The organism is Cryptosporangium phraense (genome assembly GCF_006912135.1).
Lineage (GTDB): Bacteria > Actinomycetota > Actinomycetes > Mycobacteriales > Cryptosporangiaceae > Cryptosporangium > Cryptosporangium phraense.
In genome coordinates this window covers 171,674-226,908 of sequence record NZ_VIRS01000009.1, presented here as the reverse complement: position 1 = coordinate 226,908, position 55,235 = coordinate 171,674, and the positions used below count along the sequence as shown (strand labels likewise).

The window sequence follows — 55,235 nt, the reverse complement described above, 5'->3', positions numbered from 1 at the left end:
CTCCGATCGCCTGCGGACGGCGTTCAGAGTCGCCGCCCCGGCCGATCGAAAGAACCCAGAATCCGCGCCCTGGGGACAACCACACGGCCTGTGGATCACGGCACGCCACCCCGTGCGGTGGTACCGACCAGGAGAAACAGAACGGACTTATTACTCTTACAGACTATGACGGACGAATGGGTCTCGCTGGGCACCGTCGCCGGGGTGTGCCTGCTGGTCGCGGTGCTGGGCGCGGCGACCGCGATCGGAATCGCCCGCCGGGGCCATCGTCAGATCTCCGAGGTGATCACCGCGGGCCATCGGCAGGCCGTGCTGATGGCCCGGGAGGACGAACGCCGGGACGCCTACACCGGCGCACTCGAGTACGCGGACGCCGCCCGGCTGGAGTACGGCAAGGTCGGCCGGGGCGAGAACGCCGAGTTCCTGCCGCCGGACATCGAGCGGTCGGCACCGCTGCTGGCCGGGGTGTCGGCCCACGGCGGCCCGGAGGCCTCCAGGAGGCTGAGCGACCTGCTCATGCACGTCCCGACCGTGAACTACTACGCCGCACGGCTCTCCCGCGCGCCCCGCGACGCCGACCGCGAGCAGGAGTTCGTCGCCGCCCTGCTCAAGTTCGAGGAGCTGTACGAGTCGTTCGCCACGTACGCCCACGCCGACCTGGCGACTCCCCTGGAGATGCCGGCCGACTGAGCCGTCGCTAGCGCGCCGCGTCCGGCCTGCCGGCCAGCGGCGCCGACTGAGCCGCCGCTAGCGCGCCGCGTCCGGCCTGCCGGCCAGCGGCCACTCGGCCGTGTCGATGTCCTCGCCGCCGGGCCCGATGTCCGGCGTGTGCACCCCGTCCACCGGCTTCAGCGACTCGGACGTCCCGAGCGCGGCTTCCACCTCCGGCGCGGTGCCCGGCGGCACCCCGCCGGCGCCATCGGCCGAAGCGTCCACCGGATCGGCCTGCTCGACGGCCCCGGTGCGGGCTTCCGACGGCATGGTCGGCGGCGGGCCGTCCGCGTACGAGTTCTCGTCCATGGCCCTGCCGTACCCCGATCAGGAACCGAACGAACCGCCGCCCGGCAGCGAGATGTCGGGCTTGTCGAGCTCCTCGACGTTGACGTCCTTGAACGTCACGACCCGGACGTTCTTCACGAACCGAGCCGGCCGGTACATGTCCCAGACCCAGGCGTCGGACATCGCGACCTCGAAGTACACCTCGCCGTCGGCGTTGCGCACCTGCAGGTCGACCGAGTTCGCCAGGTAGAAGCGACGCTCGGTCTCCACGACGTAGGAGAACTGGCGGACGATGTCGCGGTACTCGCGATAGAGCTGCAGCTCCATCTCGGTCTCGTACTTCTCGAGATCCTCAGCGCTCATACTTCGTCCTCCACCAGACCATTGTGGCTCACCGCCACCGGCACCAGAGCGCCAGCCCCGCGTCCCACCGCTGCGACGTTCGCGTACGACATCCGGTGCTCGGGACACGGGCCGTGCAGCGCGAGCGCCTCCGCGTGCGACGCGGTCACGTAGCCCTTGTGCTGGGCGAAGTCATAACACGGATATGTCTCGTGCAACTCGGTCATGATCCGGTCCCGCGTCACCTTGGCCAGGACGCTCGCCGCGGCGATGCAGGCGGCCACCCGGTCGCCCTTCCAGACGGCCAGGCCGGGCAGCCCGAGCCCGGCGACGCTGAACCCGTCGGTGAGCATGTAGTCGGGCCGGACCGAGAGCTGTTCGACCGACCGGCGCATCGCGTCGATGTTGCTGCGGTGCAGGCCACGGCTGTCGACCTCGCCCGGGGGCACGACCACCACCGAGAACGCCTCGGCCCGCTTCAGGACCTCGTCGTAGACGCGCTCGCGGGCGGCCGGGGTCAGCAGCTTGGAGTCGGCCAGGCCCGGCACCTCACCGCGCGGCCCGGGCGGCAGGATCGCCGCGGCGACGACCAGCGGACCGGCGCAGGCGCCACGACCGGCCTCGTCGGCGCCGGCGACCCGGGCGAAACCGCGCCGGCGCAGCGTCCGTTCCAGCGCGTACAGACCGCCGTCGCGGCGGACGACGGCCCGCGGGGGCACGAGCACGGTCAGGCCTCCTTCTCGAGCCCGTCGAGCAGGTCGGCCTCGAGCCCGTCGAGCAGATCGGCAAGGTTCGGAGGGTAGACCGTCTCCGGGGTCGCCCGCAGTTCGGTGCTGGTCCACCAGCGCGCCTCGCCCATGAACTCACGCTCCCAGTCGGTCTGGGCGCCGCGATCGATCTCGAACTCGGCCCGCCGGAGCACGAAGTACTGCTGCCGCTGACGCTGGGTGCCGTTCGTCGTCGGGTAGGAGATCTCCTCCTCGAAGACCGGGCCTTCGAAGTCGGCCGGGTCCACGAGCAGGCCGGTCTCCTCCTGCAGTTCGCGGACCGCGCCCGTGCGGACGTCCTCGTCCGCTTCCAGACCCCCGCCGGGGGTGATCCACCAGGGGCCGTCTTCCGGCCGGTGTGCGCTGATGCAGCGGAACAGCAGAACCCGGCTGCCGTCGAGCACGAGAACTCGGGCTGCCCGCCGCGCGATCGCTTCGTCCATCGGCACCTGAGCCTAGTCCGTGTCCGGCAACTCGGTGCCGCCCCCGGCTCCGCCGGTGCCGCCCCCGGCTCCGTCCGAGGTCACCCGGCTCAGCACCAGACCGCGAACCCGGTGTCGATCGACGTCCCGGCGGCCAGCGCCGCCAGCCCCGACCCGACCCCGTCCGGGAACGTCCGCACCCGCTCCAACGCGGAGACCGGCACCCATTCGGCGGCGAGGAACGTGTCCTGTTCCTCCGGCGTGTAGTGCACCTCGGAGACCGGCTCGGGCGTTCCCGACGGCCGGGCCAGGTGGATCGCCTGCCTCGCCCAGCGCCGACGGCCCAGCCAGAGGTAGGTCATCTCGAGCTCCCAGACGGCCGGTCCCACGGTGGACGGCTCCAGGGCGACGCCGGTCTCCTCGCGCAGCTCGCGCAGTGCGGCCTCGACCGTGGTCTCGCCCGGGTCCACGCCGCCGCCCGGGACCTCCCACCACTCGCCCAGCTCCGGGTAGCCCGGATCCCGGGAGCGAACGAGCAGCAGTCGATCCTGCGGATCGAGAACGAGCAACCGCCCCGACAACCGCCACGGCCGCGCCGGCGCCCCGCCCGGCGGAGCGCTCCCGGCCGTCAGCGGCCGAGCGTCCTCATGCGGACGCCCGGCGACGGGCCGTTCCCGATCGAACGACTGCTCAGCCACCCGACGGAGCAGGAATCGCCTCGTACCCCTTCGGCACCGGAAGCGTCGCCATGTGCCCGAACGGCCAGAAAATCACGAACGCCCGCCCCACCACGGCGTCGACCGGGATCGTCCCCGACTGATAATCCGGGTGGAACCGCGAGTCGGCCGACGCCGACCGATGGTCCCCCAGCACGAACAACCGCCCGGTGGGCACCGTCACGTCGAACGGCTGCGACGACGGCACGTCGTCCTCGTACAGGTAGTCCTCGTTCAGCGGACGGCCGTTGATCGTGATCTTGCCGGACGCGTCACAGCACACGACCTTGTCGCCGCCGACCGCGACCACGCGCTTGATGTAGTCGTCCTTGCTCGGGCCGGCGTCCCACTGCTTCGGCGGCACGAACACGACGACCTCGCCCCGCCGCGGCTCGCGGAAGCGATAAACCATCTTGTTCACCAGCACCCGGTCGTTGATCAGGAGCGTGGTCTCCATCGATCCGGACGGGATGTAGAAGGTCTGTACCAGGAACGTCCGAACCAGCACGGCGACGATCACCGCGACGAGAAGAAGGATCGGCAGTTCGACCCAGAATGACCGCTGTTTCCGACGGGAGGTCTCGGGCATCACCTACGCAGCCTACGGTGTCGGAGCGAATCTGGGCGCAACAGCCACCTGGGGGCACGTCCGGCACCGACCGCCCCGAACGGCCCGAACAGCAGCGGGAAGACCAGCAAAGCCCCTGCTCCGGTGGGTCGAGGGGCCACTCGGCCAGGCTCACCCAGCGCAGTCGGAACATTGCTGAAAGTATCGGGAGTTTGCAGCAAACTCCAACGGGAGATCGGCCACGCGGTCGCGTAGGCCTGCCCGATCACCGCGTTGACCGGGATCGTCCCCCGCCACTGGTCGGACAGGTACACCCGCGAGTCCGCGGACGCGGCCCGGTGGTCGCCCATCATGAACAGCCGGCCCGCGGGCACCTTCACCGGCCCGAACTGACGCTCGTCGAGCGTGTTGTCCTCGAACACGTACGGCTCGACCAGCGAGACGCCGTTGACCTGGACCCGGCCGTTCTTGTCGCAGCACTGCACGGTGTCGCCGCCGACACCGATCACCCGCTTGACGAAGTCCTTCTCGTCCGGCGGTGCGGCTCCGACCAGCCCGCCGAGCATCCGCCCGGCCGTCGCCAGAGTGCCGGTGTTCGTGGGGACGGCGTTCTCCGGCACCCACGAGTCGGTGCCCCGGAACACCACGACCTCGCCCCGGCGCGGCTCACGCAGGTCGTAGACGAACTTGTTGACCAGCACCCGGTCGCTGACCAGCAGCGTCCGCTCCATCGAACCGGACGGAATGAAGAACGCCTGGACCACGAACGTCTTGATCACGGTCGCGAGCACGAACGCGATGATCAGCAGGAGCGGGATCTCCTGCCAGAGCGGCAGCGCCCGGCGACGGTTGCGGCTCGACGCCGCCCCCGCGTACGGCCGCGCTCCGGCGCGGTGGCGGCCACCGGCCCGATCGGCCGCCGACGACCCGCCTGACGACGACGAGGCCGACGAAGTGGGCCGCGGCTGGCCGTAAGTCTCCCGGTAATACGCCGAGTCGTCCTCGGGCCGATGAGACGGCTCCTGGTATCGCGGCGCGTACCCGTCGACCGGCGAGCGCGGAGCGTCCGCATACGGGTCGTAATACGGATCCGGACGCCGCCGGCCCCCGCCGGCCGGTCTGCCACCGGACGGCCGACCGTCCGGACGTCGGCCGTAGCGATCGTCCGGAAGGTGCTCAACGCCGCCCATTCTTCCCACACCCGAATCACGGCCCGAGGGGCCGTTGTGTTCACCGGCGACCGGTTCGCGGGCAGCGGGCACCGGACCACCGGGCCAGATCAAAGAACCCGACCCGTCACGACCCGCGGGGGTCGGACGAGACGGGTTCTGACGCTGACTACGCCCGAGCCGACGAGCCAGCTCGTCGAAATGATCGTCGGCCGCTCCGGAATCGGAGCGGCCGTACCGATCGGGCGTCGTCACGCCGCCGTATCGACGGAGTCAGCCGACTCAGGCTCCAGCCGTCTCGCGCTTCTCCTTGATCTTGGCGGCCTTGCCGCGCAGACCACGGAGGTAGTAGAGCTTGGCGCGCCGGACGTCACCCCTGGTGACGACCTCGATCTTCTCGATGACCGGGGTGTGCACCGGGAAGGTGCGCTCCACGCCGACACCGAAGCTGACCTTGCGGACCGTGAAGGTCTCGCGGGCGCCGGAACCCTGCCGCCGGATCACCGCACCCTGGAACACCTGGATACGGGACCGGTTGCCCTCGACGACCCGCACGTGCACCTTGAGGGTGTCGCCGGGCCGGAAGGCCGGGATGTCGGAACGCAGCGTCGCGGCGTCCAGTTCATCCAGGGTGTTCATCGCGGACTTCGCTTTCCTCGTCGTCAAAAGAATTCAGGCACGCTGAAACGCCGTAGACGTCAGCGGCAACTCTCCTACTGTGCCACATCTTTTGGAGTAACCGGAAACCCGGCTTGCTCCAGCACGGCACGATCCGCGTCATCCAGCGAAACCGCGCCCAGCAACTCCGGACGCCGTTGCGCCGTGCGCCGGAGCGACTCGTCCCGGCGCCAGCGGGCGATCCCCGCGTGGTGCCCGGACAGCAGCACCTCCGGCACCGGAAGACCCCGCCACACTTCCGGACGCGTGTAGGCCGGGCCCTCGAGCAGGCCGTCGGAGAACGAGTCCTGCTCGTGCGAGGCCGCGTTCCCCAGCACGCCGGGGAGCAGCCGCCCGATCGCCTCCACCATCACCAGTACCGCGACCTCACCGCCGGCCAGCACGTAGTCGCCGAGGCTGACCTCGTCGACCACCATCCGGTCGGCGGCATACGCGGCCACCCGCGAATCGATGCCCTCGTAGCGTCCGCAGGCGAACAGCAACCAGGGCTCGGCCGAGAGCTCGCGAGCCAACGCCTGGGTGAACGGACGGCCGGCGGGCGTCGGGACCACCAGCCGCGGCTGCGGCCCCCCGAGAGGAGCCAGCGCGTCCAGGGCCAGGCCCCACGGCTCCGGGCGCATCAGCATCCCGGGGCCGCCGCCGTACGGCGAGTCGTCCACCGTCCGGTGGACGTCCGACGTCCAGGTCCGCAGGTCGTGCACCCCGACCTCGATGAGGCCGCGCGAGACGGCCTTGCCGATCAACGACTCCCGCAGCGGGGCCAGGTACCCCGGGAAGATCGAAACGACGTCGATCTTCACAGCTCGAACAGCCCCTCCGGCGGGTCGATCACGACCCGGCCGCCGGGCACGTCGATGGTCGGCACCATCTCCCGGACGAACGGCACCAGCCGCTCGGCCCCGTCGACCGAGAGCACGAGGATCTCGCCCGCGGCGCTGTGCACCACGTCCACGACCGATCCGAGAGCAGCGCCCGACACGGTGAAGGCGGAAAGCCCCACCAGTTCGTAGTCGTGGAACTCGTCCGGATCGTCCGACGGGGGCAGGTCGTCGGAATCGACGACCAGCAGTACGCCCCTCAGCCGCTCGCCGGCGTTCCGGTCGTCGAACCCGGAGAAGTGCACCACGAGCTTGCCGGAGTGCCACCGGGCGTCCGAGACCGTCAGCGGACCGGCGTCGGCGGGGTCGGTGGCCAGCACCGACCCCTCCGCGAACCGATCATCCGGATCGTCGGTACGGACCTCGACGAACACGTCGCCGCGGATGCCGTGGGCACGACCGACCCGCCCCACCACCAGCTGCATGGGTCAGCGCAGGTCGGTCTCGACCACGTCGACCCGCACCCCGCGGCCACCGATACCGGCGACCACCTGGCGCAGAGCCTTCGCGGTACGGCCGTTGCGGCCGATCACCTTGCCGAGATCCTCCGGGTGGACCCGAACCTCGAGCACCTTGCCCCGGCGCCCGTGCACCAGGTCGACCCGGACGTCGTCCGGGTTGTCGACGATGCCCCGGACGAGGTGTTCCAGCGCTGCGGGCAGGACCACGTCAGGACTCCGCAGGAGCCGCTGCGTCGTCGGCGTCCGCCTTCTTGGCGGCCTTCTTCTTCGGGGTGGTCGCGTCGGCGACGGGGGCACCGTCGGCCGCGGCACGGGCCACCTCGTTGAAGATCTCCTTCTTGTCGGCCTTCGGCGCCGCGACCTTCATCGGCGGCGGGGCGGCCTCGCCCTTGTGCTTCTGCCAGTCGCCGGTGACCCGGAGGATCGCCGCGACGGCCTCGGTCGGCTGCGCGCCGACGCCGAGCCAGTACTGCGCCCGGTCGGAGTCGACCTCGATGAAGCTCGGGTCTTCCTTCGGGTGGTACTTACCGATCGTCTCGATGACCCGTCCGTCGCGCTTGGTGCGGGCGTCGGCGACGACGATGCGGTAGTGCGGCGCGCGGATCTTTCCGAGGCGCAGCAACTTGATCTTGGTGGCCACTGGTGTGGATGCTCCTGGGTTTCAGTACGGGATGGGCCGCCGACGCCACGTGGGGACTATGGTGCGCCGACCCGGCGGACCGAACACCGTGAGTTGGGATAGAGGGCCCACACGATGGTCAGTTCAGCCGCCTATTCTGCCAGATCCGCGGCCGATGCTCCGAATCGGCCTTCGGCCGACGTCGAGACCACTGGATGGTCCCAGTCGGCCGGGAGCTGCGGGCGCGGCCAGGCCGGGTCCGGCCGGAAATCGGTCCAGCGGCCGTCGAACGGCGGGCGGCCCGCGGTGGCCGCGTCGATCGCCGCCGACGCCTCCAGCCGGGTCCGCTCGGCGACGCGCGCCGACAGGTCCCCGGCCGCCACCGCCGCCTCCAGCTCGTCCTCGTCCTTCAGGACGCACGACCGGTCCGGGGCGACGACGACGTCCAGCTCCAGGTCGTCCGAGTCGAAGCCGCCCGACCAGCGAACCGGAGGCGTCTCGACGTTCACGTACCAGTTCCGGAACCGGCCGGCGCCGTCGAAGAACCAGTACACGGTGTGCCAGGGTTCGCCCGGCGGGATCCACTCGAGCACGCTGGTACCGCTCCAGACGCCCGGCCCGGTGTGCCAGGGCCGGGTGAAGCGCTCCTCCAGCGGCACGTCACGCACCGGGCGTCCGTCGGCGAACAGCGAGGTCCGCGTCGGCGTGTCCCGGGGCAGCCAGAGCAGCACGCCGTCGGCGTCGTCGGAGACGACCAGGCACGGCCGGACCGCCTGGATCAGGCCACCCCGGCAGTGCCGGACCAGCGCGGTCCGGCCCGGCTCGAACGGCATCAGTACGACCGGCCGACGACCGCGACCACGTCTGCTTCGGTGTCCGACTCCGGCACCGACCCGTCCGCGCGGATCAGGCACCGGACCGTGATCGCCTCCTGGGCCAGCCGGGCCTCGCCGCCCTCGGCGAGCGTCGCCCAGGGGATACGCGCCCACCCGGTGGCGGCCGCGTCGATCGCGTCCTCGACCGTCGTCACGTCCGCGGTCCGGTCCTCGCGGCGCGCGAGCGCCTCGTCGTAGAGGGCCTGCTGGTCTTCGACCAGCGCCGCCGTGACCGCGGTCGCGGTCGCCCCCACCGCCGTCGGGGTCTTCGTCCCCGGGATCCGCCGGACCAGGGTCACGTTCCCTTCCGCCAGGTCGCGCGGACCGACCTCCACCCGAATGGGGACGCCCTTGAGCTCGGCGTCGACGGCGCGCCGACCGAACGGGGTGTCGGTCCGGTCGTCCAGAGCGACGCGGACGCCCGCCCCGCGCAACTCGGCGACGAGCTTGGCCGACGCCTCACCGACGCCCTCGCCGTCCTTCACCACCATGACGACGGCCTGGGTCGGGGCGAGCCGGGGCGGCAGCCGCAGCCCGTTGTCGTCGCCGTGGCCCATGATCAGCCCGCCGACCATGCGGGTGGACGTACCCCAGGACGTCTGCCAGACGTACTCGCGCTGGCCCTCGGCGGACAAGTACTGCACGTCGAACGCCTTGGCGAAGTTCTGGCCGAGCTCGTGACTGGTGCCCATCTGGAGGGCCTTGCCGTCGCGCATCATGCCTTCGAGCGTCATCGTGTTGATCGCGCCGGCGAACCGCTCGCGGGCCGTCTTCCGGCCGACGACGACCGGCATCGCGAGGACGTTGACCATGAAGTCCTCGTACGCGCCGTGCAGGATCCCGCGGGCGTAGGCGCGGGCGTCGTCCTGGGTCGCGTGGCAGGTGTGGCCCTCCTGCCAGAGGAACTCGGTCGTGCGCAGGAACACCCGGGGGCGCATCTCCCAGCGCACGACGTTCGCCCACGCGTTCACCAGCAGCGGCAGGTCGCGGTACGACTGGACCCACTTCGAGAACGACGCGTTGATGATCGTCTCGGAGGTGGGGCGGACGACGACCGGTTCCTCGAGCTGCTTGCCGCCGGCGTGGGTGACGACCGCGAGCTCGGGGCTGAAGCCCTCGACGTGCTCGGCCTCCTTGCGGAGGTAGGACTCCGGGATGAAGAGCGGGAAGTACGCGTTCTGGGCGCCGGCCGCCTTGATGCGGTCGTCCATCTCGCGCTGCATCCGTTCCCACAGCGCGTACCCGGTCGGTCGGATCACCATCGTGCCGCGGACCGGCCCGTTGTCGGCCAACTCGGCCTTCGCGATCACGTCCTGGTACCACCGGGGAAAGTCCTCACCCTGCGGGGTGAGAACAGGAGCCTTGGCCATGGGCATGCATCTTAGGGGCTTCAGGCGATGACCCGGCCCCGGAGGACCATCCGGGTGGGAGCCTTCAGCACGCCGAGGTCCTGGCGGGGGTCCTCCGGGTAGACGCAGATGTCGGCCAGGCCGCCCTCTTCCAGGCCGGGCAGGCCGAGCCACTCGCGGGCGCCCCAGGAGCCGGCCGCCAGCACGTCCAGCGGCGACATCCCGGCGTCGGCCAGCAGCAGCATCTCGGAGGCGGCCAGGCCGTGGGCCACTCCCCCGCCGGCGTCGGTGCCCACGTAGATCGGCACGCCGGCCTCGTACGCGGCCCGCACCACGGCCGGGAAGCCGGCCTGCAGCCGACGCATGTGCTCGGCGTACTCCGGGAACTTCGGCTGGGCCTTCTCGGCGATGTCGCTGAACGTCAGGATGTTCGTCATCGTCGGCACCAGGGCCGTTCCCCGCGAGGCCAGGTCGTCGATCAGGTCCAGCGACAGGCCGGTGCCGTGCTCGATCGAGTCGACGCCGGCCGCGACCAGTCCGGGCAGGGCCGCCTCGCTGAACGTGTGCACGGCGACCCGGGCCCCGGCGTCGTGGGCCGCGGCGACGGCGGCCGCGAACGTCGAATCGTCGTAGGTCGGGCCGAGGTCACCGGCACCGCGGTCGATCCAGTCGCCGACGATCTTGATCCAGCCGTGCCCGGCCCTGGCCTGCACCGCGGCCTGCGCCACGAACTCGGCCGGCGTGCACTCGACGGCCAGGCCCGGCATGTACCGGCGCGGCGGGGCGAGGTGCCGGCCGGCCCGGATCAGCCGGGGCATGTCGGGGTCGTCGTCGAGCTCGCGGTAGTCGATCGGCGAACCCGCGTCGCGGATCGTCAGCACGCCGGCGTCCCGGTCGATCAGCGCGAGCCGCTTGGCCTCGGCGACCTCGGTCACCGGGCCACCCGGCGCGATCCCCGGGTGGCAGTGCGCGTCGACGAGCCCGGGCAGCAGGAACCCGCCCGACGCCACCGTGGACGCCCCGGGCACCGGTTCGAACGTCAGCCGGCCGCCGACGACCCAGACGTCCCGCTCGACGTCGTCCGGCAGTACCACGCCCCGCAGATGAAGTGCCGTCACGGTTCCCGAATATGCCCTACCGGTTGACCATCGCGGACAGCAGGACCGCACCGATGTCGGCCGGATTGCGCGAGACGAACGTCCGGCCGCCGGTCACCGCCGTCACCCGCTGCAGCGCCTCGACGTCGGCGCCGGAGCCGTAGGCGATGGCCAGCACCGTGATCGGCTTCGCGGGCGTCATCGTCGACCGCAGCCGGGCGAGCAACTGGGGCAGGCTCAGCCCGGTCCGGTCCTCGTTCCGGCCGTCGGTCATCACGACCAGGATGTTCTGCTGGTCGGGCCGCCAGCTGCCCTGCACGGCGCGGTAGGCGGCGTCGATCGTGTCGTAGAGCCCGGTCGCGCTGTGCGGTCGTAGGCGGTTGGTGGCGGCGACGATCGTCTCCCGCTGGGACACCGGCCCGACCTGCTCGGCCATCGTCCGGACCGGCACCACCACGCGGTAGTCGCGCGTTCCCGACAGGTTCGAGGAGAACTCCCACAACCCGAGCCGCGACCGGTCGTTGAACAGCCGCACCGCCTGGATGCCGGCCTGACGGAACGCGTCGAGCTTGGTGATCGGCAGACCCGGCACCTTCTCGGTCATCGAGCCGGACGTGTCGACCGCGGCGATCACGTTCGCCGGCCGGCGCAGCGCCCGCCAGCGCACGAGGACGCCGGTCAGCGTGGCCACGTCCGGTAACGCCCGGGTGCGCGGCTCCGCGGTCAGCGGGGCGCCCGCGGTCAGCGGCACGGAGGCGAGCGCGCCGAGCGTCCCGTCCCGGTCCCGGAACCCGGCCGCGCCGTACGCGGCCCGGCCCGCGCTACCCAGGACGACGTCCCGGAACGCGGTGGCGACGGCACGCTGGTCGGCCGTGACCCAGGCCCCGTCGAGCACGTAGAACGGGTGGTCGGCCACGGCGACGCCCTCGGCCGGGTACAGCGGGACGAGCGGCGGCGTGCCCTTGATTCGGGCCAGCCGCAGGATCTCCTGCTCGGTCGCCGGGAACAGCGACAGCCGGGACCCGGTCGCGCTCCCGGCCCACTCGCCCGGCCACATCTGCGCGGCCAGCGCGTCCACGCCCACCGCGTAGGTGCGGGTCGTCCGCTCGAGGGCCAGCGGTCCGGCGATCTCGGCCGGCGACGACGTGCCGTCGCCGTTCGCGTCGGCCAGCGACATCAGCGTCAGCAGGGCGGCGGTGGACTCGGTGGGGTCGGTCATCCCGAGCCGCAGCGTCCCGCGGCCGGCCGCGATCCGTCGCAGCACGCCCGGCCAGGAGACCGCCGACGGCCCGCCGAGCGCGGCCTCGGCGCCCTTCGCGGCCGCGATGACCACCGGCGAGACCGCGACGCTGGGCGCGCCCTCGGGCAGCAGCGCGGCCGCGTCCGGGCGGGTGCTGGCCAGCTCGGCCCAGGCCCGGGAGTCCGGCGCCCAGATCGTCGGCCGCTTGGACGCGGAGACCACCTCGGCCGCCGCGGCCGCGGCCGACTCGGACGGTGACAGCGGCTCGGGCCGCTCGTCGGCCGAATCGGCCGACCCTCCGGCCGCCTCGATCTCGCCGAGGTTCGCCGCCACCTCGGCCGACCGCGTCGCGATGATCCGGACGTCCGGGCAGGCACCGGCCACCGTCGGCCCGGTGCGCTGCCAGTTGTCGGCGATCGTCTGTAATGCGGGCGCCTGATCGAGCGCGGCGGCGACCGTGATCCGCACCGTCCGCTCTCCGCAGGCCCGCCCGTCGTCGTCGGCGGCCATCCGCACGCCCGCGAAACCCGCGGTCGCGGCGAGCACCGCACCGACCCCACCGGCGACCCAGGGCCACAGCCTCCTGGACACGCGTGCGCCTCCGTTCGCATCGCGCCACGAACCGGGAGAGATCACCCGGCCGCCGCCACGCTACCGAGCGGTCACGGAGCACCCACGCAGCGGGGTAACCGCTGGTCAGACCGTTCGATCGGGAGTCACCCGCCGTTCACTTCCGCGGCACCGACCGGGGGCCGAGCACGTCGGCCCCGACCGCCCGGACGCGCTCGCGGAGCCCGCGGTCGGCGGTCACCACCCAGGCCGGGCCGTCCGCGACCGCGGCCGCGGCCACCTCGACGATCGTGTCGTCGCCGGACCCCGGCGCCGACACCACCTCGACGCCGTCGACCGCGGCGACGCCCCGCGCTGCACCCTCGACGACCAGCACGACGCGCACCGGGCCGGGCAGCCCGGGCAGGCCGGCCGCCGCGACGGGTACCAGCGCGTCGCGCAGCCGGGTGGCCGCCCCGCGCCGGTCACGCCACCACCCGTCGGGAACCGAGCCGACGACGTTGGCGCCGTCGACCACGAGGGTCATTTTTTGGGCAGCTTGGAGAAGTCGATCTTCGGCATCTCGAACCCGCCAGGCAGGGCCTCCGGCGCCGCGGCCGGCGGCTCGGCCGGCAGGGCCCCCGGGAACCCGCCCGGGAACCCACCGGGCAGCTGCTGACGCGGACGACCGCCACCGCCCCCGCCCTTGCGCCCCTTCTTGCCCTTGCCCTTCTTCGACGAGCCACCCCGGCGCATCCCGCCGCCGAACCCGAGCTGGCTCGACATCTGGCGCATCATCTTGCGCGCCTCGAAGAACCGCTCGACCAGCTGGTTCACGTCGGTGACGGTGGTGCCCGACCCGTTCGCGATACGCAGCCGGCGCGACCCGTTGATGATCTTCGGGTCTTGGCGCTCCAGCGGCGTCATCGAGCGGATCACCGCGGCGACCCGGTCGAAGTGCTTGTCGTCGAGGTTGTCGAGCTGGCCCTTCATCTGGTTCATGCCGGGCAGCATCCCGAGCACGTTGCTGATCGGGCCCATCTTCTTGACCGCGACCATCTGCTCGAGGAAGTCGTCGAGCGTGAAGTCGCCCTCGCCGAGCATCTTCTCGCTCATGCGCTGCTGCTGCTCGGCGTCGAACACGCCTTCGGCCTGCTCGATGAGCGTCAGCATGTCGCCCATGCCGAGGATGCGGGACGCCATCCGGTCGGGGTGGAAGACGTCAAAGTCCTCGAGCTTCTCGCCCGAGGACGCGAACATGATCGGCTCGCCGGTGATGTGCCGCACGGAGAGCGCGGCACCACCGCGGGCGTCACCGTCCAGCTTGGTCAGCACGACGCCGTCGAACCCGACGCCGTCCTTGAACGCCTGGGCCGTGTTGACCGCGTCCTGACCGACCATCGCGTCGACGACGAACAGGATCTCGTCCGGCTGCACCGCGTCCCGGATCGCAACGGCCTGGGCCATCATGTCGGCGTCGATACCGAGCCGACCGGCGGTGTCGACGACGACGATGTCGTGCTGCTGCCGACGAGCGAACTCGATCGAGTCGCGGGCCACCTTCACCGGGTCGCCGACGCCGCTACCCGGCTCGGGCGCGAACACCTCGACGCCGGCCCGCTGCCCGACGACCTGGAGCTGCTGCACCGCGTTCGGGCGCTGGAGGTCGGCGGCCACCAGGATCGGCGTGTGCCCCTGCTTGCGCAGCCAGAGCGCGAGCTTGCCGGCCAGCGTCGTCTTACCGGCACCCTGCAGACCGGCCAGCAGAATCACGGTCGGCGGCGTCTTGGCGTAGCGCAGCCGCCGGGTCTCGCCACCGAGGATGCCGATGAGCTCCTCGTTGACGATCTTGACGACCTGCTGGGCCGGGTTCAGCGCCTGGTGCACCTCGGAGCCGCGGGCCCGGTTCTTCACCGACTGGGTGAACGCCTTCACGACCGGCAGTGCGACGTCCGCCTCGAGCAGCGCCACCCGGATTTCCCGCATGGACTTGTCGAGATCGGCGTCGGTCAGACGCCCCTTCGAGCGAAGCGAAGTGAAGACGGCGGAGAGCCGGTCGGAAAGCGTGTCGAACATCGGTCCTCACGAACTCAGGTGGCGGCCGCAGCGCTGACGGCAGGGCTCAGATCCTTCCCCTTGAGCGTAGCCGCCCCGCTACCACGTCCGACGCCGACCGAGAGAGTGGCGGCGAGAAGGCACAGCGCACCGGCCGCGTACCAGGCCGGCGTGTAGGTGCCGAACGTGTCGCGGATCCAGCCCGCACCCGACGCCATCAGGGCCGCCCCGAGCTGGTGCGACGCGAAGATCCAGCCGAAGACCACCGGCGCCTGGGCGCCGAACGTCTGCCGGGCCAGCGCGACGGTCGGCGGCACGGTGGCCACCCAGTCCAGCCCGTAGAACACGATGAACACCAGCATCGACGGCCCCACCCCGTGCCCCAGCGACGGCAGCAACGCCGGGAGCAGCAGCAACGACGCTCCGCGCAGCCCGTAGTAGGCCAGCAGGAGCAGCCGCGGGTCGTACCGGTCGGTCAGCCAGCCGGACGCGATCGTCCCGACGATGTCGAAGATCCCGATGACCGCGAGCAGGCTCGCGGCCGCCGTCGTAGGCAGCCCGTGGTCGTGCGCCGCCGGTACGAGGTGGGTTCCCACCAACCCGTTGGACGACGCTCCGCAGATCGCGAACCCGCCGACCAACAGCCAGAAAGTCCCACTGCGGACGCCGGTGGCGAGCCCGGCGAACGCCGACCGGGCCGCTCCGGTGCTCGGCCGTTCCGGGCTCGGCTCGTCGGTGCCGTACCGAGTCAGCCCGACGTCCTCGGGCGCGTCACGCAGGAACAGGACCACCAGCGGAACCACCGCCAGCGCGCAGGCGGCGATGGCCAGCGAGGCGGCCCGCCAGCCCTGGGAGTCGGCCAGCGCGGCGATCGGCGGCAGGAAGATCAGCTGCCCGGTGGCGCTGCCCGCGGTGAGGACGCCGATGACCAGGCCCCGGCGGGCGACGAACCAGCGGTCGGCCACGCTGGCCGCGAACACGAGCGCCATCGATCCGGTGCCCAGCCCGACCAGGACGCCCCAGCAGAGCACGAGCTGCCAGCGGGCGGTCATCCCGACCGTGGCCGCCGCACCGGCCGCGACCAGCAGCAGCGCGGCCGCGGTGACCCAGCGCAGGCCGAGCTTCTGGATCAGCGCGGCCGCGAACGGCGCGGTGAGCCCGAACAGCACGAGGTTGACCGTGACCGCGAGCGAGATGTCGGCCGTCGACCAGCCGAACTCCTGCTGCAGCGGCAGGATGAGCACGCTCGGCGCGGCCCGGAACGCGGCCGCGCCGACCAGAGCGATGAACGCGACGCCGGCGACCAGCCAGGCGCGATGGATCTTGCGGGTGTTGACCACGCCCTCAGCGTCACCGACGCCCGGGCTTCCAACCAGTGGCCCGAAGGACATCCTGTGCAAGAATTCGGCCATGTCGCTTCACCGCATCGCTGTCGTGGCTCTCGACGACGCCGTGCCGTTCGACGTCGGCATCCCCGGCCAGGTCTTCAGCGCGGCCCGCCGGGAGGACGACCGGCGCCTCTACAGCGTCCACGTCTGCTCGCCCGGGGCCGCACCGATCGACACGACGGCCGGGTACGCGATCGCGCCGAAGTTCGGCCTGGAGGAGACCGAGACCGCCGACACCGTGCTCATCCCCGGCGTCCGCGGGGCGACCGCGGGGACCCGCGCGTACCCGGCCGAGGCGCTGGACGCGATTCGCGCGGCCGCGGCCCGCGGCGCCCGGGTCGCGAGCATCTGCACCGGCGCGTTCGTGCTGGCCGCGGCCGGACTGCTCGACGGCCGCCGGGCCACCACCCACTGGCTCTGGGCCGAGAACTTCCGCGCCCGGTACCCGGACGTCGAGCTCGACCCGGACGTGCTGTTCATCGACGAAGGCGCGATCGCGACCTCGGCCGGAGTGGCCGCGGGCATCGACCTGTGCCTGCACCTGGTCCGGCGCGACTTCGGCAGCGAGGTCGCGAACCGCGCCGCCCGCCGCTGCGTCGCCCCGCCCTGGCGCGACGGCGGCCAGGCCCAGTTCGTCGAGCGGCCGATACCGCCGCAGTCCGACGCGTCGACCGGGCCGACCCGGGCCTGGGCGCTGGAGCACCTGGACGAGCCCCTCGACCTGGACGCGCTGGCCGCGCACGCCGGAATGAGCGTCCGGACGTTCACCCGGCGGTTCCGGCAGGAGACCGGGCAGAGCTTCGGGCCCTGGCTCACCGCGCTGCGCGTCGATCGGGCCCGCCAGCTGCTCGAGGAGACCGATCTGCCGGTCGACCGGATCGCCCACCGCTCCGGTTTCGGCACGACCGCGTCACTGCGCCAGCACTTCGCGACCTCGGTGGGGACGAGCCCCAACGCCTACCGGCGCACGTTCCGGGCCGGCTGAGGCGTCCCGAACCAGCGCTCGGTGGCCGCGGCCAGCCCCTCTTCGTCGCGCTCACCGGCGTCCACTGCCCAGGCGACGTGCCCGTCGGGCCGGACGAGGACCGCGCCGAGGTCGCCCCCGTCGAAGCGCAGCAGGAGCGGCTGCCCGTCGTGCAGCAGGCCGGCCACGGTCGTCGGTGACCCGTCGGCTTCCAGATCGAGGTCGGGCATCCGCGCCCCCACCAGCGGGTGGCGTCCGGGCTCGTAGCGGACGTCGATCCCGCTGATCCGTCCGGCCAGGTGCCGGTTGGCGCCGGGCACGCGCAGGAGGTCCTGGAACACTCCGCGCAGTGCCGCCACGTCCGGGTCGGGCACCATGAGCACGGCCTGGGCCTGCGTGTTCGCCAGCACCTCGGCGGCCACCGGGTGCCGTTCGGCGGAGTACGTGTCGAGCAGCCCGGCCGGCGCGGTGCCCCGGACCGTCGCGGCCAGCTTCCAGCCGAGGTTGAACGCGTCCTGCAGGCCGAGATTCAAGCCCTGGCCGCCGGTCGGCGAGTGGACGTGGGCCGCGTCGCCGGCCAGCAGCACCCGCCCGGCCCGGTACGTCTCGGCCTGCCGGGTCGTGTCGCTGAACCGGCTCGCCCAGCGGATCTCCCCGAGCCGCGGCGAACCACCGTAGGCCCGGTCCAGCGCCCGGGTGATCTCGTCGGCCGTCACCGGGTCGTCCCGATCGGTTCCCTGCTGCTCCGGACCGGCGGTCAGCAGCCGGAACACCCCGCCGTCGAGCGGCAGCAGCGTCAGCACGGCGCCGTCGATCGGCACCAGCGAGGGCAGGTCCCAACTCGCCGGGGCCCGCCCGGCCGGGTCGACCAGCGTGACGTCGGCGACGACCCCGGAGACCCGCGGATCGCGCCCGGGAAACGGGACCCCGAGCAGCTTCCGCACCGTGCTCCGGCCCCCGTCGCAGCCCACCAGGTACGACGCCCGGAGCGGCCCGCGGTCCGTGTGCACGGTGACCCCGTCGTCGTCCTGATCGACGTCGACGACGTCGTGGCCGTAGCGCACCGGAACGGTCAACCGGGCCTCGAGCAGGTCCTCGACCCGGGCCTGCGGGACGCCGACCTGATACGGGAACCGGGTCGGCAGCGGAGAGTAGTCGAGCCGGACCGGCAGCCCGGCGAAGTGGCCGGCCGGGATGAGCTCCCCGGCCGAGACGAGCAGGCCGCGCGAGTGCAGGACCTCGGCCGACCGGGGTTGGAGAGACAGTGCCTTCGACTGGCCGGTGCGGCCCGCGAGCCGCTCGAGCACGATCACCGAGGCACCGGCCCGTTCGAGTTCGGTGGCCAGCAGCAGCCCGGTGGGACCGGCGCCGGCGACGATGACCTGGGCATCCATGTCGACCTCCCTCAGGCCCGGAGGCCCTGCTTCCTCGTGTAGGCGATGTGGAAGATCCAGAGCGGCACCGCGATGGCCGGCCACACCACGTTCATCGCACCGCCGGCGACGTCGATCGGCGCCAGGTAGGCGATGAACACCGTGACGACGGCGTTGAGCGTGAGCGCGAGACCCCAGACCAGCGTGATCACGCGCATGTCGTGCCGGAACTTCGCTTCCACGTCCCAGCGGGCTTCGAAGACCGCGACCCGCTCCGCGCCGTACCGCGTCACCAGGAACGACCGGAACAGCGTGAACAGGCCGGGCCGGCCATAGAAGCACGAGGCGATCAGCCAGAGCCCGGCGACGCCGCCGACGACCCACAGCCAGGCGTCGCGGACGAGTAGCGCGCGCGGGTTGCCGCTGAGCGCGGAGAGGACGAGCCCGGCCCCGACCAACGTCAGCGCGAACAGCGCGCCGAAGTCGAGCCGCCGGTGGCGGACGAAGCGGGCCGCGATGACCACGGCCGGGACGGCGGCCGAGGCGAGCAGCGCCCACCACTGGTCGACGCCCGCCGCCCGTAAGCCGTAGAAGACGACGAGCGGAGCGACGAGATCGAGACCGAGCGCGACGAGCATCGCCCGGCGACCGGGAGCGGGGGTGGACTTGGCCTGGGTCATCGTGATCACGACTCCTCCGGTCGGGGGCGGGTCGCCAGGTCGAAGAGCGTGACCAGTTCGTCGGCGTAGGCGGGCGCGTTCTCGGCCCGACCGGCCGACGCGTCGATCGCGGCCCGGACCGTGCGCGCCATCACCAGCGGGTCGAACGTCCGGAACTCGCCGGCCTGCTGACCGGCCCGGAACTCGGCGGCCAGCAGCAGGACCGCGGGGTCCTCGCCCTCGGCCGCGAGCAGCGGGGTGCCGTCGTCGGTGCGCGCGTTGGACGCGATCTCGATCAGCGCCCGGATGTGCGCCGGGTGCTCCTCGATGAACGCGAGGTTCGCCCGGATGTACTCGGCCAGGGCCTCGCGGCGGCCGTCGGCGGCCTCGATGCGCGGAACCATGTACTCCGCGGCCCGGGCCAGCACGGCCTGGGCGACCGCGCGCATGAGCTCGTGCTTGTCGTCGAAGTGGTAGGAGATCAGCCGCGTGCTGCTGATGCCCGCGTGCTCGGCGATCCGCCCGAACGATGCCCGGGCGTAGCCCAGTTCGGCGATCGCGACGATCGCCGAATCGATGATTTGTGCTCGGCGCGCCAGCGCGGCCGGCGTCTGTCGATCTTCGTTTACTCGCATGAGTAAAGAATTACCTAGATGAGTAAAACCGTCAAGACCAAAAAGGCCGGTGGTCTCCCACCGGCCTCTTCGGACCGTCTACACCGACGCCGCGGCCAGCACCGCCTTGCCGATCTCCTCCGTCGGGAGGTCGTTGCCGGTCAGGTAGAACGCGTCGACGACCGCCGACCCGAACGTGCTGACCCGCGCACCGCGCACGGACGCGCCCGACTCCTCGAGCGCCGCCGTGACGTCGTGCAGCAGACCGCGCCGGTCCTCGGCCCGGAGCTCCAGGACGGTCGCCTCGGTGGACGCGTCGGGCAGCCAGCTGATCTGCGGGGGCACCGGATCCGCGCCCTCCCGCGCCTCGGCTTCCCGGCGGGCCAGCGCCGCTGCCACGTCGTACGAGCCCGCGACCGCCCGGCGCAGGTCGGCCGCGAGCAGGGCCGGATCGGGCAGCCGGCCGAACCGCGGCGCGGCCCGCACCACGACGACCGGATGCCCGTCGAACGTCCCCGCGTCGGCCGCGTAGACGTCGAGCCGGTGGATCGCGCAGATGCCCGACGTGCGGCTGAGCAGCTGCTGGACGCCCTCCCCGCCGATCACCGCGACCTCGTCACCGTGCACCGCCACCGAGCACTCCCCCGGCGCGGGCAGGGTGGATGCGGCCGCGAAGACCTCGGCCGGACGCGGACGCACGGTCGGCGGCGCCCCCTGGCCGATCAGCACGTGCACCCGCTTGACCAGGTCGTTGATCAGCCCGGCCTTCCAGCTGCTCCAGGCGGCCGGCCCGGTCGCCGAGGCGTCCGACTCGGTCAGCGCGTGCAGGACGTCGAGCAGGACGCCGTCGTGACCGACCGCGTCGGCCACGACTTCCAGCGTCGCCGGATCGTCCAGATCGCGTCGCGTCGCCGTGTCGGGGAGCAGCAGGTGATAGCGGACGAGGCGCACGAGCCGGTCGGCGTCCTCGGCCGACAGGCCGAGGCGGACGGCGATCCCGCCGGCGATCTCGGCCCCGACCTCGGAGTGGTCACCGGGCAGGCCCTTGCCGATGTCGTGCAGCAGCGCGCCGACCAGCAGCAGGTCGGGACGCGCGACCCGGCGGGCCAGCGGAGCCGCCGCCACCGCGGCGGCGACCAGGTGCCGGTCCACCGTGTACCGGTGCAGGGCGTTGCGCTGCGGCAACGAGCGGACGCGGCCCCACTCCGGGAGCCACTTCTCGACCAGGCCGTGCCGGTCGCAGGCCTCCCACACGGCGATCGCCGGCTCACCGGCGCCGAGCAGCGCGACGAGCGACTGCAGCGCGTTGTCCGGCCAGACGTCGGGCAGCGGCGGGGCCGCGGTCGCCAGCCGCTCCAGTGACGACCGGGCCGGCGGGATGTTGGCCACCGCCGCGGCCGCCGCGAACCGCAGGGGCAGCACCGCGTCCGTCGCCGGGTCGATCCCCCGCGCCAGCACGACCTCGCCGTTCTGCTCGACGACCCCGTCGGCCAGCGGACGCCGGGCCACCGCCGAGCGCCGCCGGATCGGCCAGCGTCTGCGCTTGCTCAGCAGCCCGTCGACCTGCCGCCAGGCGGTGTCGGTCGCGTACGCGATGGTGCGGGCCGCGTCGGCGACGTCGTGCAGCAGCGCGTCGGCGTCGGCGTAGTTCAGAGCGGCCGCGACCGCGTCCTGCTCGGCCAGGAGCAGGCGGTCCAACGGCCGGTCGGCCGACCGGTGCAGCGCGTCGCGCGCATCGAGCAGCAACCGGTACGCGTCCCGCACGCTGCCGCGGGGCGCATCCACGAGCTGGGCGTAGGCCAGCGCGCGGAGCGTGACCGCGTCGCGGATGCCGCCGCGGGCTTCCTTCAGGTCGGGTTCGAGCAGGAACGCGAGCTCGCCCGCGGTGTGCCAGCGCGCCTCGGTGAGCTCCCGCAGCTCGCCCAGCCACCCGGCCGGGCTGGCCCGCCAGGCGGCCCGGACCGCCGCGGCCAGCTCGTCGGCCAGTGCACGGTCCCCCGCCACGTACCTGGCGTCGAGCAGGCCGAGTGCTGCTTTCACGTCGCTGCGGGCCACCGACACGGCCTCGTCGACGGTGCGGACCGCGTGGTCGAGGCCGACCGGCGAGTCCCAGATCGGGTACCAGACCGACTCGGCGATCTCGCCGATCCGTGCGTGTCCGGTGTGGAGGAGCACCAGGTCGACGTCGCTGTGGGCGACGACTTCCCGGCGCCCCAGGCTGCCCACGGCGACCAGGGCGACCCCCGCGACCGGCGGCAGCAGGCCGGCCAGCCAGCGGTCGAGCGTGTCGGAGAGCTGGGCCCGGGACGGTGGACCGGCGGGCCCCCACGGAGCCTGACGACCGGCCGGGTCGGTGTTCGACCCGGCCGGCCCGTTCAGGCTTCCGTTCTGCCTGTCAGAGGGCATCGAGTCCGCGCTCGCCGGTACGGACCCGGACCACCTCGTCGATCGAGGTGACCCACACCTTGCCGTCGCCGATCTTGCCCGTGCGGGCGGCGGCGACCAGCGCGTCCACGACCTTGGCCGCTTCGATGTCGTCGACCGCGACCTCGATCTTGACCTTCGGCACGAAGTCGACCTGGTACTCGGCGCCCCGGTAGACCTCGGTGTGGCCCTTCTGCCGTCCGTAGCCCTGGACCTCGGAGACCGTGAGGCCCGCGATGCCCAGCGCCGAGAGGGCGCCCTTGACGTCCTCCAGCTTGAACGGCTTGATGACTGCGGTGACCAGCTTGGCCATCGGGCTCTACTCCTTACCGGCCGGCGCCGCTTCGCGGACGCTCTGGTCGTTGATACCAGCCGGAGCGGCACCACCGATGATCGTCGAGCGCGTGCTGCTGCCCGACACGAAGTCGTACGCGGACTCGGCGTGAACTCCGGTGTCGATGCCCTCGATCTCGGTCTCCTCGTCCACCCGGAAGCCCATCGTCTTGTCGATGATGAAGCCGATGATGTACGTGAGCACGAACGAGTAGGCGAGGACCGCGAAGGCCGCGATGGCCTGCTTGCCCAGCTGGGAGAAGCCGCCGCCGTAGAACAGGCCGTTGGCGCCGCCGGTGACGGTCTCGGTGGCCAGCAGACCGATGATCAGCGACCCGAACAGACCGCCGACCAGGTGGACGCCGACGACGTCGAGCGAGTCGTCGAAGCCGAAGCGGTACTTCAGGCCCACGGCCAGGGCGCAGATCGCACCGGCGAGGACACCGAGGATGACCGCACCGACCGGGTTGACCGAGCCACAGGCCGGGGTGATCGCGACCAGACCGGCGACCGCACCGGACGCCGCGCCCAGCGTCGTCGCGTGCTTGTCGCGGATCTTCTCGACGATCAGCCAGCCGGCGAGCGCGGAAGCGGTCGCGACCTGGGTGTTGATGAACGCGACGCCGGCGAGGTTGTTCGCGGCCACGGCCGAACCGGCGTTGAAGCCGAACCAGCCGAACCACAGGATGCCCGCGCCCAGCAGCACCAGCGGCAGGTTGTGCGGCTTGAACGACTCCTTCGGCCAGCCCTTACGCTTGCCGAGCACCAACGCCAGCGCCAGACCGGCGGAACCCGCGTTGATATGGACCGCTGTTCCACCGGCGAAGTCGAGCGCGCCGAGCTGGTTGGCGATCCAGCCACCCTTGGCGGTGTCGCTGTCGAACGCGAACACCCAGTGCGCGACCGGGAAGTAGACGATCGTCGCCCAGACACCGGCGAAGACCATCCACGCGCCGAACTTGGCCCGGTCGGCGATCGCACCGGAGATCAGCGCGACCGTGATGATCGCGAACATCAGCTGGAACGCGGAGAAGATCGTTTCGGGAAGGGCACCGGGGACGTCGGTGATGACGCCCTTCAGGCCGATCTTGCCCAGGCCACCGACGAGGCCGCCGAACGCGTCGTCGTCGAAGGCGAGGGAGTAGCCGTAGATGACCCAGAGGATCGAGACCACGGCGATCGAGCCGAAGCTCATCATGATCATGTTGAGCACGGACTTGGCACGGGTCATGCCGCCGTAGAAGAACGCGAGGCCGGGCGTCATGAACAGCACGAGTGCGCTGGCTGCGAGTAGCCACGCAGCGTTTGCGCTGGCGGCAGCAGCTTCGACCGCCTTCTGGAGCTCTTCCATGCCCCTCCTTCCGAAGGAACTGATGTGGGGGTCACCGCAGTGGGTGGAGGGCCGGTGACCCTCGTGTCTGCGTCGGGGCAAGCGTGCTGGGACGACGTTTCGACGGGCGTTCCGACGAGTTTCTTGCTCGTGACGCTGTGTTTCTTGCCAGTTAACTCTTCGCGGCGACGTTTGCCGGTCGCGGCGCGCTGACCTGCAGAAATCCGTACTATCCCGGGCAATGACGCCCAGAAACCGGGACTGGAGCCGACTTGCCGGAGTTACTACGTACGCACTCTCCGATCGTCCTGGTCGGATCCGACGCGCTGGCCACGCGACTCGTCGAGGACCTGGGCCGGCTCGAGGACATCGCGACCGGGAGGACTACACGCGGTGACGGTCTACCCCCGGGATGGGTGACCGTCGTCGTCGAGGACGACGAGGGTCCGTTCGTCGCGCACCTGCGCCGGGCCGGGGCCCGGATCCTGGTCGGATCCGGCCGCGACAAGGCCGTGCTGAAGGCGGCCGGGGTCGGGGCGGCCGCCGTTCTCGTGCTGCTCTACGAGGAGGACGCCGCCAACCTGCACGCCGCACTCTCCGGGCGCGAGCTCAACGGCTCGGTCCGGCTGGTGATCCGGATGTACGACGAGAAGCTGGCCGCCCGGGTCGAGGCACTCTTCCGGCCGAACTGCTCGGTGTTGTCGTCGTCGCTGATCGCCGCGCCGTCGTTCGTCGACGCCGCGCTCGGCGACGGGCAGCAGCTGATCGAGATCGGCGGCCGGACGCTCAACGCCGGGCCGCCGGACACGGTCGCGGGGGCGCCTCTGGTCGTGCTGGCCCGGCCCGACCGCTCGGAGCCGGAGGGCACCGAGCTGCTCCCCGACCGGGACGTGCCGGACGCCGAACTGGTGCTCGGGGCCCCCGCGCTCCGGATCGTGCCGCCGGCTCGGCGCCGGCTCCGGATGAACTGGCCGGGCACGGTCACCGGCTGGGCCAGCGGACGGCTGCGGTGGGCGCTGGCCGGGCTGTGCGCGCTGGTCGTGGTGGGCACGATCGTGCTGCGCCGCAGCGGCCTGGGGATGAGCTGGCTGGACGCGTTCTACAACATGGTCTCGACGCTGACGACCGGGGCGCCGGACGGCGTCGAGGGGTCGGGCACCGGGGTCACGCTGTTCGTCGCCGGGTCGATGCTGGCCGGCGTCGTCCTGATCGCGCTGATCACCGCGTTCGCGATCGACGATCTGCTCGGCAGCCGGCTGTCGGGCGCGCTCGGTCCGCCGGTCGGCTCGATCTCCGGCCACGTCGTGGTGTGCGGGCTGGGGACGATCGGGGTGCGGATGGTCGAGCAGCTGCGCGCTTCCGGCGTCCCGGTGGTGGGCATCGACACGTCGCCGGACGCCGGGCTCGCCCGCCGGCTGGGCGTCCCGATCGTGCGGGGGGACGCCAGCGACGAGCACACGCTGTACGCGGCCCGGGCCCACCGGGCCCGGAGCGTCGTCGCGGCCACCGACGACGACACCGCGAACGTCGAGGTGGGGCTGGCGGTCTGGGCGCTCGACCAGGACGTCCGGATCGTCCTGCGGCTGTTCGACCAGGACCTGTCCGACCGGATCACCGGCGCACTCCCCCAGGCGGTCTCGCTCTCGGTCTCGGCGGCGGCCGCACCGGTGTTCCTGGCCGCGATGCTCGGACGCGAGGTGAAGGCCGCGATCGGGCACGGACGCCGGGTGCTGCTGGTGGCCGAGGTGCCGGTCGGCGCGGGTTCGCCGGCCGACGGCCGGCCGCTGCGGGCCTTGGAGGTGAGCGGCCGGGTCCGGGTGTTCGCGCAGGAGCGCTCCAGGGGGCGGACCCGGGTGCTGACCTGGAGCCCGTCGCCGGACGCCGAACTCGCGGCCGGTGACACGGTGCTGCTGGTGGCTACCCGGTCGGGGTTGGCCGAGGTTCTGCTGCGGACCGGAGCGGGCCCCTCTCCTGGTCCGGCTCCGGCTTCGCCCCCGGCTCCGGCTCGGTCGGAGCCGGGGGTGAACGGCGCGCCGGCCGGGCGTCGGTTCGGGCCGGGGTCGGGCCGGTTGGCCGGTCGGTGGCGGTCCGACCGTGTCGCCGTACCGACACGTTGGAGCCAGTTGTCGGTGGTGCGTGCGATCCTCGGGCAGCAGGAGGCCCGGGATCACAACCGCCGGGCCGGCGACGCGGTGGAGGCGCCCGATGAAGACCCTCGCGGCTCCCGGTGACACCTGGGGCATCCCCGGTCCGACGTTCCTGTTCGGGCTGACGGTCCTCGGTGTCGCGGCGATCGGGCTCACGCTGCTGCTACGGCGGGGAATCAGCCGAGGCCGGGCGGGCGGGGCGGCCCGGCCGGTGTCCGATCCGTTCGCACTCGCGTTACTCAGCGGCGGGGTGAACCGGGTCGTCGAGGCGGCCATCGCCGGTCTGCGGGCCCGTGGGCTCGTCGACGCGGTCTCCGGCGGGGGCGTCACGGTCCGCAGCTGGTCGACCAGCGGCCTGCACCCGGTCGAGCTCGCCGTCCACCACGCGATCGGGAACGGTTGCACCCGGGTCTGGACCATCGCCAAGGACCCCGGCGTGGTGTCCACGATCGAGCCGCTGCGCACCCGGCTGGAGCTCGACGGTCTGTTCCTGTCGGCCTCGCAGCGCACGACGTTCCGGCTCGTCGGCCTGCTGGTGGCGCCGGTGATCGCGCTCGGCGTCCTGCGGGCCCTCGCCGGCTCCGCCAACGGCAAGCCGATCAGCAACCTGCTGTTCCTGCTGGTCTTCCTCGGGCTGGCGCAGCTCTTCCTGCTCCGCCAACCGGCGCCGCTGAGCGGCCGGGCGGTGCGCGAGACCATCCGCGCCGAGTCGTCGCGCAACTCGCACCTCCAGCCGTCGTACAACCCGTCGTGGGCCGCGTACGGCGCGGGCGGGGCCGCGCTGGGCGTCGCGCTGTTCGGTACCGCGTCGCTGATCGCGGCCGACCCGGCGTTCGCGGCCGAGGCCCAGATCCGGCAGGCGGCCGCGGCCAACTCGTCCGGGTCGTACGTCGACAGTGGTGGGTCGTCGTGCAGCAGTTCGTCGTCGTGCTCGGGCGGGTCGAGCTGCGGCGGTGGCGGGTGCGGGGGTGGCGGATGCGGGGGCTAGCGGCGCCGGGTGACACCTGGGGCATCTCCGGGCCCACGTTCCTGCTCGGCTACGGGGTGCTGATCGTGGCCGCGGTCGTGCTGACCGTCGCGGTGCGGCGGGGTATCGCGCGTGGGTCGTCGGCCGGCTCGGCCGTGACCGATCCGTTTGCGCTGGCCTATCTGGCCGGTGGGCCGGCTCGGGTGGTGCAGGCCGCGGTCTCCGGGCTGCGAGCCCGGCGTCTCGTCGGCGCGGCCAAGCGCGGCGGGGTGACGGCCGTCGGGAAGTCGCCCAAGGATCTGCCTCCGGTGGAGGCCGCCGTCCGGCGGGCGATCAGTGGCGGTAAGCGGCACGTCGGGCCGCTGACCGAGGACTCCCGCGTCCGGTCCGCGGTGGAGAAGACCCGCCGTTCCCTGGCCGACGCCGGCCTGGTGCTGTCCGACGCCCAGCGGACGAACTACCGGGCCGCCGGGCTGATCATGCTGCCGGTGCTCGCGCTGGGCCTGGTCCGGTACTGGATCGGGATGGAGCGCGGCAAGCCGGTCTTCTACCTGGGCCTGCTGCTCGTCGCGGCCGCGGCGGTCCTGGCGTGGTTCGTCCTGCGCCGCCCGCCGGGTCGCACCGCGGCCGGGGCGTCGGTCGTCCGGGCGGCGACCCGGCAGCACGAGCACCTGGATCCGAAGCTGTCGCCGTCCTGGGCCGCGTACGGCGCGGGCGGGGCCGCGATGGGCGTCGCGCTCTGGGGCACCGCGGCGCTGATGGCCGCGGACCCGGCGTTCGCGGCCGAGGCCGAGCTGCACCGGATAGCGGCCGCGTCGAGCGGCGGGTCGTCGTACGTCGACAGCGGGTCGTCGTGCTCGAGCGGATCGAGCTGCGGGGGCGGGTCGAGCTGCGGGGGCGGGGGCGGATGTGGTGGCTGATCCGTCGAGGATGTGGCGGAGGGTACGGCTGTGGTGAAGGGTGTGGTGGGTCGTGCTTCCTGATCTCGGGGTGGGCGTCGGATGGCGGCCGGAGATCGCCGGGATCGTCGCCGACCTGCCGGGGCTGCGGTTCGTCGAGGTCGTCGCCGAGGGCCTGCACCCACACGGCCCGCTCTCCGGGCCTCTGGCCGGGCTGCGCGAGCGCCGGGTGACCGTCGTGCCGCACGGCGTCCGGCTCTCCCTCGGCGGGGCCGAGCCGGTGTCGGCCGAGCGCGTGCGCCACCTGGCCGCCTGCGCCGCTCTGGTGGACGCTCCGCTGGTGAGCGAGCACATCGCGTTCGTCCGCGCCGGGGACGTCGAGGCGGGTCATCTGCTCCCGGTGCCGCGGACCCGCGCGGCGGTGGACGCGCTGGTCGCGAACTACGCGCGCACGGTCGCGGAACTCGACGTGCCGCTGGCGCTGGAGCCGATCGCCGCGCTGTTCGACTGGCCCGACGACGAGTACGACGAGGCCGACTTCCTCACCGCGGTACTGGACCGCACCGGCGCACTGCTGCTGCTGGACATCGCGAACGTCTACGCGAATGCGAGGAACCGGGGCCACGATCCGCTGGCGCTGCTAGACCGGTTGCCGCTCGATCGGGTGGCGTACGTGCACGTGGCGGGCGGACGCGAGCACGAGGGGCTCTATCACGACACCCACACGGACGCCGTCCCGCCGGAGGTGCTGGAGTTGGTGACCGCGCTGTCCGAGCGGGTCACCCCAGCCGGCTGGCTGCTCGAACGAGACGGCGCGTACCCGCCGGCCGAGGAACTGAGAGCCGAACTGACGTCGATCGCCGCCGCCGTGAAGGCCGGCGCCACCGCCGCCCACCCCCGATGACCCACGATTCCGCCCCGAGGGGCACCACGGATGCAGACACTGCGGCCCACCCGGCGGCCGAAGACGCTGGGGTGGGTGCGGGAGGCACCGCGGGCGGGGGCGCTGAGGAAGGGGCGGGTGGTGTGGCGGCCCTTGGGGTGGCGCAGGCCGCTCTGGTGGCGGCCCTCGTGGCCGGCGGCCCGTTGCCCTCGGGCTTCGACGCGACCCGGGTGGACGCCGCCCGGCGAGCGCTGCTGCGCAAGCGGGCCGGCGAAGTGGGGAAGGCCTGGCCCCTGCTCGCGGGCAGCCTCGGCCCGGCCTACCTGCCCCGGTTCGTCCAGTGGGCCGCCGGCCGCCCACCGGCCGGTTCCTACGCCGACGGGCTGGCCTTCGCCCACCACCTCCGGGCCGCGAACGAGCTCCCCGACCTGGCCCGCGAGGAACTGGAAGCCCGCGAGCCGAAGGCCCCCATCCGCCGCTGGTTCAAGCGCCGCCCGATTCGCTGAGCTCTGCCACCCAGACCGCGCCGGGCCTAGCGCAGAGCGTGTTCCAACAGATGACGCTCGTGGTCGATCAGGCGCAGATCCCGCACCGGACGCTTCAGGTGACCCTTCTGCACGATCCGCACGAAAGCCGGCTCCCCCGCCTCCGCCATCCGCCGGATCCCCTCGATGTGATCGACGATCCGCGTCCTTATCGTCCGCACCAGCCGAGCCCGGTCCCGCGGCGTCAGCCCGTACGCGTCCGCGAACAGGCGGAGCCGCCGCGGCCGGTCGGGGTGCCGCCAGCCGAGCGTCCGCGAATCGCGATCCGAGAACAGGGGCACCCACGTCCAGGCCGAGTACGCCACGTCGTAGATCCGCGCCCCGGGCGACGAGAGATCGAAGTCGATCATCGCCAGCGTCCCGTCCGGCCGCCAGACGACGTTGTGCGGCGCCGCGTCGTGGTGACAGATCACCTCGGTGTCGGGCGGCGGCGGCCCGAAACTCCGCCAGCGGGTGCCCGGCGGCGGCACGAACCCGGCCTGCGCATCGTGGAACAGCCGCAGCATCGTCGCGACCGTGACCAGCGCCTCGTCAGTCGTCCAGTGCGGCTTCAGCGGGTACTCGCCGGTCTCGCCGTCGAGATACGAGAGGACCTCGCGGCCCTTCTCGTCGATACCGAAAGCGCGGGGTGCACCGGTGAACCCCACCGCCTCGAGGTGACGCAGCAGCGCGTGCACGGCCGGCGTCCACGGGCCGGCCGTCCGGCGGACGGTGTCACCGACCCGGACGACCGTGCTGACGCTGCCGCCCTCGAGCGGGATCTCCTGTTGGGTCACGCTGCCTCGCCGAGGAGCGCATCGACGAACGCGGCCGGCTCGAACGGAGCCAGATCGTCCGGACCCTCGCCCAGCCCGATCAGCTTCACCGGGATCCCGAGCTCGCGCTGGACGGAGATGACGATGCCGCCCTTCGCGGTGCCGTCGAGCTTCGTCAGCACCACGCCGGTGACGTCGACGACCTCGGTGAACACCCGGGCCTGCAGCAACCCGTTCTGACCGGTGGTGGCGTCGAGCACGAGCAGGGTCTCGTCGACCGGCCCGTTCTTCTCGATCACCCGCTTGACCTTGCCGAGCTCATCCATGAGGCCCACCTTGTTCTGCAACCGGCCGGCGGTGTCTACGAGCACGGTATCCACCTTCGCCGCAATTCCCTGCCGAACTGCATCGAACGCCACCGAAGCGGGGTCGGCACCTTCGGGGCCGCGCACGGTCTCGGCGCCGACCCGCTCGCCCCAGGTCTGCAGCTGATCGGCGGCCGCGGCCCGGAACGTGTCGGCCGCGCCGAGCAGCACCGTGCGGCCGTCGGCGACCAGCACCCGCGCGACCTTTCCGCAGGTCGTGGTCTTGCCGACCCCGTTCACGCCGACCATCAGCAGCACCGCCGGACGATCCTCGTGCGGCGCCGTGTGCAGCGACCGGTCGGCGTCCGCCCCGATCGCCGCGATCAACTCCTCGGCCAGCAACGCCCGCAACTCCGACGGGTCACGCGTGCCCAGTACCCGGGTCCGCTCGCGCAGCCGCTCGACGATCTCGGTCGTGGCGGCGACTCCGACGTCGGCCGTGATCAGGGTGTCTTCGACCTCTTCCCAATCGTCCTCGTCGAGGTGATCGCGGGAGAGGAGGGTCAGCAGGCCGCGGCCGAGCGCGTTCTGCGACCGGGAGAGCCGGGAGCGTAGGCGGACCAACCGACCCGCGGTCGGCTCCGGGACGTCGAGCGCCGGCGGAGCCGGCTCGACGACCTGCGCCTCTTCCGGTTCCGGAGGCGCCAGCGTGTCGGTGCCGCCCGACACCTCGTCGGCGACTTGGCCCGGGGTCACCGGGGGCAGGTCGATGCGCCCGCGGCGACGCGGAACCAGCAGCCCGATGCCCGCGCCGATCAGGACGACGAGCAGGACTGCTCCGAGGATCAGGTACTCCATGACACGAATCCTGTCAGACCCGTGCTTCCTTCGTCGTCGTGGCTCCACAGCAACCGCTCACCCGGCGGTCATCCGGTCGATGCCGGGATGAAGGATGATGAACGAATGGCTGAGCTCGAACTGGGTCCGGTGCTGCGGCACGTCACCGAGACCAGCGTGACCGTGTGGGTGGAGACCGACACGGCCTGCGAAGTCGACGTGCTGGGACGCCGGGCCCGCACGTTCGAGGTGCACGGCCACCACTACGCGTTGGTGGTGGTCGACGGCCTGGAGCCGGGCTCCCAGCAGGAGTACCAGGTCACGCTCGACGACCACCTCGTCTGGCCGCAACCGGGCTCGAACTACCCGCCGTCGCTCCTGCGGACGCTCGACCCCGATCGGCCGCAGCGGCTGATCTTCGGGTCCTGCCGGCACGCCACCCCGGACGCGCTCGAGCAGCTCGGCTACGAGCCCGACGCGCTCGACACCTACTCCCAGCGGATGGCGACCCAGGAGCCCGACCGCTGGCCCGACGCCGTCCTGCTGCTCGGCGACCAGGTGTACGCCGACAGCACGTCGCCGAAGACGCAGGAGTACATCAGGTCCCGGCGACCGGTCGACGCGCCGCCGTTCCTCGAGGTCGCGGACTACGAGGAGTACACCGCGCTCTACTCCGAGTCGTGGAGCGACCCCGACATCCGCTGGCTGCTCGCGAACGTGCCGAGCGCGATGATCTTCGACGACCACGACGTCCGGGACGACTGGAACACCTCGTACGAATGGCGGCGGGACATCGAGGCCACCTCCTGGTGGCGCGACCGCATCATCGGCGGCCTGACCAGCTACTGGGTGTACCAGCACTTAGGGAATCTCTCCCCGGCCGCCCTGGCGACCGACCCGATGTGGCTCGCGGTCCGGGCCGCCGGCGACGCCGGTGTCGACGCCGCTCCGATGCTGGAGAAGCTGGCCGAGACCGCGGACGGCGAGGTCGACGGCGACCAGGACGCGGCCGGCATGCGCTGGAGCTACACGATCGACTACGGGCGCACCCGGGTCGTGGTCGTCGACACCCGCTGCGGGCGCGTCCTGACCCCGACCGAGCGGACGATGATCAGCGACGCCGAGTTCGCCTGGCTCGCCGAGCAGTTCGAGGGCGACTACGACCACCTGCTCATCGCGTCGTCGTTGCCGTGGTTGTTGCCGTGGGCGATCCACCACATCGAGAACTGGAACGAGGCGATCTGCGCGGGCTCGCGCGGCCCGCGGATGGCCAAGTTCGGCGAGGTCGTGCGCCGCGCGGCCGACCTGGAGCACTGGGGCGCGTTCGCGCAGTCGTTCGAGCGGCTCGGGGAGCTGCTGGCCGAGGTCTCGCGGGGTGAGCGGGGGCCGAAGCCGGCCAGCATCAGCGTGCTCTCCGGGGACGTCCACCACGCGTACGTGGCCAAGGCGTCGTTCGACCCGCCGGGGTCGGTGCCGGTGTACCAACTCGTCGTGTCGCCGGTGCACCAGACGGTTCCGCAGGCGATCAAGGTCGGGTTCACGATCGGGTGGAGCCGCACGGCGGCCGCGATCGCGCGGCCGTTGGCCCGCTGGGCCAAGGTGAAGAAGTCCGCCGTGCGGTGGGACCGGCTCGCCGGTCCGTTCTACGGCAACGAGCTCGGCACTCTGGTGATCGATGGGCGGGTGGCGAGGTTCAGTCTCGAACGCGCCTTGCGGACGCCGGGCAGCGCGCCGCGCCTGGCGACGGTGAACCAGACGCCGCTGTCGTGGCGGGACGACACGACCGCGGAACCGATCGCGCCGTTCCCGGCCCGAGCGCAGCTCAGCTAACACTCCGGACGTCGCTCACGAGAACGACCCCGCTGCTCGGCGGGGTCATTCTCGGTGTGTCAGCGACGGATCGAGGAGGAGGCAGTCATGAGCTACGGAACCGAGACCTACGAGGAGTCCGGCTCGGCCGGCGACGACTACTTCTGCTACGAGAACGGCTACTACTACCGAGCCTCCCGCTGATATCCACAGCGCCCACAATCCCCCTGCCGCTGCCCCTCACTGACAGTTACGCTTCCTCACACCAGAAAGCCGACCCGAGGAGGCGCCCCATGACCCAGATCACCATCGACATCGACCCGATGCTGCTGAACGCCGCTCAGCGTGCGATGAGGGTCGGAACACCCGCCGAGGCCGTCGAGGCTGCCTTCCGCCAGGTCGTCCAGGAGGCCCGTGACCGGGGGCGGGCGTTCATGGCTGATCCGGCGAACTGGCCGATGGTCGCCCACATGGTCGACGAGGAGCACGACCGCAGCCTCCGGGCATGACCGGGTACATCGCCGACACCAGCGTGCTGGCGCGCTATCACCTCGCGCCAGTACGTGACCGCCTGGATTCGCTGCTCTCCCGCGGTCTGGTGTCACTGTGTTCCGCGACCGAGCTGGAGTTCCTGCGCAGCGCACGCAGCCGGCGTGACTACGAGCGTCTCAAAGACGAGTTCCTGTCCATGTTCACGTGGACGGCGATCGATGAGCGGGTGTGGGACCAAGCGTTGGGCGTGCTGCGCAACCTCGTTCCGCGCGGTCACCACCGGGCGCCATCAGTCCCCGATCTCCTGCTGGCGGTCGTGGCGGCGCGGGCGCGGCTGACTGTGCTGCATTACGACCGGGACTTCGACACGATTGCCGGGGTCACCGGACAGGCCACCGAGTGGGTGGTACCCGCCGGCTCGGTCTAAGCCGTCGCCGTGTCCTTCAGGCGCTGGCTGATCACCTGCGTGATCCCGTCCCCCCGCATCGACACCCCGTACAGCGCGTCCGCGATCTCCATCGTCCGCTTCTGGTGCGTGATGATGATCAGCTGGCTCGAGTCCTGCAGCTGCTCCAGCAGCGTGATCAACCGCCCGAGGTTGGTGTCGTCCAGGGCCGCCTCGACCTCGTCCATCACGTAGAACGGCGAGGGCCGGGCCCGGAAGATCGCGACCAGCAGCGCCACCGCGGTCAGCGACCGCTCCCCACCCGACAGCAGCGACAGCCGCTTCACCTTCTTGCCCGGCGGCCGCGCCTCCACCTCGATACCGGTCATCAGCAGGTCGTCCGGGTCGGTCAGGAAGATCCGGCCCTCCCCGCCCGGGAACAGCGTCCGGAACACGATCTCGAACTCGCGCTGAGTGTCCTCGAACGCCGACTTGAACACCTCGAGGATCCGGTCGTCGACCTCCTTGACGACCAGCAGCAGGTCGCGCCGGGTGTCTTTCAGGTCCTCGAGCTGCGTCGACAGGAACTTGAACCGCTCCTCCAGCGCCGCGAACTCCTCCAGCGCCAGCGGGTTGACCTTGCCCAGCAGCTGCAGGTCCCGCTCGGCCTTCGCGGCCCGCTTCTCCTGCGTCGGGCGGTGGTACGGCAGCGCGGCCGGCGGTGGTTCGCCGTTCTTCTCGGCCTCGGCGATCTCGGCCTGGGTCGGCGGCACCGGCATCTGCGGCCCGTACTCGTTGGCCAGCGTGTCGACGTCGATCGCGAAGTCGTCGGCGGCCTTGGACTCCAGTTGCTCGATCCGCATCCGCTGCTCGGCCCGGGCCACCTCGTCGCGGTGCATCGCGTCGGTGAGGCGGTCCATCTCGGCCGCCAGTTCGCGCACCCGGGCCCGCACGCCGGTCAGCTCGGCCTCCCGGGCCACCCGGGCCTCGGCGACCGCGTCCCGCTCGTCGGCCGCGGCCACCAGCGACGTCTCGATCCGCCCCAGCGCCACCCGGGCGCCACCCGACACGGCCCGCGCCACCGACGCCCCGCGGGCCCGCGAAGCCCGGGCCGCCGCCGCCCGGGCCTGGGCGGCCCGCTCGGACGCGGCCGCCCGCTCCAGCGACTCGGCCCGGCCGGCCAGCGACCGCACCCGCTCCTCGGCCGTCCGGACCGCGAGCCGGACCTCCATCTCGTTCTGCCGGGCCTGGCTGGCCAGCGCGTTGAATTCGTCCCGCTCGTCGGTCGACGGCTCGTCGTCCAGCGGGGTCTCCTCCGCGGCGACCAGCCGTTCCTCCAGCGCGGCCAGGCCTTCGAGGTCTTTGTCGCGCGCCTCCTCGGCCCGCTGCCGTCCCTGGGCCAGCCGGTCGGACTCCCCCCGGGCCGACCGGGCCGCGGCCGCCAGCTCGGCGATGCGCCGGGAGGCCTGGTGCCGGGCCCCCTCGGCCTCCTTCTGCGCGGCCGCGACGACCCGCACCTTCTCCTTGCGCGACTCGGCCTCGGCGCGGGCGGCGTCCAGCTGGGCCCGGAGGCGTTCGCCGCGGCGCTCGGCCTCGGCCCGGTGATCGCGGGCGTCGTCGACGGCGGCCTGGATCTCCAGCGCGCTCTGCGCCCGGGCGGCGCCACCGGCGGCTTCGAGCGCGCCGACCACGTCGCCCTCGGGCGTGATGGCCCGGACACCCGGTTCCCGCGAGATCAGCGCGCGAGCGGCGTCCAGAGTAGGAACGAACGCGACCTGGTGGAGCACGCGCCGCACCGTCGGGCGTAGGTCGTCGTCGACCTTGATCAGGTCGACCGCCCAGCGGGAGCCGTCCGGCAGGATCGGCCAGGGCCCGTCGGAGTCCGACGGACCGGACGAGACCAGCAGCGTCGCGCGGCCGGCGTCGGCCGACCGCAACCACTCGATCGCGTCCGCGGCCGACTCCACGGACGCGACCGCGACCGCGTCGGCGAGCGCGCCGAGCGCGGCCGCCAGGGCCGCCTCGTACCCGGCCTCGACCGACAGCAGCGCGGAGACGCTGCCCAGCAGCCCGGGCACGTGGTCTCCGGCGCCCAGCAGCGCTCCCGCGCCGTCCTTTCGCGACAGACCGAGCGCCAGGGCTTCCTGCCGGGCCTTCCATTCCGACGCTTCGCGCTCGGCGACGCGCTCGGACTGGGTCAGCTCGCGGACTCGCGCCTCGGCGGCTTCCAGTTCCTCGCGGGCGGCCGCGTGCCGGGCGAACAGGTCGGTGTCGCCCTCGTCGAGCCCCTCGGCGGCCTCCTGGGCGACGTCGAGCTCGCCCTGCGCCTCGTCGGCCCGGCCGCGGGCCTCGGCGAGCGACGCCGACAGGCGGGCGATCTCGTCCTCGGCCGCGGTCGCCCGGGTGCGCAGCGCGTTGACCTGCCCGGTGAGGCGGGCCAGGCCCTCACGGCGGTCGGCGACGGCCTTCATCGCGGCGACGTGGGCGCGCTCGGCGTCGTAGGCCCGGCGCTCGTACTCGGCGCGGGCCTCGGTGGCCTCGGCCAGCCGGTCCTGATCGGCCTCGAGCGCCTCGGTGAGCGCCTCGTGCTGCTCGCGGACGACCGCGGCCTCGCGCTCCAGGGCCTCGGGGTCGCGGGTCGGGCGGCTCTCCTCGGGCTCGGCGGACAGGTAGCGCAGCCGCTCGTCGGCCAGTTGGGCCAGCCCACGGAAACGTTCCTGCAATGCCGACAGCCGGTACCAGGTGTCTTGGGCCCGGGCCAGCACCGGCGCGTCGGCCGCCATCTCGGCGTCGAGCTGGGCCTCGCGGGCCCGGTCGGTCTCGAGGTCGGCGTCGACCTGGGTGCGGCGGGTGCGCACCGCGGCCTCGTCGGCGACGTCCTGTTCCAGCGCGGTCCGCAGCGTCACCAGGTCGTCGGCGAGCAGGCGCAGGCGCGAATCGCGCAGCGCGGACTGCACGCCGGCCGCGCGGCGCGCGACCTCGGCCTGCCGGCCGAGCGGCTTGAGCTGACGCCGCAGCTCGGCGGTGAGGTCGGTCAGCCGGGTGAGGTTGGCCTGCATCGCGTCGAGCTTCCGCAGCGCCTTCTCTTTGCGCTTGCGGTGCTTGAGGACGCCGGCCGCCTCCTCGATGAACCCGCGCCGATCTTCCGGACGCGACTGCAGGACGCTGTCGAGCTGCCCCTGGCCGACGATGACGTGCATCTCACGGCCGATGCCGGAGTCGGACAGCAGCTCCTGGATGTCGAGCAGACGGCAGGGATCGCCGTTGATCTCGTACTCGGAGTCGCCGGTACGAAACAGACGCCGGGTGATCGACACCTCGGTGTACTCGATCGGCAACGCGCCGTCGTGGTTGTCGATCGTCAGCGTGACCTCGGCCCGGCCGAGCGGCGCCCGGCCCGCGGTACCGGCGAAGATGACGTCTTCCATCTTGCCGCCACGCAGCGCCTTGGCCCCCTGCTCACCGAGCACCCAGGCGATTCCGTCGACGACGTTCGACTTGCCGGAACCGTTCGGCCCGACGACGCACGTGATTCCCGGCTCGAAGCGCAGGGTCGTCGACGAGGCGAAGGACTTGAAGCCCCTCAGCGTGAGGCTCTTGAGATGCACGGTTCTCCGGCGGCGCGGGTGGGGGAAGGTTTACTGGACCATACCTTCCCCACCAGCAGCAACTCGCGCAGTCGGGGTCGTGTCGGTACGGGCCGGTGCGGCGGCCCTCCGCGATCGCCCAGCTGAATTGCCGGGTCAGACGGGCTGGTGCTCCAGCTCAGCCACCCGGCTCAGCTCCGAATCGCGGTCGGAGAGCTCGGCGGAGAGCCGGTCGTTCTCGGCGCGGAGTCGAGCGATCTCGAACTCCAACGTCCGTACCGACCCGCGCAGCCGAACTACCTCGTCGCGCAGTCGACCATCGGCAACATTGCCGACGTGGCCGAAGAGGGCCTTAGCCATGGTGTCTCCTCGTATGGGCGTTCGACGCCTGTGTGTATGGCGACCTGTGGACGCGCGAAACACCGACCCTCGGCGCGAGACCGGCGCCCACTGACGGGCTGGTCATCGCAGGGCCGGTACGTGTTGGGGCGGCGGTTAACCCCTGTCACGCAGTCCACTGAAATGGTCCGCAAAACAGCTTACGGGCTCACGCGGCCTAGGTCACGCCAGCGGTGGGGATGGAGTCCGCCACATTTAGCGATACCCCGGGTTTCGTGCGGAAAACTTTTGCTCAGCGCTCAGAAAAACCCGACAGCCCGCCTTTCGCAGGGCTGAATCGGTCAATTACGTCCTCTACTGACCCAGGCGTCTCGCTGCTGCGCAAGAGCCTCAGCAATGCGTCACAGTCCCGGCGCGGTCCCTCGGCGACGACCTCCACCCGGCCGTCGGACGCGTTCCGGGCCCAGCCGGCCAGACCGAGCTCGAGCGCGCGGCTCCGGGTCCACCACCGGAAGCCCACGCCCTGGACTCGTCCACGAATCCACGCGGTCAGTCGAACCGGTTCGGTTTCCGATGCGTTCTCGGGTTGACGCGGTACGTCACCATCGAAGTCTCGACCCGGGTTCGCGGGAGTGGTCACGGGGGCCAACTCTAACCGCGCATTAAACCGAGCTTGTGGTTGCGCCGTGGGCCTGGTGCGTCCTCGTGTGCCCTTCTTAGGCTCGCCGCCGATGGAGCACCAACGGAGCAGTTACCGACCCCGCCACCGGAAGGCCGACAAAGTCGGTCCGACCCCGTGGCGAGCCGCCGGCGGGCGCGGCCGCACTCGCGAACGCGCCGGATTCAGCACGAAGAGCGTCCTGGGACTCGTCGTGCTGGCGGCCGTGGCGATCGGGGCGCTGATCCCGATCTACCTCGGGCGCGCCGGAGCTGACACGTTGGAGACGGCCAGCGGCGCCCCGCTCGCGGCCGACGCCTTGGCCAGTGAGTCCGTCGACGCGGCGGCCAGCACCGACGCCGGTACGTCGGGCACCGACACCGCGAGCCGGTCCAAGCGCCCGGCCGTGAAGGCGCCCGGGACCACGTCCGCGTCACCGGCCCCGTCGAGCAGCGCGGCCGAGGACGCCTCGCCGAGCAGCGACGAGTCGTCGGACGGCCCCGAGTCCGAGCCGAGCGACGACGAGACCCCGAAGACGCTGGCCAAGCCGGGGCCGGCCACCGAGGCGGACGCGGTCGTCGACCTGGTGAACACGGCCAGGGCCGAGTTCGGCTGCGATCCGGTGCACACCGACGCCCGGCTGACCGCGGCCGCGCTGGCGCACAGCGAGGACATGATCGCCCGCGACTACTTCTCCCACAACACGCCGGAGAACCTCTCGCCGTGGGACCGCGCGAAGGCGGCCGGGTACGAGGTGCCGACCGGGGAGAACATCGCGCTCGGCCAGAAGACCGCCGAGGCGGTGATGGACGCCTGGATGAACAGCGAAGGCCACAAGGCGAACATCCTCAACTGCCAGTCCAAGGCCATCGGAGTAGGCCTCGCCTTAGACCCGTCGGGCACCGCGTACTGGACCCAGATGTTCGGCGCCGAGTAGGCGCTAGAACCCCGTCCGGGTCATGACGCCCCAGTCGGACTTGGTGCGTCGTAGGGCCTGCCAGGCGCCTCGGACCCGCCACCAGGCGGTGAGCTGGCGGAAGCCGAAGTTCTCCGCGGTCGCGGCCAGCATGATCACGAGCAGGTCCTGCCAGCGGTGATACCGGCGGAACGTGAACTCCTCGACCGTGATCGCGGTCAGCGTCACCAGGATCGCGTACCCGTAGGCGACCAACAGCAGCTGCAGCGCGAACACCGGCTCCACGACCCCGAGCGCCAGCCCGAGCGGCACCAGCACGATCCCGGCCAGCTCGATGATCGGCGCCACCGCCTCGAACAGCAGGTAGTACGGCAGCGCGAGCGTCCCGATCCGGCCGTAGCGCGGGTTGCCCATCATCCGGCCGTGCTTGAGCAGGATCTCGACCAGCCCGCGGTGCCACCGCCGCCGCTGCCGCCCCAGCACCGGCACCGTGCCCGGCACCTCGGTCCACGACACCGGCTCCCCCACGAACACGATCCGGTAATCGCGTCCGACCTCCCGCAGCCGCCGGTGCAGCCGGACGACCAGCTCGGCGTCCTCGCCGATGCAGTCCGGGTCGAGCCCGCCGACGTCGACGACCACGTCCCGCCGGAACAGCCCGAACGCCCCCGAGATCACCAGCAGGCCGCCGATCCGCGACCACCCGGTGCGTCCGAGGAGGAACGCCCGTAGGTACTCGGCGATCTGCACCCGCGGCAGCCACGCCTTCGGCGTCCGGATCTCGGTGATCCGGCCGGCGATCGCCGAGCACCCGTTGACCACCCGGACGACCCCTCCGGTCGCCACGACCCGCAGCGGGTCGTCCGCGAACGGCTTGGCCACCGCGAGGAGCGCGTCCGGGTCGAGGAGGGAGTCCGCGTCGACCATGCAGAGCAACGGGTGGCGGGCCACGTTGATCGCGGTGTTGAGCGCGTCCGCGCGCCCGCCGTTGTTCTTGTGGACGACGGTCAGCGGCCAGCCGCCCGAACGGGCCGCGTAGACGGCTCGGACGGTCGCCCGGGTCGGGATCTCGTCGGGGATCACGCGCTGGGTCTCGACGAGGTCGAAGGCGTCGACGAGGCGGTCGAGCGTGCGGTCGGTCGAGCCGTCGACGATGACGACGACCTCGAAGCGCGGGTAGCGCAGCGCGAGCATGGCCTGGACCGCGCCGACGATGCTCAGTTCCTCGTTGTAGGCCGGGACGAGGATCGAGACCGGCGGGGTGAGCGGGCTCGTGTAGGTCTCGTCGTGGCCCTGGTAGGGCTGGCGGCGGAGGTAGCGGGAGAACTCGGCCGCGGCGATGCCGATGAGGACCAGATAGCTCGTGTTGATCGCGAGAAAGTAGACCAGCACGAACACGCCGAGCACATCCAAGCCGGCGAGCACCGCGTCCCGCAGGCCGTCCATCAGCCGGCGCCCACGGCGCCGCGCGGGCAGCCGCTCACGGCGCGCTCAGCCGCGCCGCGCTGAGCGCGGCCCCGGCGTAAGCGGCGCGCCGAGCCCGGTCGGCGCGGTCGGCCCGGTCGGCGCGGTCGGCACGGTCGGCACGGTCGGCGCGGTCGGCGCGGTCGGCTTCGTGGCCACCGGAGGTACCTGCAGCGCCAGCCGCCGCCGAGCGGGCGATCTCCTCGAGCGCCGCTCGGCCGATCGGGCCCAGGTGGAGGAGGGCGAGGCTCGCCGCGTCGGCCACGGCGTGGGACTCGTCGCCGAGTAGCGCGGTCAGCATCGGGACGGCCTCGGCCGAGCCGAGTTCCCCGAGCGCGGTCGCGGCGACCGGCCGCAGCCCCGCGGGCGAGCCGCGGCCGACCGCCGCCACCAGCGGCAGCAACGCCGCCGGGTGCCCGATCAACCCCAGCGCGCGAGCCGCCCGCACCCGGACCTCCAGCAACGGATCCCCCGCCAGCACCGCGATCAACGGCTGAGCGGCGCTCACCGCCCGCAACAGACCGAGCGTCTCCGCCACCTCGGCCCGCACCACGTCGCTCGGATCCGCCAGCGCCGGCACCAGCGCCGGCGCGGCCGGCGGCCCGAGCCGCAGCAGCGCCTGCACGACGACGGTGGCCGGCACCCGGTGCGCCCCGTCCAGCACCGGAAGCAGAGAAGCGGCCACCGACGGATCCCCGATCCGCCCGAGCGCCCGGGCCGCCACCTCACGCACGTCCGACGACCGGTCCCCGAGCCGCTCGGACAGCGGCGCCACCGCGTCCGCGGACCCCAGCAACCCGAGCGTCTCGGCCGCCCGGGCCCGCCCGACCGCGCCGAAGCGACCCAGCCGCGCCAGCGCCCGCTCGGCCGCCCCGTGCGACTCCAGCAATCGGATCAGCGCACCGCGGGCGTCACCGCGCACCTTCCCCAGCACGCGCACCACCAGCGGCTCGATCGCGTTCCAGGTCGCCGCGGGCACCGCGGCCAGCGTCTCGTACGCGTCGCCGTCGTCGTCGGAGTCGGCCGCCATCATCAGAACGAGCGGCCGGACCGGCTTCTCCAGCCGCTCCCGCCGCCGGTCGGCGACGATCCCCCACACTCGCCGCACCGCGGTCACGATCACCAGCAGCACGCACACCCCGAGCACAGCCAGCAGCGAGACGACGAGGAGCGACTCGCTGACCCGCACAGCTCAGGCTCGCGCCCGCGAGAGCAAGGCCGTGACCCGGCTCTGGAGCTCCCGGGGGCTGAACGGCTTGACGATGTAGTCGTCGGCACCGACGTTGAACCCGGCCTCGACGTCGCTCTCCTGCCCCCGGGCGGTGAGCAGGATGACCGGGATCGCCTGGGTCACCGAGTCGGCCCGCAGCTCACGGCACACGTCCAGCCCGGACATGCCCGGCATGGCCACGTCCAGCACGACGATGTCCGGAACCGCCCGGCGCGCCTCGGTCAGCGCCGAGGCGCCGTCGGTCGCGGTGATCATCTCGTGCCCGGCCGCGCCCAGCTTGAACGCCACCAGATCGAGGATGTCGCGGTCGTCGTCCGCGACCAGGATGGTGCTCATACCCGATAAAAACACACAAACTGCGTTTACCAGCGTGCGCGGCGCGGCTTCGGCTGGCATACCGGGCAGGTGTACGACGAGCGGTTCATGAACGCGTCGCGCCGGATCGGCGTCCCGCACCGGGGGCAGGGCTCGTCCTCGCGGCCGTACGCGGCCAGCGACCGGTCGAAGTACCCGCTCTCCCCGTTCACGTTCACGTAGAGCGAGTCGAACGACGTCCCGCCCTGGTCGAGCGCCTCCAGCATGACCGCGCGCACCCCGTCGAGCAGCGTCGCGATCGCCGGGCCGGTCAGCGTCTCGGTGGGGCGCGCGTAGTGCAGCTTCGCCCGCCAGAGCGCCTCGTCCGCGTAGATGTTCCCGACGCCGGAGATCAGCGTCTGGTCGAGCAGCGCCCGTTTGACGCCGGTCTTCTTCCGCCGCAGGGCGGTCGCGAACGCGCCCGGGTCGAACTTCGGGTCCAGCGGGTCCCGCGCGATGTGCGCGATGCTCGGTGGCACGTCCTCCGGGTCCGGCAGCGGCTCGACCGACAGCCCTCCGAAGGTCCTCTGGTCGACGAATCGGAGCTCGCGGTCCTCCCCCGCGAACCGGATCCGGACACGCAGGTGCGTCTCGTCCGGGGAGTCCGTCGGCTGGACGAGCAGCTGACCGCTCATCCCGAGGTGGCCGATCAACGCGTCGCCGCCGTCCGTCGGCAACCACAGGTACTTACCGCGACGGTGCGCGGCGCGCAGCGTCCGGCCGGTGAGGACCTCGGCGAAGTGCAACGGTCCGGCCGTGTGCCGACGGATCGCGCGCGGGTTGTAGACCTCGACCGACTCGATCGGGCGGCCGAGCACCCAGCGGTCCAGGCCACGGCGGACGACCTCGACCTCGGGAAGTTCAGGCATTCTTCGTGTCGGCCGCGTCGGGGTCGGCGAGTTTCGGGGTGATAGCGCTCTCCGCGGGGGCCGCCCCCGGAACGCCGGCGTCGATGCGGTTGCGCAGCGTGCGCCAGGCCAGCTCGGCGGCCTTCTGCTCGGCTTCCTTCTTACTGCGGCCCTCGCCGGTGCCGAGCTCCTCGCCGCCGACGACCGCGGTCGCGGTGAACGTCTTGGCGTGGTCGGGGCCGGCCTCGGTGACCCGGTACTCCGGGACGCCCAGCGCGTTGCTCGCGGTGAGCTCCTGCAGGCTGGTCTTCCAGTCCAGGCCGGCGCCGCGCTGGGCGACGTCGAGCATCAGGTCGTCGAACAGGCGGTGGATCACCTTGGCCGCGATCTCCAGGCCGTGCTCGAGGTAGACCGAGCCGAGCAGGGCCTCGAGCGTGTCGGCGAGGATGCTCGCCTTGTTGCGGCCACCGGTGGCCTCCTCGCCCTTGCCGAGCAGGAGGTGCGACCCGAGCCCGCCGGGGCCGAGGTCCTTGGCCACGCCGGCCAGCGCGCGCATGTTCACCACCGACGCCCGGAGCTTGGCCAGCTGGCCCTCGGGCAGGTCGGGGTAGCTGAGGTAGAGCGACGACGTGATGACCAGGCCGAGCACGGCGTCACCGAGGAACTCGAGACGCTCGTTGGTGGGCAGGCCGCCGTTCTCGTAGGCGTACGACCGGTGCGTCAGCGCGCGCTCGAGCAGCTCGGCGCCGAGCGTGACACCGATCGCTTCCTCCAGCAGCGCTGCGGGGGGTCGCTCCCTCATGACCGTGCCTTCTCTCCGGGAGCCGCCAGGGCGGCCATCTTTGCCGGGTCCGGTAGGGCGTCACCCGGGTTCTCGAGCACCGCGCGCAGGCGGGCCGCGTCGTCGTCGCGGACGGCGGCCGCGGCCAGCGCGATGCAGTCGGCCACGTCGTCCGACCCGGCCGCACCGTGGCCCAGGACGACGATCCCCTGGACGCCGAGGAGCGTGGCCGCGCGACGGTGCACCCGGCCGTGTGCGGCCGGCGCGACCGACGTTCCCGCCAGCGCCAACGAACCCTCCAGCGTCTTCAGCACCACGTTGCCGGTGAAGCCATCGGTGACGACCACGTCGGCCCGGCCCCCCAGCGGAACGTCGTACCCCTCCACGAGCCCGACGTAGTGCAGGTCGCCGCCGGACAGGGCGCGGTCGGCCTTCTTCCGGAGCTGGTCGCCCTTCCCCGGCTCGGTGCCCACCGACAACAGCCCCACCCGGGGAGCGTCGAGTCCGAGCGTCACGCGCGCGAACGCCGAACCCAACCGTCCATGACGGACGAGGTCGGCGTCGGACGCACCGGCGTGCGCCCCGACGTCGACCAGAACGACCGGATGGGCCAGCGCGGGCAGCACGGCGGCCAGCGCGGGCCGGCGGAAGCCGGGCAGTTTCCCGAGCTCGGTGACCGCGGCGGCCACCGCCGCGCCGGTCGGACCGACGCTGATCACCGCGTCCGCCGCCCCGGAACGGACCGCCTCGACGGCGAGCCGGACCGAGGTGCGCCGGGTGCGGACCGCCCGGACGGGCGCGTCGGACATGCCGACGCCCTCGTCGGTGGGCAGCAGCGTCACCCGATCGGCGACCGCGTCCCACCGGGGGCGCAGGCTCGGCGGACCGGCCAGCACAAGGTGGAGTTCGGGGTCGCCCTCGAGCGCGGCCAGCGCGCCGTCGAGGACGACGTCCGGCGCGCGGTCACCGCCGAGCAGGTCGACGGCGATCCGCACCGGACGGGTGGTGATCAACGGCACCGGCCCCGCAATGCCTGCTGCCGCGACGTCGTCAGACGCCGCGGCAGCGCGGGGCACCGCATCTTCGGGCACCGCACCACTCGGCGCAGTACCGGCCCGGGACCTTCTGGGGCTCAGACCGCGACGACCTGACGGCCGTTGTAGTAGCCGCAGTTCGAGCACGCCGCGTGCGGCAGCTTCGGCGACCGGCAACGGTCACACGGCTGCGTGTTCACCACGGTGGTCTTCCACTGGGCCCGGCGCGAGCGGGTGTTGCTGCGCGACATCTTCCGCTTCGGTACGGCCACGGCTCTAGCTCCTGCTTTCTCGGTTCGGGTCGTTCAGTGCTTGCAGCGCGGCCCAGCGCGGGTCGGCCACGTCGTGCGAGTGCTCGGGCGGCAGATCGTCCCAGTGCACCCCGCAGTCGGGGCACAGACCGGGACAGTCGTCGCGGCACAGCGGGTTGGTCGGCAGTGCGAGCACCACCGCGTCCCGCAGTGCCGGTTCCAGGTCGAGGAAGTCTCCCTGGAGCCGGCTGACCTCGTCTTCGTCGGTCGTGTCGTCCGTTTCGCTGTCCGGGTAGGCGTACAGCTCCTGGATCTCCACGTCGACGAAGTCCTGGAACGGTTCGAGGCAGCGACCGCACTCGCCCTCGATCGGCACCTCGGCGGTGGTGGAGACGAGTACGCCTTCCAGCACCGACTCGAGCATGACTTCGAGGTCGAGCGTCGTCCCTGCCGGGACCCGGACCAGGTCCAGCGCGAGGTCTTCCGGCACGGGGACGGGGCGGCGTAGGCGCTTGGCCGACCCAGGACGGCGACCTACCTCGCGAGTATCGAACACGAGGGGTTTCCGTGGGTCGAGGCGCTCCTGCGTCTTCCTGCTCTCGGGCATGATGATCTCTCGGCACTGGTAAGGCCGTCGGCGAACTCTACCTGAGGGCGACGGCCAGAATCGAATCGGGCCCTGCTGAGCCCGACGTACAAGCGTACTGCGAATGCTCTAGAACGGCAGGGGCCGTTCCTCGCTGGTGGCGTCGAAGCCGCCTATCTCCGACAGGGCCCGCATCTTGTCGCGGCCTCGCTCGACCGTGGCCAGCGTGCGGTTGAGCATCTGCTCGAAGTTCGCCAGCGTCGTGTCGACGTACTCCTCGACCTCGTCGCGCAGCCGCTGGGCCTCGGACCTGGCCTCCCCGACGATGCGAGCGGCCTCGTGCTCGGCCGAGACCGTGACCTCGGCCACCGAGACCAGCCGCTGGTGCTCCGCCTCGCCCTCGCCGATGATCCGGTCGGCCTCGCGCTGCCCGGCCCCGATCACCTTGTCGCGCTCGTCGAGCAGCGCCTGGGCGCGGCGGATCTCGGTCGGCAGGTCCGCCCGTAGCTCGTCGAGCATGGCGAGGATCTCGTTGCGGTTGACGATCGCGTTCGACGACATCGGCATCGAGCGCGCGGCCTCGACGAACGCGCTGATCTCATCGATTCGGTCGAGAGGGTCCACGACTGCTCCGGTCTGGTCTGTGGCGTTGGGCGTCATCCTGCCTCTTCCGCCGGGCCGGAGCGAACTAAGAGTTGTTCAGACGCTCGACCAACCGCCGCCGGACCGCCTCGGGTACGTGCGCGGACACGTCACCGCCGTACTTGGCGACCTCTTTGATCAGGCTCGACGACAGGAACGAGAACAGCGGGTTGGTGGCCATGAACAGCGTCTCGACCCCGGCCAGACCGTGGTTCATCTGGGCCTGCTGCAGCTCGTAGTCGAAGTCGCTGACCGCACGCAGGCCCTTGACGACGACCGGGATGTCGTTGTCTTTGCAGTAGTCGACCAGCAGCCCGCTGAACGTGTCGACGCGCACGTTGCCGTAGGACGCGGTCACCTCCGACAACAGGTCGATCCGCTCGTCGACCGTGAACAGACCGGCCTTGCGCGGATTGATCAGGACGGCGGCCACCACCTCGTCGTAGAGGCGGCTCGCTCGACCGATGATGTCGAGATGACCGTTCGTCACAGGGTCGAAAGAACCAGGACACACCGCTCGTCTCACGAACGGCGACCGTACCAAAGCGTTCCCTCGCCGTACCGGCGCTCACGTACTCCCACCAGTGGTTTCGGCCACACCCAGGGCTCGTCGCGGGTGCTGCGTTCGACGACCACCAGGGCGTCTGAACCGAGCCAACCAGAGGAATCGAGGTCGGTCAGGACGCTCGCGAGGGCGGCGGCGGCCAGCGCGTAGGGCGGATCGGCGAACACCAGGTCGTAAGCCCGCGAAGCGGGCGACCCGGCCAGCCGCTCGACCGGCCCGCTGCGTACCTCCGCGCCCGGCAGGCCCAGGGCCGCTGCGTTGGCCCGCAGCGTTCGCACCGCCTTCGGGTCGGAGTCCACCAGCAGCGCGTGGGCCGCGCCCCGGGACAGCGCCTCGAACCCCACCGCCCCCGACCCGGCGTACAGGTCGAGGACGTTCGCCCCCTCCAGCTCCAGGGCCGCGGCGACCGCGCTGAACAGCGCCTCCCGGGCCCGGTCCGACGTCGGCCGGGTGCCCTTGCCCGGCGGGACGTCGATCCGCCGCCCCCCGGCCACCCCCGCGACGATCCGGGTCACGTCTTTTCCAGGTAGTCGGCCGACTCCGGATCGACCAGCGCGTCGACCGCGGCGGCCAGGCCCGGGTAGGCGCGCAGCTCCGGATCTTCGGCGATCAGCGTCGTCGCCTCGACCCGGGCGTCGGTGATGACCTCGAGGTCGTGCAGCAGCGACAGCAGCTTGAGCCGGGAGCGGCGGCCGGACTGGGCGACGCCGAGCACGTCACCCTCCCGGCGCTGCTCCAGGTCGAGCTGGGCCAGCTCGAACCCGTCGGTGGTGCTGGCCACCGCGTCCAGGCGTTCGCGGGCCTTGGTGCCGGCCGGGGCCTCGGTGACGAGCAGGCAGAGACCGGCCGCGCTCCCCCGGCCCACCCGGCCCCGGAGCTGGTGGAGCTGGCTGACGCCGAACCGGTCGGCGTCGAGGATCACCATCGCGGTGGAGTTCGGGACGTCGACGCCGACCTCGATCACGGTGGTCGCGACCAGCACGTCGAGGCGGCGGGCGGTGAACTCGGCCATGACCGCGTCCTTCTCGTCGGCCGGGAGCTTGCCGTGCAGGATGCCGATCTTCAGGTCGGCCAGCGGCCCCTCGGCCAGCTTCGGGGCCACGTCGAGCACGGCCAGCGGCGGACGCTTGGCCGACTCGTCGTCCTCGGGCGGAGGCTCTTCCTCGAGATCCTCGTCATCGTCTTCCGCTACCGCTTCGCCGATCCGCGGGCAGACGACGTAGGCCTGGTGCCCGGCCGCGACCTCCTCGGTGACCCGCTGCCAGGCCCGGGCCAGCCAGGCCGGCTTCTCGGCCACCGGCACGACCGACGTGGCGATCGGCGACCGGCCGCTCGGCAGCTGGGTGAGCGCCGACGTCTCCAGATCGCCGAACACCGTCATCGCGACCGTGCGCGGGATCGGCGTCGCGGTCATCACCAGGACGTGCGGCGGGGTCTCGCCGCCCTTGGCCCGCAGCGCGTCCCGCTGCTCGACGCCGAACCGGTGCTGCTCGTCGACGACGACCAGGCCCAGATCGGCGAACTCGACGCCCTCGGAGAGCAGCGCGTGGGTGCCGACGACGATGCCCGCGCGGCCGTCGGCGGCCTCGGCCAGCGCGGCCCGGCGAGCGGCCGCCCCGAGCGAACCGGTGAGCAGCGTGACCCGGGTGGCGGTCTCGGCCGCGTCCAGCTCGCCGGCCCTCGCCATCGGCCCGAGCAGCGCCCGGATCGAGCGGGCGTGCTGCGCGGCCAGCACCTCGGTGGGCGCCAGCAGTGCGGCCTGGCCGCCCGCGTCGACGACCTGCAGCATCGCCCGCACCGCGACCACGGTCTTGCCCGAGCCGACCTCGCCCTGGAGCAGCCGGTGCATCGGGTGCTCACCGGCAATTTCATCGGCGATCTCGTCGCCGATCTTTTCCTGGCCTTCCGTCAGCGCGAACGGCAGCTGGGCGTCGAACGCGTCGAGCAGGCCCCCGAGCCGCGGCGGCCGGGCCGTCGCCGGACGCGCGGCCGCGGCCAGCCGGCGCATCGCCAGCGTCGCCTGCAGGCCGAACGCCTCGTCCCACTTCAGCCGGTGCTTGGCCTGCTGGAGCTCGCCGCGCGAGGCGGGCTCGTGGATCGCGCGCAGCGCGTCGGACAGCCCGATCAGGTGGCGACGGCGGCGGATGCCCTCCGGCATCGGGTCGTCGATGTCGGCGACGATCTCCAGCGTGGCCCGGACCGCCCGGGCGACCACCCAGGTCGGCACCTTGGCCGCGGCCGGGTAGACCGGGATCAGCGCGTTCGCGAACTCGGCCAGCGCGTTGCTGCCTTCGCCATCGGTGAGCTCGCCGGCCTCGGCCAGCAGCTGGTAGTCGGGCTGGTTGAGCTGCAGTTTGTCGCGGAACTGGCCGACCTTGCCGGAGAACAGCCCCCAGCGGCCGATCGTCAGCTGCTTCTCGCGCCAGGCCTGGTTGAAGAACGTGAGCTGCAGGCTGCGACGGCCGTCGGTGACCGTGACCTCGAGCATCTTGCTGCGCGGCTTCTGACGCATCGGGCGCACCGTGATCTTCTCGATCTTGGCCGCGACCGTGACGTGCTCGCCGATCTCGAGCGCGCCGAGATCGGACACCTCACCGCGCTCGGCGTACCGCCGGGGATAGTGGTGCAGCAGGTCACCGACCGTTTCCAAGCCGAGCCCTTTCGCCAGTGCGTCCGCGGTCTTGGCTCCGACCGCGTCGCGCAACGGCGACGTGAGCGTGGGGCGCTGCACCGATGTCACCTCCAGACGGTTCCGGCGGGTCAACTCCTACCAGGTGGCTCTGACATTCGCCGGGGCGGACAACCTCACTCCACCCCGATGACGACGACCGCCCGTGGCTGGCCGCCGTCGATCACGTGCACCTCGCAGAACGGCCAGTGCGTGTGCAGGTGCGCCTGGACGAAAGCCTCGAGCGACGGGCCGGCGGCCGCCCCGAGAACCACGGTCACCAGCTCGCCGCCCGCGTTGAGCAGCCGGTCGAGGACGTTCGTCACCACGTCGGGCACCGCGACGCCGATCGCCGCGACGTCGCCGTCGACCAGCCCGAGCACGTCGCCGACCCGGCACGGCCCGGCCATCGTCAGCCCGGCCTCGTCCGCGATCACGACCTCGGCCCAGCGCGTCGCGGCCGCCGCCTCGGCCATCGCGACCACGTCGTCCCGGAACGACCGGGCCCGGTCGGCCACCGCGAGCGCGGCGATGCCCTGCACGACCGACCGGGTGTGCAGCACCGAGACCGTCGCACCGGCCGCGGCCGCCGCTTCCTCGGCCACCGGGACGTGCGCGTCGGAGTTCGGCAGCAGGACGACCTCGTCCGCGCCCATCCGCTCGATCGCCGAGAGCAGCTCGTCGCTCCGCGGCGCGCCCTCCACCGGGACGGCGCCCGCAGCCGCGAACACCGCGGCCAGGCCGGCGCCGGGCACCACCGCCACGATCGCCCGGCCCGACGCCGACGCGGTACGCACCCGGGCGATCAGCGGCGTCACCGCGACCTGGTGCGGCCGCCCGAGCTCGAGCCCGGCCTCCAGCGCGGCCCCGATGTCGTCGGCGTGGACGTGCACCGACCAGAGCGAGGGTTCCACGTATGCGACGACCACCGAGTCGCCGATCTCGCTCAGCCGCTTGGCGAGGCCGGGAACGTCGGGTTCCCGCGAGGCGAGCAGGTACTGGATCTCCCACCCCTCCTGCACGCCGGCCGCCGGGACCGGCTCCGGCTCCGGTGCGGCCAGGTCGACGACCGCGCCCCGCACGACCGTGTCCAGCACGTCCAGCATCACGACCAGGCCCCGGCCACCGGCGTCCACGACCCCGGGCAGGCCCATCGCGGCGAGCTGGGCCGGAGTGCTCTCCAGCGCCCGCCGGGCGGCCTCCAGCGCGGCCGCGCTGACCGTCGGCAACGCGTCGGTGTCGACCTCGGTCGCGGCCCGGGCCGCCGCACCGGCGACCGAGAGCACGGTGCCCTCCACCGGCTGCGCGACCGCCGAGTACCCGGCGTCGACGGCCGCGGTCAGCGCGGTGGCCAGCGCCCGCCCGCCCACCGGCCGGTCGGACGGCAGCGCGGCTGCGGCCCCGGCCAGCAGCTGCGACAGGATCATCCCGGAGTTGCCCCGGGCCCCCAGCAGCGCTCCGCGGGCCATCGCCGCCCAGACCTCCCGCGGACCGCCCGTGTCCGGCAGTGCGTCCACCGCGGCCTGCAGGGTCAGGACCAGGTTCGTCCCGGTGTCCGAGTCGGCGACCGGGAAGACGTTCAACGCGTCGATCTCCCGCTGGCTGCGGCGCAACGCCGACAGCGTTCCCGCGCACCAGCGCCGGACCGCTCCGGCGTCGAGGCTGTCGAGCACGCCACCCCCTCCGTCAGGACGTATGGTCGCGCACGGCTCCCGGTTTGGCGCCGCTGGGTCGACTAGGTAGGCTGTCTCAGTGCCCCGATTCTGCGTGGGCTGAACAGACCAACTACTGCAGGAGTGTTTCCGTGGCGAGCGTGTGCGACGTCTGTGGCAAGGGGCCGGGCTTCGGCATGTCGGTCTCCCACTCCCACCGGCGCACCCACCGCCGGTGGAACCCGAACATCCAGACCGTCCGGGTCCCGGCCGGTGGCGGCACGACCGTGCGCAAGCAGGTCTGCACCTCGTGCATCAAGGCCGGCAAGGTCGTTCGCGGCTGAGACCGTCCGCCGAAAACGCGTAGCCCTCGCGGCTACGCGTTTTTTGCTGTCTTCACAGCATTTTCGCGAAGTACATCGACCCCGCGTCCGCCGCGTAGTGACCGAACGGCGCCGTGGCCGCGTACCCGGCCGCCCGGTACAGCGCCACCGACTCGGGCTGCTGGTCACCGGTCTCCAGGATCACCCGCTCGTAGCCGGCCTCGGCCGCCGTGCGTTCCAGGTCCGCGAGGATCATCCGGGCGATGCCCCGGCGACGGGCCTCCGCGCTCACGAACATCCGCTTGATCTCCGCCGTACGGATCTCCGCCGTACGGGAGCCATCGCCGGGCGGGGCGTGGTCGCGCCAGCCGCCGCAGCCGACCGGCGTGTCGTGAACCCGGGCGATCACGAACCGGCCACGCGGTGGCGCGAACTCCAGCGGGTCGACCGGCGTCTCGTCGTGGCCGCCGTACCGGGTCAGGTACTCGTCCTGCACGGCCGCGATCAATAACGACGCCTCGGGCGAGTCGTAGCTCGCGGGTCGGAGGCTGACGGAAGTGGCGGCGAAGGTCACCCGTCCACGGTGCCACACCGATCGGGTGGTGCCACTCGAGCGCGAACTTCTAGCTCGCCCGGGCCTCCGGGGCCCCGGCCCGTCGCGGCGACCAGAGCGCGGACCCGATGCTGGCCCCGCGCCGCCGCCGGTGCGCACCGGTACTGCGCCGCGGCCGCGCCTGCTCCTCCGCGACCGGCTCCGACGGCGTTTCCGCCGCTACGTCCGTGTCAACCGGAACGTCCGCGTCTGCCGCTACGTCCGCTACGTCCGCCGGAGCGTTCTCGACGGCGAGGACCACCTCGGCGGTGGGCAGGTCGGCGCTGTCGCGCCGCTGCTCCTCGACCGCGGCCGGAGCCGCCGGAACGGTGGCCGACGTCGCCGGAGCGGCCGCCACAACGTGCATGTCGTGGACGGCGAGCTGCTTGCGGCACTGCAGCGCGGTCGGACGGGCCGACGGGTCGAGCGCGGTCATCGCCCGGATCAGCCGGCCCAGCGGCGCCGGCGTGTGGTCGGGGACCACCGGCTCGCGGTGCAGCCGGGCCATCGCGGCCTCGAGCTGGCCGCCGGGGTACTCCCGCTTGCCGGTCAGGCACTCCAGCAGCACCAACCCGAGCGCATAGACGTCGCAGGGCGGCCCGACCGGGCCGCCCTGGATCTGCTCCGGCGCCAGGTACGGCGCGGTACCTACGACCACGCCCGACCCGTCGCTCTCCTCCGCGCCGGTGGGATGGGAGATCCCGAAGTCGGCCAGGAACACCCCGCCGTCGTCCCCGCATAGGACGTTCGACGGTTTCACGTCCCGGTGCACGATCCCGCGCGCGTGCACGTGGTGCAGCACGTCGGCCAGAACGGCCCCGATCCGGACGACGTCCCGCGGCTCCAGTGCCCCGGCCGCGATCCGCCGGCTGAGCGTCCGGCCCTCGACCAGCTGCAACACCAGGTATTCGCGGTCGTCGTGCCAGCCGGCGTCGTAGAGGGCGACCAGCCCGGGGTGGCTCAGCGTGGCCAGCAGCCGGGCCTCGTCGCCGCAGCGGCGGTCGGAGTGTGCGCCGGCGCGGTGCCGGAACTGCTTCACCGCGACCTGGCGCCCCAGTCTGAGATCACGGGCCCGGAACACGTCCGAGGCGCCGCCACCACCGAGGCGTTCATCGATTTCGTAGCGACCATCGAGGACGAGAGCTGGCGCGGAGGAGGTCTCGATCGCCGTCACAGTCCACCCTGCCCCTCGTCCATCGCCGATCGCTGCCATCGCCCCTTGGGCCGGATTAGCCCCGGGTCCAGCGGACGAAACGCCGACTTCGACGCAAGCCTCCACCAACCCCAGAACACAAAAACGCCCAAATTACCCATCGGCGACCATAGCGGTCTCTTGAGACGAAGGTCACGCGAGGGGTGGGGCGAACTCAGCGGAAGTGATCGAAGCCCTGGTCAGAGCTGGGCTGGCCGTCGACATAAACGCCCCGACCGCGCACCACCCGGCCGAGCGTCAGCCATGGGGCGGGCAATTCGGTTCCGGCGGGAAACGACGCGATCAACGCGTGATCCTCGCCCCCATCCAGCAGCCAGCGCACCGGGTCGACACCGAGCGCGGTCGCCGCGTCACGCATCTGTGGCGTCACCTCGAGCACGTCGGTCGTGATCTCGATCGAGACGCCGCTGGCGACCGCGATCGCCCGCAGGTCGGCGACGAGCCCGTCGCTGACGTCACACATCGCGGTCGCGCCGAGATCGGCCGCCGCCGGACCGGCCGCGTAGGGCACGACCGGGAACCGGTGCGCGTCGACGAGCGCCCGCGGGGTGCGAAAGCCCCGGGAGAGCACCGCCAGCCCGGCCGCCGACCAGCCCACCCGCCCGGCGATCGCGACGACGTCCCCCGGCTTCGCGCCCGACCGGGTGACCGGCTCGCGGCCGCGCATCGAGCCGAGCGCGGTCACCGCGATCGTGATGCCGTGGTCGGTCCGCACCAGATCGCCGCCGACGACACCGGCGCCGACCAGCTCGCACTCCTCGCGCAGGCCGTCGTAGAACGCGTCGACCCAGGCCGTCTCGGTGTCGCCGGGCAGCGCCAGACCGATCAGCAGCGCGGTCCCGATGCCGCCCATCGCGGCGACGTCGGCCAGGTTCTGGGCCGCGGCCTTGCGTCCGACGTCCCGCGGCGACGACCAGTCCTGCCGAAAGTGCCGGCCTTCGACCAAGACGTCGGTGGTCGCCACGACCCGGCCGCCGCGGACCGCCACCAGCGCCGCGTCGTCGCCCGGCCCCAGCAGCGTCACCCGGCTCTCCGGCAGCCGGGGGAACACCCGCTCCAGGAGTCCGGCCTCCCCGATGTCCGACACGGTCACCGCGCCCACCCCTCACTCACCCGGATGCCCGCCCCCGCCGTGAGCTGCCGCAGCCTGCGGTAGCGTGCACCCGTCCTACCATCCGTCGTTCCGGCACGGACGGTGTCGAACGGCCTTACAGGGAGCGTGTCCGTGGTCCAGGCATACATCCTCATCCAGACCGAGGTCGGCAAGGCCCGGGATGTTGCCGCAACGGTCAGCGACCTTCCCGGCGTCGTCCAGGTGGACGCGGTCACCGGGCCGTACGACGTCATCGTGCTGACGCAGGCCGACACGGTCGACGAGCTGGGTTCGCTGGTCGTCAGCAAGGTGCAGAGCGTCGCCGGCATCACGCGCACGCTGACCTGCTCGGTCGTGCATCTCTGACGATGGCCACCGCTACCTCCGAGCGAAGCCGGGCCGCGGTCACCGCGACGCTCATCGCGTTGCCGCTGGCGCTGCTCGCCGGTCTGGGCTGGTTCTGGCTGTCGGGCGGGTTCGCCGACGACGACGAGCCGGCCGCGACCGGCCCGGTCACCGTCGATCTGAGTTCCGACACGACGGTG

General features: G+C 72.3%; 60 protein-coding genes (1 of these 60 cut by a window edge). 14 read left to right on the top strand and 46 right to left on the bottom strand.

Going from position 1 to position 55,235, the window contains the following annotated elements:
• Nucleotides 1-165: 165 nt before the first annotated feature.
• Nucleotides 166-690, top strand: coding sequence for a hypothetical protein (locus tag FL583_RS15390; RefSeq protein WP_142705306.1), 525 nt, complete (start codon nt 166-168; stop codon nt 688-690).
• Nucleotides 691-747: 57 nt separating this feature from the next.
• Here FL583_RS15390 and FL583_RS15385 read toward each other — a convergent pair whose 3' ends face one another.
• The 19 genes from FL583_RS15385 to FL583_RS15295 form a co-directional block, all read right to left on the bottom strand.
• Nucleotides 748-1,020 carry a hypothetical protein gene (locus FL583_RS15385; RefSeq protein WP_142705305.1) on the bottom strand — a complete coding sequence of 91 codons (273 nt, stop codon included), beginning with the start codon at nt 1,018-1,020 and terminating at the stop codon, nt 748-750.
• A gap of 18 nt (nt 1,021-1,038) precedes the next feature.
• Nucleotides 1,039-1,362, bottom strand: coding sequence for a DUF2469 domain-containing protein (locus tag FL583_RS15380; RefSeq protein ID WP_142705304.1), 324 nt, complete (start codon nt 1,360-1,362; stop codon nt 1,039-1,041).
• A complete protein-coding gene (locus FL583_RS15375) occupies nt 1,359-2,066 on the bottom strand; it encodes a ribonuclease HII (RefSeq protein WP_142705303.1) in 708 nt (235 codons plus the stop codon). Before FL583_RS15375 ends, FL583_RS15380 begins: the two co-directional genes overlap by 4 nt.
• A gap of 2 nt (nt 2,067-2,068) precedes the next feature.
• Nucleotides 2,069-2,551, bottom strand: a complete 483-nt coding sequence (locus FL583_RS15370) for an NUDIX hydrolase (protein ID WP_142705302.1) — start codon at nt 2,549-2,551, stop codon at nt 2,069-2,071.
• A gap of 89 nt (nt 2,552-2,640) precedes the next feature.
• Nucleotides 2,641-3,228, bottom strand: coding sequence for an NUDIX domain-containing protein (locus FL583_RS15365; protein ID WP_170323657.1), 588 nt, complete (start codon nt 3,226-3,228; stop codon nt 2,641-2,643).
• Entirely contained in the window at nt 3,221-3,838 is a 618-nt protein-coding gene (gene lepB / locus FL583_RS15360) for a signal peptidase I (protein WP_142705300.1), read from the bottom strand. The genes FL583_RS15365 and lepB (FL583_RS15360) overlap by 8 nt, the downstream gene beginning before the upstream one ends.
• On the bottom strand, nt 3,835-5,004 hold the full coding sequence (lepB, locus tag FL583_RS15355; protein ID WP_142705299.1) for a signal peptidase I: 1,170 nt from the start codon (nt 5,002-5,004) through the stop codon (nt 3,835-3,837). Before lepB (FL583_RS15355) ends, lepB (FL583_RS15360) begins: the two co-directional genes overlap by 4 nt.
• A gap of 261 nt (nt 5,005-5,265) precedes the next feature.
• Entirely contained in the window at nt 5,266-5,622 is a 357-nt protein-coding gene (rplS, locus tag FL583_RS15350; protein ID WP_142705298.1) for a 50S ribosomal protein L19, read from the bottom strand.
• A 74-nt stretch (nt 5,623-5,696) separates the two neighbouring features.
• Nucleotides 5,697-6,461: a tRNA (guanosine(37)-N1)-methyltransferase TrmD gene (trmD, locus tag FL583_RS15345; RefSeq protein ID WP_142705297.1), complete on the bottom strand. Its 765-nt coding sequence runs from the start codon at nt 6,459-6,461 to the stop codon at nt 5,697-5,699.
• Complete coding sequence (rimM, locus tag FL583_RS15340; protein WP_142705296.1) at nt 6,458-6,964, bottom strand: ribosome maturation factor RimM; 507 nt, start codon at nt 6,962-6,964, stop codon at nt 6,458-6,460. Before rimM ends, trmD begins: the two co-directional genes overlap by 4 nt.
• Nucleotides 6,965-6,967: 3 nt before the next feature.
• A complete protein-coding gene (locus FL583_RS15335) occupies nt 6,968-7,207 on the bottom strand; it encodes an RNA-binding protein (RefSeq protein WP_170323656.1) in 240 nt (79 codons plus the stop codon).
• A gap of 1 nt (nt 7,208) precedes the next feature.
• Nucleotides 7,209-7,640, bottom strand: coding sequence for a 30S ribosomal protein S16 (gene rpsP, locus FL583_RS15330; protein ID WP_142705295.1), 432 nt, complete (start codon nt 7,638-7,640; stop codon nt 7,209-7,211).
• Nucleotides 7,641-7,771: 131 nt separating this feature from the next.
• Nucleotides 7,772-8,452, bottom strand: a complete 681-nt coding sequence (locus FL583_RS15325; protein ID WP_142705294.1) for a ribonuclease FAU-1 family protein — start codon at nt 8,450-8,452, stop codon at nt 7,772-7,774.
• Nucleotides 8,452-9,864 (bottom strand): proline--tRNA ligase, encoded by a 1,413-nt coding sequence (gene proS / locus FL583_RS15320; protein ID WP_142705293.1) that lies wholly within the window; start codon nt 9,862-9,864, stop codon nt 8,452-8,454. Before proS ends, FL583_RS15325 begins: the two co-directional genes overlap by 1 nt.
• Nucleotides 9,865-9,884: 20 nt before the next feature.
• Entirely contained in the window at nt 9,885-10,961 is a 1,077-nt protein-coding gene (locus FL583_RS15315) for an amidohydrolase family protein (RefSeq protein WP_205752157.1), read from the bottom strand.
• 16 nt (nt 10,962-10,977) lie between these two features.
• Nucleotides 10,978-12,771: a VWA domain-containing protein gene (locus FL583_RS15310; protein WP_142705292.1), complete on the bottom strand. Its 1,794-nt coding sequence runs from the start codon at nt 12,769-12,771 to the stop codon at nt 10,978-10,980.
• A gap of 136 nt (nt 12,772-12,907) precedes the next feature.
• The gene (locus tag FL583_RS15305; RefSeq protein ID WP_142705291.1) at nt 12,908-13,276 is read right to left on the bottom strand and encodes an NTP pyrophosphohydrolase; all 369 of its coding nucleotides are present in this window, start codon (nt 13,274-13,276) and stop codon (nt 12,908-12,910) included.
• On the bottom strand, nt 13,273-14,805 hold the full coding sequence (ffh, locus tag FL583_RS15300; RefSeq protein ID WP_142705290.1) for a signal recognition particle protein: 1,533 nt from the start codon (nt 14,803-14,805) through the stop codon (nt 13,273-13,275). Before ffh ends, FL583_RS15305 begins: the two co-directional genes overlap by 4 nt.
• Nucleotides 14,806-14,819: 14 nt before the next feature.
• Nucleotides 14,820-16,175 carry an MFS transporter gene (locus FL583_RS15295; protein ID WP_205752156.1) on the bottom strand — a complete coding sequence of 452 codons (1,356 nt, stop codon included), beginning with the start codon at nt 16,173-16,175 and terminating at the stop codon, nt 14,820-14,822.
• Between the two features lie 19 nt (nt 16,176-16,194).
• On the opposite strand from FL583_RS15295, the gene FL583_RS15290 reads away from it, so the two are divergent.
• Nucleotides 16,195-17,157 (top strand): GlxA family transcriptional regulator, encoded by a 963-nt coding sequence (locus tag FL583_RS15290; RefSeq protein WP_170323655.1) that lies wholly within the window; start codon nt 16,195-16,197, stop codon nt 17,155-17,157.
• Here FL583_RS15290 and FL583_RS15285 read toward each other — a convergent pair.
• From FL583_RS15285 to FL583_RS15260, 6 genes are all read right to left on the bottom strand, one after another.
• Entirely contained in the window at nt 17,130-18,530 is a 1,401-nt protein-coding gene (locus FL583_RS15285) for an FAD-dependent monooxygenase (RefSeq protein ID WP_142705288.1), read from the bottom strand. The genes FL583_RS15290 and FL583_RS15285 overlap by 28 nt on opposite strands.
• Nucleotides 18,531-18,541: 11 nt before the next feature.
• The gene (locus tag FL583_RS15280) at nt 18,542-19,189 is read right to left on the bottom strand and encodes a VC0807 family protein (RefSeq protein WP_338081119.1); all 648 of its coding nucleotides are present in this window, start codon (nt 19,187-19,189) and stop codon (nt 18,542-18,544) included.
• A 5-nt stretch (nt 19,190-19,194) separates the two neighbouring features.
• Complete coding sequence (locus FL583_RS15275; protein WP_142705286.1) at nt 19,195-19,803, bottom strand: TetR/AcrR family transcriptional regulator; 609 nt, start codon at nt 19,801-19,803, stop codon at nt 19,195-19,197.
• A 78-nt stretch (nt 19,804-19,881) separates the two neighbouring features.
• The gene (locus FL583_RS15270) at nt 19,882-22,188 is read right to left on the bottom strand and encodes a [protein-PII] uridylyltransferase (protein ID WP_142705285.1); all 2,307 of its coding nucleotides are present in this window, start codon (nt 22,186-22,188) and stop codon (nt 19,882-19,884) included.
• Nucleotides 22,178-22,519, bottom strand: a complete 342-nt coding sequence (locus tag FL583_RS15265; protein WP_142705284.1) for a P-II family nitrogen regulator — start codon at nt 22,517-22,519, stop codon at nt 22,178-22,180. Before FL583_RS15265 ends, FL583_RS15270 begins: the two co-directional genes overlap by 11 nt.
• 6 nt (nt 22,520-22,525) lie before the next feature.
• A complete protein-coding gene (locus FL583_RS15260) occupies nt 22,526-23,890 on the bottom strand; it encodes an ammonium transporter (RefSeq protein WP_142705283.1) in 1,365 nt (454 codons plus the stop codon).
• A 251-nt stretch (nt 23,891-24,141) separates the two neighbouring features.
• Between FL583_RS15260 and FL583_RS15255 the strand changes: the two genes are divergently transcribed.
• From FL583_RS15255 to FL583_RS15235, 5 genes are all read left to right on the top strand, one after another.
• A complete protein-coding gene (locus FL583_RS15255; RefSeq protein WP_142705282.1) occupies nt 24,142-26,100 on the top strand; it encodes an NAD-binding protein in 1,959 nt (652 codons plus the stop codon).
• Entirely contained in the window at nt 26,075-27,004 is a 930-nt protein-coding gene (locus FL583_RS15250) for a TIGR04222 domain-containing membrane protein (protein ID WP_142705281.1), read from the top strand. Before FL583_RS15255 ends, FL583_RS15250 begins: the two co-directional genes overlap by 26 nt.
• On the top strand, nt 26,926-27,903 hold the full coding sequence (locus tag FL583_RS15245; RefSeq protein ID WP_142705280.1) for a TIGR04222 domain-containing membrane protein: 978 nt from the start codon (nt 26,926-26,928) through the stop codon (nt 27,901-27,903). The genes FL583_RS15250 and FL583_RS15245 overlap by 79 nt, the downstream gene beginning before the upstream one ends.
• Before the next feature lie 52 nt (nt 27,904-27,955).
• Nucleotides 27,956-28,786: an MbnB/TglH/ChrH family RiPP precursor modification enzyme gene (locus tag FL583_RS15240; protein ID WP_142705279.1), complete on the top strand. Its 831-nt coding sequence runs from the start codon at nt 27,956-27,958 to the stop codon at nt 28,784-28,786.
• A 122-nt stretch (nt 28,787-28,908) separates the two neighbouring features.
• A complete protein-coding gene (locus FL583_RS15235) occupies nt 28,909-29,271 on the top strand; it encodes an SCO6045 C-terminal-like domain-containing protein (RefSeq protein WP_142705278.1) in 363 nt (120 codons plus the stop codon).
• A 26-nt stretch (nt 29,272-29,297) separates the two neighbouring features.
• Here the strand turns inward: FL583_RS15235 and FL583_RS15230 are convergent, their stop codons facing one another.
• A complete protein-coding gene (locus FL583_RS15230) occupies nt 29,298-30,086 on the bottom strand; it encodes a phosphotransferase (protein ID WP_035857132.1) in 789 nt (262 codons plus the stop codon).
• Nucleotides 30,083-31,228: a signal recognition particle-docking protein FtsY gene (gene ftsY, locus FL583_RS15225; protein WP_142705277.1), complete on the bottom strand. Its 1,146-nt coding sequence runs from the start codon at nt 31,226-31,228 to the stop codon at nt 30,083-30,085. Before ftsY ends, FL583_RS15230 begins: the two co-directional genes overlap by 4 nt.
• 105 nt (nt 31,229-31,333) lie before the next feature.
• Here ftsY and FL583_RS15220 point away from each other — a divergent pair, with 105 nt between their 5' ends.
• From FL583_RS15220 to FL583_RS15210, 3 genes are all read left to right on the top strand, one after another.
• Nucleotides 31,334-33,037, top strand: a complete 1,704-nt coding sequence (locus FL583_RS15220; protein ID WP_142705276.1) for an alkaline phosphatase D family protein — start codon at nt 31,334-31,336, stop codon at nt 33,035-33,037.
• A 272-nt stretch (nt 33,038-33,309) separates the two neighbouring features.
• A complete protein-coding gene (locus FL583_RS15215; protein ID WP_142705275.1) occupies nt 33,310-33,525 on the top strand; it encodes a type II toxin-antitoxin system VapB family antitoxin in 216 nt (71 codons plus the stop codon).
• On the top strand, nt 33,522-33,935 hold the full coding sequence (locus FL583_RS15210) for a PIN domain nuclease (RefSeq protein ID WP_142705274.1): 414 nt from the start codon (nt 33,522-33,524) through the stop codon (nt 33,933-33,935). The genes FL583_RS15215 and FL583_RS15210 overlap by 4 nt, the downstream gene beginning before the upstream one ends.
• On the opposite strand, the gene smc is transcribed toward FL583_RS15210, so the two are convergent.
• From smc to FL583_RS42915, 3 genes are all read right to left on the bottom strand, one after another.
• The gene (gene smc / locus FL583_RS15205) at nt 33,932-37,501 is read right to left on the bottom strand and encodes a chromosome segregation protein SMC (protein ID WP_142705273.1); all 3,570 of its coding nucleotides are present in this window, start codon (nt 37,499-37,501) and stop codon (nt 33,932-33,934) included. The genes FL583_RS15210 and smc overlap by 4 nt on opposite strands.
• A gap of 135 nt (nt 37,502-37,636) precedes the next feature.
• On the bottom strand, nt 37,637-37,840 hold the full coding sequence (locus FL583_RS15200) for a hypothetical protein (protein ID WP_142705272.1): 204 nt from the start codon (nt 37,838-37,840) through the stop codon (nt 37,637-37,639).
• Nucleotides 37,841-38,111: 271 nt separating this feature from the next.
• Nucleotides 38,112-38,459 carry an acylphosphatase gene (locus tag FL583_RS42915; RefSeq protein WP_142705271.1) on the bottom strand — a complete coding sequence of 116 codons (348 nt, stop codon included), beginning with the start codon at nt 38,457-38,459 and terminating at the stop codon, nt 38,112-38,114.
• Nucleotides 38,460-38,550: 91 nt separating this feature from the next.
• Between FL583_RS42915 and FL583_RS15190 the strand changes: the two genes are divergently transcribed.
• Nucleotides 38,551-39,414 (top strand): CAP domain-containing protein, encoded by an 864-nt coding sequence (locus FL583_RS15190; RefSeq protein ID WP_142705270.1) that lies wholly within the window; start codon nt 38,551-38,553, stop codon nt 39,412-39,414.
• A gap of 3 nt (nt 39,415-39,417) precedes the next feature.
• Here the strand turns inward: FL583_RS15190 and FL583_RS15185 are convergent, their stop codons facing one another.
• The 13 genes from FL583_RS15185 to FL583_RS15125 all read right to left on the bottom strand — a co-directional run bounded on the left by FL583_RS15185 (nt 39,418) and on the right by FL583_RS15125 (nt 51,490).
• Complete coding sequence (locus FL583_RS15185) at nt 39,418-40,839, bottom strand: glycosyltransferase family 2 protein (protein WP_142705269.1); 1,422 nt, start codon at nt 40,837-40,839, stop codon at nt 39,418-39,420.
• Nucleotides 40,840-40,873: 34 nt separating this feature from the next.
• Nucleotides 40,874-42,046 (bottom strand): HEAT repeat domain-containing protein, encoded by a 1,173-nt coding sequence (locus FL583_RS15180; protein ID WP_142705268.1) that lies wholly within the window; start codon nt 42,044-42,046, stop codon nt 40,874-40,876.
• 3 nt (nt 42,047-42,049) lie between these two features.
• Nucleotides 42,050-42,424 (bottom strand): response regulator transcription factor, encoded by a 375-nt coding sequence (locus FL583_RS15175; RefSeq protein WP_142705267.1) that lies wholly within the window; start codon nt 42,422-42,424, stop codon nt 42,050-42,052.
• A 26-nt stretch (nt 42,425-42,450) separates the two neighbouring features.
• On the bottom strand, nt 42,451-43,311 hold the full coding sequence (gene mutM / locus FL583_RS15170; RefSeq protein ID WP_142705266.1) for a bifunctional DNA-formamidopyrimidine glycosylase/DNA-(apurinic or apyrimidinic site) lyase: 861 nt from the start codon (nt 43,309-43,311) through the stop codon (nt 42,451-42,453).
• On the bottom strand, nt 43,304-44,092 hold the full coding sequence (gene rnc / locus FL583_RS15165) for a ribonuclease III (protein WP_142705265.1): 789 nt from the start codon (nt 44,090-44,092) through the stop codon (nt 43,304-43,306). The genes mutM and rnc overlap by 8 nt, the downstream gene beginning before the upstream one ends.
• Nucleotides 44,089-45,081: a phosphate acyltransferase PlsX gene (locus tag FL583_RS15160; RefSeq protein ID WP_420843146.1), complete on the bottom strand. Its 993-nt coding sequence runs from the start codon at nt 45,079-45,081 to the stop codon at nt 44,089-44,091. The genes rnc and FL583_RS15160 overlap by 4 nt, the downstream gene beginning before the upstream one ends.
• Before the next feature lie 122 nt (nt 45,082-45,203).
• Nucleotides 45,204-45,377: a 50S ribosomal protein L32 gene (rpmF, locus tag FL583_RS15155; protein WP_035857142.1), complete on the bottom strand. Its 174-nt coding sequence runs from the start codon at nt 45,375-45,377 to the stop codon at nt 45,204-45,206.
• A gap of 4 nt (nt 45,378-45,381) precedes the next feature.
• Nucleotides 45,382-45,963 carry a YceD family protein gene (locus FL583_RS15150; RefSeq protein WP_142705264.1) on the bottom strand — a complete coding sequence of 194 codons (582 nt, stop codon included), beginning with the start codon at nt 45,961-45,963 and terminating at the stop codon, nt 45,382-45,384.
• A 108-nt stretch (nt 45,964-46,071) separates the two neighbouring features.
• Nucleotides 46,072-46,566, bottom strand: coding sequence for a hypothetical protein (locus tag FL583_RS15145; protein WP_142705263.1), 495 nt, complete (start codon nt 46,564-46,566; stop codon nt 46,072-46,074).
• Nucleotides 46,567-46,630: 64 nt separating this feature from the next.
• Nucleotides 46,631-47,110, bottom strand: a complete 480-nt coding sequence (coaD, locus tag FL583_RS15140) for a pantetheine-phosphate adenylyltransferase (protein ID WP_142705262.1) — start codon at nt 47,108-47,110, stop codon at nt 46,631-46,633.
• Entirely contained in the window at nt 47,107-47,664 is a 558-nt protein-coding gene (gene rsmD / locus FL583_RS15135; RefSeq protein ID WP_142705261.1) for a 16S rRNA (guanine(966)-N(2))-methyltransferase RsmD, read from the bottom strand. The genes coaD and rsmD overlap by 4 nt, the downstream gene beginning before the upstream one ends.
• Nucleotides 47,661-49,889: an ATP-dependent DNA helicase RecG gene (gene recG, locus FL583_RS15130; protein ID WP_142705260.1), complete on the bottom strand. Its 2,229-nt coding sequence runs from the start codon at nt 49,887-49,889 to the stop codon at nt 47,661-47,663. Before recG ends, rsmD begins: the two co-directional genes overlap by 4 nt.
• Before the next feature lie 65 nt (nt 49,890-49,954).
• A complete protein-coding gene (locus tag FL583_RS15125; protein WP_142705259.1) occupies nt 49,955-51,490 on the bottom strand; it encodes a DAK2 domain-containing protein in 1,536 nt (511 codons plus the stop codon).
• Nucleotides 51,491-51,621: 131 nt separating this feature from the next.
• On the opposite strand from FL583_RS15125, the gene rpmB reads away from it, so the two are divergent.
• A complete protein-coding gene (gene rpmB / locus FL583_RS15120) occupies nt 51,622-51,813 on the top strand; it encodes a 50S ribosomal protein L28 (protein WP_035857150.1) in 192 nt (63 codons plus the stop codon).
• Nucleotides 51,814-51,865: 52 nt separating this feature from the next.
• On the opposite strand, the gene FL583_RS15115 is transcribed toward rpmB, so the two are convergent.
• The 3 genes from FL583_RS15115 to FL583_RS15105 all read right to left on the bottom strand — a co-directional run bounded on the left by FL583_RS15115 (nt 51,866) and on the right by FL583_RS15105 (nt 54,690).
• The gene (locus FL583_RS15115; RefSeq protein WP_142705258.1) at nt 51,866-52,366 is read right to left on the bottom strand and encodes a GNAT family N-acetyltransferase; all 501 of its coding nucleotides are present in this window, start codon (nt 52,364-52,366) and stop codon (nt 51,866-51,868) included.
• 49 nt (nt 52,367-52,415) lie between these two features.
• The gene (locus FL583_RS15110; RefSeq protein WP_170323654.1) at nt 52,416-53,558 is read right to left on the bottom strand and encodes a serine/threonine-protein kinase; all 1,143 of its coding nucleotides are present in this window, start codon (nt 53,556-53,558) and stop codon (nt 52,416-52,418) included.
• Between the two features lie 193 nt (nt 53,559-53,751).
• Entirely contained in the window at nt 53,752-54,690 is a 939-nt protein-coding gene (locus FL583_RS15105) for a thiamine-phosphate kinase (protein ID WP_142705256.1), read from the bottom strand.
• 132 nt (nt 54,691-54,822) lie between these two features.
• Here FL583_RS15105 and FL583_RS15100 point away from each other — a divergent pair, with 132 nt between their 5' ends.
• Together FL583_RS15100 and FL583_RS15095 are read left to right on the top strand one after the other, a co-directional pair.
• Nucleotides 54,823-55,056: an Lrp/AsnC family transcriptional regulator gene (locus FL583_RS15100; protein ID WP_142705255.1), complete on the top strand. Its 234-nt coding sequence runs from the start codon at nt 54,823-54,825 to the stop codon at nt 55,054-55,056.
• A gap of 2 nt (nt 55,057-55,058) precedes the next feature.
• Nucleotides 55,059-55,235, top strand: partial view of a DUF3515 family protein gene (locus FL583_RS15095; protein WP_142705254.1) — the start only. 372 nt of this gene lie beyond the right edge of the window; only the first 177 of its 549 coding nucleotides appear in the window; it begins with the start codon at nt 55,059-55,061; its stop codon lies off the right edge, out of view.

Excerpts from the sequence above, each read along its gene's own strand:
- FL583_RS15210 (WP_142705274.1), top strand. The coding sequence starts at position 33,522 with ATGACCGGGTACATCGCCGACACCAGCGTGCTGGCGCGCTATCACCTC.
- lepB (WP_142705299.1), bottom strand. The coding sequence starts at position 5,004 with ATGGGCGGCGTTGAGCACCTTCCGGACGATCGCTACGGCCGACGTCCG.
- FL583_RS15295 (WP_205752156.1), bottom strand. The coding sequence starts at position 16,175 with ATGTCCTTCGGGCCACTGGTTGGAAGCCCGGGCGTCGGTGACGCTGAG.
- FL583_RS15275 (WP_142705286.1), bottom strand. The coding sequence starts at position 19,803 with ATGCGAGTAAACGAAGATCGACAGACGCCGGCCGCGCTGGCGCGCCGA.
- FL583_RS15280 (WP_338081119.1), bottom strand. The coding sequence starts at position 19,189 with ATGACCCAGGCCAAGTCCACCCCCGCTCCCGGTCGCCGGGCGATGCTC.
- FL583_RS15220 (WP_142705276.1), top strand. The coding sequence starts at position 31,334 with ATGGCTGAGCTCGAACTGGGTCCGGTGCTGCGGCACGTCACCGAGACC.
- FL583_RS15325 (WP_142705294.1), bottom strand. The coding sequence starts at position 8,452 with ATGCCGTTCGAGCCGGGCCGGACCGCGCTGGTCCGGCACTGCCGGGGT.
- FL583_RS15265 (WP_142705284.1), bottom strand. The coding sequence starts at position 22,519 with ATGGCCAAGCTGGTCACCGCAGTCATCAAGCCGTTCAAGCTGGAGGAC.
- FL583_RS15285 (WP_142705288.1), bottom strand. The coding sequence starts at position 18,530 with ATGGATGCCCAGGTCATCGTCGCCGGCGCCGGTCCCACCGGGCTGCTG.
- rplS (WP_142705298.1), bottom strand. The coding sequence starts at position 5,622 with ATGAACACCCTGGATGAACTGGACGCCGCGACGCTGCGTTCCGACATC.
- rnc (WP_142705265.1), bottom strand. The coding sequence starts at position 44,092 with ATGAGGGAGCGACCCCCCGCAGCGCTGCTGGAGGAAGCGATCGGTGTC.
- proS (WP_142705293.1), bottom strand. The coding sequence starts at position 9,864 with ATGGCCAAGGCTCCTGTTCTCACCCCGCAGGGTGAGGACTTTCCCCGG.
- FL583_RS15260 (WP_142705283.1), bottom strand. The coding sequence starts at position 23,890 with ATGGAAGAGCTCCAGAAGGCGGTCGAAGCTGCTGCCGCCAGCGCAAAC.
- ftsY (WP_142705277.1), bottom strand. The coding sequence starts at position 31,228 with ATGGAGTACCTGATCCTCGGAGCAGTCCTGCTCGTCGTCCTGATCGGC.
- FL583_RS15370 (WP_142705302.1), bottom strand. The coding sequence starts at position 2,551 with ATGGACGAAGCGATCGCGCGGCGGGCAGCCCGAGTTCTCGTGCTCGAC.
- FL583_RS15250 (WP_142705281.1), top strand. The coding sequence starts at position 26,075 with ATGAAGACCCTCGCGGCTCCCGGTGACACCTGGGGCATCCCCGGTCCG.
- FL583_RS15150 (WP_142705264.1), bottom strand. The coding sequence starts at position 45,963 with ATGCCCGAGAGCAGGAAGACGCAGGAGCGCCTCGACCCACGGAAACCC.
- FL583_RS15175 (WP_142705267.1), bottom strand. The coding sequence starts at position 42,424 with ATGAGCACCATCCTGGTCGCGGACGACGACCGCGACATCCTCGATCTG.
- FL583_RS15185 (WP_142705269.1), bottom strand. The coding sequence starts at position 40,839 with ATGGACGGCCTGCGGGACGCGGTGCTCGCCGGCTTGGATGTGCTCGGC.
- FL583_RS15305 (WP_142705291.1), bottom strand. The coding sequence starts at position 13,276 with ATGACCCTCGTGGTCGACGGCGCCAACGTCGTCGGCTCGGTTCCCGAC.
- FL583_RS15190 (WP_142705270.1), top strand. The coding sequence starts at position 38,551 with ATGGAGCACCAACGGAGCAGTTACCGACCCCGCCACCGGAAGGCCGAC.
- FL583_RS15390 (WP_142705306.1), top strand. The coding sequence starts at position 166 with ATGACGGACGAATGGGTCTCGCTGGGCACCGTCGCCGGGGTGTGCCTG.
- mutM (WP_142705266.1), bottom strand. The coding sequence starts at position 43,311 with ATGCCTGAACTTCCCGAGGTCGAGGTCGTCCGCCGTGGCCTGGACCGC.
- FL583_RS15385 (WP_142705305.1), bottom strand. The coding sequence starts at position 1,020 with ATGGACGAGAACTCGTACGCGGACGGCCCGCCGCCGACCATGCCGTCG.
- FL583_RS15270 (WP_142705285.1), bottom strand. The coding sequence starts at position 22,188 with ATGCCCTCTGACAGGCAGAACGGAAGCCTGAACGGGCCGGCCGGGTCG.
- FL583_RS15290 (WP_170323655.1), top strand. The coding sequence starts at position 16,195 with ATGTCGCTTCACCGCATCGCTGTCGTGGCTCTCGACGACGCCGTGCCG.
- ffh (WP_142705290.1), bottom strand. The coding sequence starts at position 14,805 with ATGTTCGACACGCTTTCCGACCGGCTCTCCGCCGTCTTCACTTCGCTT.
- FL583_RS15380 (WP_142705304.1), bottom strand. The coding sequence starts at position 1,362 with ATGAGCGCTGAGGATCTCGAGAAGTACGAGACCGAGATGGAGCTGCAG.
- rimM (WP_142705296.1), bottom strand. The coding sequence starts at position 6,964 with ATGCAGCTGGTGGTGGGGCGGGTCGGTCGTGCCCACGGCATCCGCGGC.
- FL583_RS15200 (WP_142705272.1), bottom strand. The coding sequence starts at position 37,840 with ATGGCTAAGGCCCTCTTCGGCCACGTCGGCAATGTTGCCGATGGTCGA.
- FL583_RS15215 (WP_142705275.1), top strand. The coding sequence starts at position 33,310 with ATGACCCAGATCACCATCGACATCGACCCGATGCTGCTGAACGCCGCT.